The 56,188-nt window shown below is 60.6% G+C and carries 57 protein-coding genes (1 of these 57 cut by a window edge); 44 read left to right on the top strand and 13 right to left on the bottom strand.

Annotated features, from left to right (window positions below):
- Together AC13RM_RS26200 and AC13RM_RS26195 are read left to right on the top strand one after the other, a co-directional pair.
- Positions 1–530 carry the final stretch of a 3-hydroxyacyl-CoA dehydrogenase NAD-binding domain-containing protein gene (locus tag AC13RM_RS26200; protein ID WP_488555847.1) on the top strand. Its footprint begins 1,681 nt before the window's first position, so 530 of the gene's 2,211 nt are visible here — the last part of the coding sequence; the start codon falls outside the window, past its left edge; its stop codon occupies positions 528–530.
- Positions 531–631: 101 nt separating this feature from the next.
- Positions 632–1,075, top strand: coding sequence for a YybH family protein (locus AC13RM_RS26195; RefSeq protein WP_374821863.1), 444 nt, complete (start codon positions 632–634; stop codon positions 1,073–1,075).
- An 8-nt stretch (positions 1,076–1,083) separates the two neighbouring features.
- On the opposite strand, the gene AC13RM_RS26190 is transcribed toward AC13RM_RS26195, so the two are convergent.
- Positions 1,084–2,295, bottom strand: a complete 1,212-nt coding sequence (locus tag AC13RM_RS26190) for an MFS transporter (protein WP_374821860.1) — start codon at positions 2,293–2,295, stop codon at positions 1,084–1,086.
- A 136-nt stretch (positions 2,296–2,431) separates the two neighbouring features.
- Here AC13RM_RS26190 and AC13RM_RS26185 point away from each other — a divergent pair, with 136 nt between their 5' ends.
- The 5 genes from AC13RM_RS26185 to galE all read left to right on the top strand — a co-directional run bounded on the left by AC13RM_RS26185 (position 2,432) and on the right by galE (position 6,288).
- Positions 2,432–2,998, top strand: coding sequence for a TetR-like C-terminal domain-containing protein (locus AC13RM_RS26185; protein WP_113229351.1), 567 nt, complete (start codon positions 2,432–2,434; stop codon positions 2,996–2,998).
- A gap of 13 nt (positions 2,999–3,011) precedes the next feature.
- Complete coding sequence (locus AC13RM_RS26180; RefSeq protein WP_374821857.1) at positions 3,012–3,218, top strand: hypothetical protein; 207 nt, start codon at positions 3,012–3,014, stop codon at positions 3,216–3,218.
- A gap of 30 nt (positions 3,219–3,248) precedes the next feature.
- Positions 3,249–3,674, top strand: coding sequence for a large conductance mechanosensitive channel protein MscL (gene mscL / locus AC13RM_RS26175; RefSeq protein ID WP_047628143.1), 426 nt, complete (start codon positions 3,249–3,251; stop codon positions 3,672–3,674).
- Between the two features lie 145 nt (positions 3,675–3,819).
- Complete coding sequence (locus AC13RM_RS26170) at positions 3,820–4,986, top strand: pyridoxal phosphate-dependent aminotransferase (protein WP_374821853.1); 1,167 nt, start codon at positions 3,820–3,822, stop codon at positions 4,984–4,986.
- Positions 4,987–5,250: 264 nt separating this feature from the next.
- A complete protein-coding gene (gene galE / locus AC13RM_RS26165) occupies positions 5,251–6,288 on the top strand; it encodes a UDP-glucose 4-epimerase GalE (protein WP_488555846.1) in 1,038 nt (345 codons plus the stop codon).
- A gap of 14 nt (positions 6,289–6,302) precedes the next feature.
- Here galE and AC13RM_RS26160 read toward each other — a convergent pair whose 3' ends face one another.
- Positions 6,303–7,229: a LysR family transcriptional regulator gene (locus AC13RM_RS26160; RefSeq protein WP_285175357.1), complete on the bottom strand. Its 927-nt coding sequence runs from the start codon at positions 7,227–7,229 to the stop codon at positions 6,303–6,305.
- 172 nt (positions 7,230–7,401) lie between these two features.
- Here AC13RM_RS26160 and AC13RM_RS26155 point away from each other — a divergent pair, with 172 nt between their 5' ends.
- The 8 genes from AC13RM_RS26155 to mmsB all read left to right on the top strand — a co-directional run bounded on the left by AC13RM_RS26155 (position 7,402) and on the right by mmsB (position 15,749).
- A complete protein-coding gene (locus AC13RM_RS26155; protein WP_488555845.1) occupies positions 7,402–8,610 on the top strand; it encodes an ABC transporter substrate-binding protein in 1,209 nt (402 codons plus the stop codon).
- Positions 8,611–8,625: 15 nt separating this feature from the next.
- A complete protein-coding gene (locus AC13RM_RS26150; protein WP_488555844.1) occupies positions 8,626–9,408 on the top strand; it encodes an ABC transporter ATP-binding protein in 783 nt (260 codons plus the stop codon).
- Positions 9,409–9,410: 2 nt separating this feature from the next.
- Positions 9,411–10,112 carry an ABC transporter ATP-binding protein gene (locus AC13RM_RS26145; RefSeq protein ID WP_488555843.1) on the top strand — a complete coding sequence of 234 codons (702 nt, stop codon included), beginning with the start codon at positions 9,411–9,413 and terminating at the stop codon, positions 10,110–10,112.
- A 3-nt stretch (positions 10,113–10,115) separates the two neighbouring features.
- Entirely contained in the window at positions 10,116–11,003 is an 888-nt protein-coding gene (locus AC13RM_RS26140) for a branched-chain amino acid ABC transporter permease (protein ID WP_488555842.1), read from the top strand.
- Between the two features lies 1 nt (position 11,004).
- Positions 11,005–11,988: a branched-chain amino acid ABC transporter permease gene (locus tag AC13RM_RS26135; protein WP_488555841.1), complete on the top strand. Its 984-nt coding sequence runs from the start codon at positions 11,005–11,007 to the stop codon at positions 11,986–11,988.
- A gap of 163 nt (positions 11,989–12,151) precedes the next feature.
- On the top strand, positions 12,152–13,747 hold the full coding sequence (locus AC13RM_RS26130; RefSeq protein ID WP_374821831.1) for a GMC family oxidoreductase: 1,596 nt from the start codon (positions 12,152–12,154) through the stop codon (positions 13,745–13,747).
- Between the two features lie 39 nt (positions 13,748–13,786).
- A complete protein-coding gene (locus AC13RM_RS26125; RefSeq protein ID WP_374821828.1) occupies positions 13,787–14,845 on the top strand; it encodes an enoyl-CoA hydratase/isomerase family protein in 1,059 nt (352 codons plus the stop codon).
- 22 nt (positions 14,846–14,867) lie between these two features.
- Positions 14,868–15,749, top strand: coding sequence for a 3-hydroxyisobutyrate dehydrogenase (gene mmsB, locus AC13RM_RS26120; RefSeq protein ID WP_113229339.1), 882 nt, complete (start codon positions 14,868–14,870; stop codon positions 15,747–15,749).
- A 162-nt stretch (positions 15,750–15,911) separates the two neighbouring features.
- Here the strand turns inward: mmsB and AC13RM_RS26115 are convergent, their stop codons facing one another.
- Complete coding sequence (locus tag AC13RM_RS26115; RefSeq protein WP_374821825.1) at positions 15,912–17,978, bottom strand: ATP-dependent helicase; 2,067 nt, start codon at positions 17,976–17,978, stop codon at positions 15,912–15,914.
- 272 nt (positions 17,979–18,250) lie between these two features.
- On the opposite strand from AC13RM_RS26115, the gene AC13RM_RS26110 reads away from it, so the two are divergent.
- Positions 18,251–19,126: an SMP-30/gluconolactonase/LRE family protein gene (locus AC13RM_RS26110; RefSeq protein ID WP_285175340.1), complete on the top strand. Its 876-nt coding sequence runs from the start codon at positions 18,251–18,253 to the stop codon at positions 19,124–19,126.
- Between the two features lie 46 nt (positions 19,127–19,172).
- Here the strand turns inward: AC13RM_RS26110 and secD are convergent, their stop codons facing one another.
- From secD to AC13RM_RS26095, 3 genes are all read right to left on the bottom strand, one after another.
- On the bottom strand, positions 19,173–21,731 hold the full coding sequence (gene secD / locus AC13RM_RS26105; RefSeq protein ID WP_113229336.1) for a protein translocase subunit SecD: 2,559 nt from the start codon (positions 21,729–21,731) through the stop codon (positions 19,173–19,175).
- A gap of 93 nt (positions 21,732–21,824) precedes the next feature.
- Complete coding sequence (locus tag AC13RM_RS26100; RefSeq protein WP_440479575.1) at positions 21,825–22,244, bottom strand: hypothetical protein; 420 nt, start codon at positions 22,242–22,244, stop codon at positions 21,825–21,827.
- A gap of 138 nt (positions 22,245–22,382) precedes the next feature.
- The gene (locus AC13RM_RS26095) at positions 22,383–23,903 is read right to left on the bottom strand and encodes an ArnT family glycosyltransferase (RefSeq protein WP_488555840.1); all 1,521 of its coding nucleotides are present in this window, start codon (positions 23,901–23,903) and stop codon (positions 22,383–22,385) included.
- A gap of 720 nt (positions 23,904–24,623) precedes the next feature.
- Between AC13RM_RS26095 and AC13RM_RS26090 the strand changes: the two genes are divergently transcribed.
- The 13 genes from AC13RM_RS26090 (at position 24,624) to visR (ending at position 36,915) form a co-directional block, all read left to right on the top strand.
- On the top strand, positions 24,624–26,261 hold the full coding sequence (locus AC13RM_RS26090) for a globin-coupled sensor protein (protein WP_488555853.1): 1,638 nt from the start codon (positions 24,624–24,626) through the stop codon (positions 26,259–26,261).
- Between the two features lie 62 nt (positions 26,262–26,323).
- Complete coding sequence (locus AC13RM_RS26085) at positions 26,324–26,620, top strand: STAS domain-containing protein (protein WP_069611290.1); 297 nt, start codon at positions 26,324–26,326, stop codon at positions 26,618–26,620.
- Positions 26,617–26,982: a chemotaxis response regulator CheY1 gene (gene cheY1, locus AC13RM_RS26080; RefSeq protein ID WP_004128526.1), complete on the top strand. Its 366-nt coding sequence runs from the start codon at positions 26,617–26,619 to the stop codon at positions 26,980–26,982. The genes AC13RM_RS26085 and cheY1 overlap by 4 nt, the downstream gene beginning before the upstream one ends.
- A 16-nt stretch (positions 26,983–26,998) precedes the next feature.
- Positions 26,999–29,284 (top strand): chemotaxis protein CheA, encoded by a 2,286-nt coding sequence (locus tag AC13RM_RS26075; RefSeq protein WP_440479573.1) that lies wholly within the window; start codon positions 26,999–27,001, stop codon positions 29,282–29,284.
- A gap of 4 nt (positions 29,285–29,288) precedes the next feature.
- A complete protein-coding gene (locus tag AC13RM_RS26070) occupies positions 29,289–29,756 on the top strand; it encodes a chemotaxis protein CheW (RefSeq protein WP_113229332.1) in 468 nt (155 codons plus the stop codon).
- Positions 29,753–30,661, top strand: coding sequence for a protein-glutamate O-methyltransferase CheR (cheR, locus tag AC13RM_RS26065; RefSeq protein ID WP_113229331.1), 909 nt, complete (start codon positions 29,753–29,755; stop codon positions 30,659–30,661). Before AC13RM_RS26070 ends, cheR begins: the two co-directional genes overlap by 4 nt.
- The gene (gene cheB / locus AC13RM_RS26060) at positions 30,658–31,701 is read left to right on the top strand and encodes a protein-glutamate O-methylesterase CheB (RefSeq protein WP_113229330.1); all 1,044 of its coding nucleotides are present in this window, start codon (positions 30,658–30,660) and stop codon (positions 31,699–31,701) included. Before cheR ends, cheB begins: the two co-directional genes overlap by 4 nt.
- Positions 31,701–32,090 carry a response regulator gene (locus AC13RM_RS26055; protein ID WP_007695708.1) on the top strand — a complete coding sequence of 130 codons (390 nt, stop codon included), beginning with the start codon at positions 31,701–31,703 and terminating at the stop codon, positions 32,088–32,090. The genes cheB and AC13RM_RS26055 overlap by 1 nt, the downstream gene beginning before the upstream one ends.
- Positions 32,087–32,641, top strand: coding sequence for a chemoreceptor glutamine deamidase CheD (cheD, locus tag AC13RM_RS26050; protein ID WP_015338784.1), 555 nt, complete (start codon positions 32,087–32,089; stop codon positions 32,639–32,641). Before AC13RM_RS26055 ends, cheD begins: the two co-directional genes overlap by 4 nt.
- A gap of 16 nt (positions 32,642–32,657) precedes the next feature.
- The gene (gene cheT / locus AC13RM_RS26045) at positions 32,658–33,059 is read left to right on the top strand and encodes a chemotaxis protein CheT (RefSeq protein WP_285175305.1); all 402 of its coding nucleotides are present in this window, start codon (positions 32,658–32,660) and stop codon (positions 33,057–33,059) included.
- Positions 33,060–33,227: 168 nt separating this feature from the next.
- Positions 33,228–34,904: a flagellar basal-body MS-ring/collar protein FliF gene (gene fliF, locus AC13RM_RS26040; RefSeq protein WP_488555839.1), complete on the top strand. Its 1,677-nt coding sequence runs from the start codon at positions 33,228–33,230 to the stop codon at positions 34,902–34,904.
- Between the two features lie 515 nt (positions 34,905–35,419).
- Complete coding sequence (visN, locus tag AC13RM_RS26035; protein ID WP_113229327.1) at positions 35,420–36,157, top strand: transcriptional regulator VisN; 738 nt, start codon at positions 35,420–35,422, stop codon at positions 36,155–36,157.
- Positions 36,158–36,168: 11 nt separating this feature from the next.
- The gene (gene visR / locus AC13RM_RS26030; RefSeq protein ID WP_167078273.1) at positions 36,169–36,915 is read left to right on the top strand and encodes a transcriptional regulator VisR; all 747 of its coding nucleotides are present in this window, start codon (positions 36,169–36,171) and stop codon (positions 36,913–36,915) included.
- Positions 36,916–37,058: 143 nt separating this feature from the next.
- Here visR and AC13RM_RS26025 read toward each other — a convergent pair whose 3' ends face one another.
- The 6 genes from AC13RM_RS26025 to motA form a co-directional block, all read right to left on the bottom strand.
- Positions 37,059–37,499, bottom strand: coding sequence for a hypothetical protein (locus AC13RM_RS26025; RefSeq protein WP_113229326.1), 441 nt, complete (start codon positions 37,497–37,499; stop codon positions 37,059–37,061).
- A gap of 5 nt (positions 37,500–37,504) precedes the next feature.
- Positions 37,505–38,584, bottom strand: a complete 1,080-nt coding sequence (flhB, locus tag AC13RM_RS26020; protein ID WP_285175299.1) for a flagellar biosynthesis protein FlhB — start codon at positions 38,582–38,584, stop codon at positions 37,505–37,507.
- A 193-nt stretch (positions 38,585–38,777) separates the two neighbouring features.
- Positions 38,778–39,821, bottom strand: a complete 1,044-nt coding sequence (gene fliG / locus AC13RM_RS26015; protein WP_113229324.1) for a flagellar motor switch protein FliG — start codon at positions 39,819–39,821, stop codon at positions 38,778–38,780.
- 50 nt (positions 39,822–39,871) lie between these two features.
- Complete coding sequence (fliN, locus tag AC13RM_RS26010) at positions 39,872–40,408, bottom strand: flagellar motor switch protein FliN (protein ID WP_113229323.1); 537 nt, start codon at positions 40,406–40,408, stop codon at positions 39,872–39,874.
- A 63-nt stretch (positions 40,409–40,471) separates the two neighbouring features.
- Positions 40,472–41,419 carry a FliM/FliN family flagellar motor switch protein gene (locus tag AC13RM_RS26005; protein WP_374821935.1) on the bottom strand — a complete coding sequence of 316 codons (948 nt, stop codon included), beginning with the start codon at positions 41,417–41,419 and terminating at the stop codon, positions 40,472–40,474.
- Between the two features lie 2 nt (positions 41,420–41,421).
- The gene (motA, locus tag AC13RM_RS26000) at positions 41,422–42,294 is read right to left on the bottom strand and encodes a flagellar motor stator protein MotA (RefSeq protein ID WP_095433943.1); all 873 of its coding nucleotides are present in this window, start codon (positions 42,292–42,294) and stop codon (positions 41,422–41,424) included.
- Positions 42,295–42,517: 223 nt separating this feature from the next.
- Between motA and flgF the strand changes: the two genes are divergently transcribed.
- From flgF to fliP, 13 genes are all read left to right on the top strand, one after another.
- Positions 42,518–43,252 (top strand): flagellar basal-body rod protein FlgF, encoded by a 735-nt coding sequence (gene flgF / locus AC13RM_RS25995; RefSeq protein ID WP_113229321.1) that lies wholly within the window; start codon positions 42,518–42,520, stop codon positions 43,250–43,252.
- A gap of 12 nt (positions 43,253–43,264) precedes the next feature.
- Positions 43,265–44,650: a flagellar protein export ATPase FliI gene (gene fliI, locus AC13RM_RS25990; RefSeq protein ID WP_440479570.1), complete on the top strand. Its 1,386-nt coding sequence runs from the start codon at positions 43,265–43,267 to the stop codon at positions 44,648–44,650.
- 84 nt (positions 44,651–44,734) lie between these two features.
- Positions 44,735–45,280 carry a flagellar protein gene (locus AC13RM_RS25985; RefSeq protein WP_374821793.1) on the top strand — a complete coding sequence of 182 codons (546 nt, stop codon included), beginning with the start codon at positions 44,735–44,737 and terminating at the stop codon, positions 45,278–45,280.
- Positions 45,281–45,399: 119 nt separating this feature from the next.
- Positions 45,400–45,792 carry a flagellar basal body rod protein FlgB gene (flgB, locus tag AC13RM_RS25980; protein ID WP_113229319.1) on the top strand — a complete coding sequence of 131 codons (393 nt, stop codon included), beginning with the start codon at positions 45,400–45,402 and terminating at the stop codon, positions 45,790–45,792.
- Between the two features lie 16 nt (positions 45,793–45,808).
- Positions 45,809–46,225, top strand: coding sequence for a flagellar basal body rod protein FlgC (flgC, locus tag AC13RM_RS25975; RefSeq protein ID WP_092709099.1), 417 nt, complete (start codon positions 45,809–45,811; stop codon positions 46,223–46,225).
- Positions 46,222–46,572, top strand: a complete 351-nt coding sequence (gene fliE, locus AC13RM_RS25970; protein ID WP_285175286.1) for a flagellar hook-basal body complex protein FliE — start codon at positions 46,222–46,224, stop codon at positions 46,570–46,572. The genes flgC and fliE overlap by 4 nt, the downstream gene beginning before the upstream one ends.
- 96 nt (positions 46,573–46,668) lie before the next feature.
- Positions 46,669–47,457, top strand: a complete 789-nt coding sequence (gene flgG, locus AC13RM_RS25965) for a flagellar basal-body rod protein FlgG (RefSeq protein ID WP_113229405.1) — start codon at positions 46,669–46,671, stop codon at positions 47,455–47,457.
- 34 nt (positions 47,458–47,491) lie between these two features.
- Positions 47,492–47,977: a flagellar basal body P-ring formation chaperone FlgA gene (flgA, locus tag AC13RM_RS25960; RefSeq protein WP_374821788.1), complete on the top strand. Its 486-nt coding sequence runs from the start codon at positions 47,492–47,494 to the stop codon at positions 47,975–47,977.
- Entirely contained in the window at positions 47,974–49,092 is a 1,119-nt protein-coding gene (locus AC13RM_RS25955) for a flagellar basal body P-ring protein FlgI (RefSeq protein ID WP_113229316.1), read from the top strand. Before flgA ends, AC13RM_RS25955 begins: the two co-directional genes overlap by 4 nt.
- Entirely contained in the window at positions 49,089–49,628 is a 540-nt protein-coding gene (locus AC13RM_RS25950) for a MotE family protein (protein ID WP_285175281.1), read from the top strand. Before AC13RM_RS25955 ends, AC13RM_RS25950 begins: the two co-directional genes overlap by 4 nt.
- The gene (gene flgH, locus AC13RM_RS25945; protein WP_113229314.1) at positions 49,625–50,338 is read left to right on the top strand and encodes a flagellar basal body L-ring protein FlgH; all 714 of its coding nucleotides are present in this window, start codon (positions 49,625–49,627) and stop codon (positions 50,336–50,338) included. The genes AC13RM_RS25950 and flgH overlap by 4 nt, the downstream gene beginning before the upstream one ends.
- A 23-nt stretch (positions 50,339–50,361) precedes the next feature.
- Positions 50,362–50,856, top strand: coding sequence for a flagellar basal body-associated FliL family protein (locus AC13RM_RS25940; RefSeq protein WP_285175279.1), 495 nt, complete (start codon positions 50,362–50,364; stop codon positions 50,854–50,856).
- Complete coding sequence (fliP, locus tag AC13RM_RS25935) at positions 50,853–51,611, top strand: flagellar type III secretion system pore protein FliP (protein WP_285175276.1); 759 nt, start codon at positions 50,853–50,855, stop codon at positions 51,609–51,611. The genes AC13RM_RS25940 and fliP overlap by 4 nt, the downstream gene beginning before the upstream one ends.
- 52 nt (positions 51,612–51,663) lie before the next feature.
- On the opposite strand, the gene AC13RM_RS25930 is transcribed toward fliP, so the two are convergent.
- Complete coding sequence (locus tag AC13RM_RS25930; protein WP_285175274.1) at positions 51,664–53,607, bottom strand: O-linked N-acetylglucosamine transferase, SPINDLY family protein; 1,944 nt, start codon at positions 53,605–53,607, stop codon at positions 51,664–51,666.
- A 332-nt stretch (positions 53,608–53,939) separates the two neighbouring features.
- On the opposite strand from AC13RM_RS25930, the gene AC13RM_RS25925 reads away from it, so the two are divergent.
- Together AC13RM_RS25925 and AC13RM_RS25920 are read left to right on the top strand one after the other, a co-directional pair.
- Positions 53,940–54,854 carry a flagellin N-terminal helical domain-containing protein gene (locus tag AC13RM_RS25925; protein ID WP_113234034.1) on the top strand — a complete coding sequence of 305 codons (915 nt, stop codon included), beginning with the start codon at positions 53,940–53,942 and terminating at the stop codon, positions 54,852–54,854.
- A 255-nt stretch (positions 54,855–55,109) separates the two neighbouring features.
- Positions 55,110–56,024 carry a flagellin N-terminal helical domain-containing protein gene (locus AC13RM_RS25920; RefSeq protein WP_113229311.1) on the top strand — a complete coding sequence of 305 codons (915 nt, stop codon included), beginning with the start codon at positions 55,110–55,112 and terminating at the stop codon, positions 56,022–56,024.
- The last annotated feature ends 164 nt before the right edge of the window (positions 56,025–56,188 follow it).

The raw sequence follows: 56,188 nt of genomic DNA, 5'->3' as shown, positions 1-56,188 counted from the left end.
CCTATAAGATCCTGAAGGCGACAGTCGCCGATCTCGGCGAGAAGGCTGTCGACCCACGTCACATGCAGCTCGTCAACGGGCTCGTAGAAGGCGAGGGCCGCCTGGGCCGGAAGAACTCCAAGGGCTTCTACGATTATCCGCCGAAACCGGCGAAGAAGTCGCTATGGCCGGGTCTCAAGGATCTCTATCCGCAAAAGAAGGCCGATGATGTCGATGTCAACGTGCTGAAGCAGCGCTTCCTCGTGACCATCGCGCTGGAGGCCGCCCGGACCATCGAGGAGGGCATCGTCACCGATCCGCGCGAGGCCGATGTCGGCTCCATCCTCGGCTTCGGTTTCGCCCCCTATACCGGCGGCGCGCTGTCCTACATCGACGGCATGGGCGTGAAAGCTTTTGTGGAACTCTGCGACAAGCTCGCCGCCACCTACGGCCCGCATTTCCAGCCGACGGCGCTGCTGAAGGACATGGCCGCAAAGGGCGAGACCTTCTATGGACGCTTCGATCCCTACCGTGTCGCGAAGGCGGCTTGAGCCAACAAATCCTTGCTGACGACAAATAATGGGCCGCTCCTGTCGGGAGCGGCCCTTTTCGTTCGTCCTCCGCTTGAGTTTATCAAACCGAGGAGAATGACATGATCGAGATCATCGGCAATCGCGATGAGGCGGAAGCCATCAACGCAATGCTTGCGGGCTGGTCGTCAGCCCTTGGCAACAAGGATGCGGCGGGCGTGGTCCGGCATTTAAGCGATGATGTCATCGGCTTCACCCTGGCGGCACCATTGGTGCACAAGGGTAAGGGTGAAAAGGCATTGGCGGCTTGGTTTTCGACCTGGAACGGGCCGATTGGCGGCGATGTCATCGAGGTCAGATTGACGGTTGGTGAAGATGTCGCCTTCTGGACGGGCCTCGTGCAGATGACCGGCAAGAAGACGGATGGTGTCGACGTTGATCTCTGGTTTCGCCAGACGCTCGGCCTCAGAAAAGAGGCTGGCATCTGGAAGATCGTCCACGAACATACGTCGGTGCCGTTTGCCATGGACGGCAGCGGTCTTGCCGAGCTTGGTCTCAAACCGTAAGATTTTTCTTACGCAATGCTCAGGGGTTTTTCCCGACTGGATCGCAAGGCAACAACGCCCCAGCCGATAAGCAGAAGGATCGCCGCCGCATAGATATCGGCGGCCTCGGCAAAGCCGAGCGCCTTCGACAGAAAGCCGGCGAGGATGGCGGGGACGCTGAAGGCGAGGTAGCTCTGGATGTAGAAGGCGGAGAGTAGCCCGGCGCGTTCGTCGGGCTTTGCCAGCGGCATGATGCTCCTGACCGTGCCGAGGAAAGCTGCCCCAAAGCCTGAGCCGGCAATCACAGTTCCGAGCGCGAGGATCGACACTTCAGCGGCATGCATGCCGGCGATGATCGTCAGTATGCCGAGGCTCATGGTTGGTATGCCGAATGTCATGATCATGGTGGCGGATCTCCGGCGCAGCAGGAAGACGGCGGCAGCGCCGCTGATCGTCAAGGCTGCGACCACGGAGCCGCCGACCAGTGGCGCCGTGCTGCCGGTCGTCGCGCTGACCAGCGAGGGCACCAGCGACAGATAGAAGCCGGCTAGCGCCCAGACGGCAATATTGATCGGCGTCAGCGCCAGCAACGTCCGGCGTGCCTGCTTGGGAACGGCGACTTCCGGCTTCAGCGATGCGAGCACGCCAGCCCGTCGGCTCGTTGTCTCCGGCATCAGCCATAGCAGCGCGGCTTGCAGCGCCAGCAAGGCAAGCGTGACGATATAGACGAGCACGGTCGGAGCCGGCGCGAATTGGATCAGCAGGCTCGTGCCGAGCGCGCCGATCGCCATCCCGGCAAGCGGGGCAAGACTGTTGGTGATCGATCCCCGGATCGGATCGAGATCGACAAGGGCGGCGCCGATCGAACTGATGGCAGTTCCCGTCGCAAAGCCCTGCACGATGCGGGCGGCAATCAGCCAATTCGGACCCTTGGCCATTAAAAACAACGCTATCGCCACCATATTGAGGAGGATCGATGTGAAGATCACCGGCCGGCGCCCGAGATGGTCCGAAATCGAGCCAACGATGAGCAGTGCGGCGAGAAGGGAGAACGCGTAGACGGCGAAGATCACCGTAAGCAACACCGGCGAGAAGGCGAAGGCCTGCTGATAAAGGCGGTAGAGAGGCGTCGGTGCAGATGAGGCGGCCAAAAACAAGGCGCTGGTTGCGGCATAATAGAACGGCGCTAGGCGTCTGGCACGTGAAATCGGAGCGTTGGCGGTGGAATCAAGTTCGGTCATCGACTATATCCTACCTAAAGCTAAAAGATTGCGTTAGGTGGATATAGGACGCCTGGTGTATAAAAGCAAATAATTTGCGTTAGTGGATGGCCTTTCGTCATTCACGATCCGCAAAAGGGAAAATTGGCAAGGGCTTATGGGCTATCGAGAAAATCCCCGCCCCGGCGGGCGCAGCGCCAGAGTGCAAGCGGCCGTGCATCAATCTGTCCGCGACATGCTGGCAACCATGGATCGCGCCGAAGTGACGATCCCCATGATCGCACAGCGCGCCAATGTCACGCCGTCGACGATCTACCGCCGTTGGGGCGATCTTCAGGCGCTTCTCGCCGATGTTGCCGCCGCGCACCTGCGGCCGGAAGGCGAGCCCGCCAGGATCGGCAGCGCCCGCGAGGATCTGGAGGCCTGGGTCGAGCAATATGCTGATGAAATGGCCTCTGGCGTCGGCCGGCAAATGCTGCGCGATATTCTTGCGGCAGCCGACAGTGCAAACGCGGAGAAATGCGGTACCTATACGCGCTATCAATTGAGCGTCTTCATCGCGCGGGCAGAGGCATGCGGCGAGCCCTTTCCGACCTTGGCGGAGCTGATGGATCACGTCATCTCGCCGATCATCTATCGCATTCTCTTCGACCAGACCCCCGATCCCCACTACGTTCGCAAGCTCGTCGCGAAGGTGATGCGGGAGAGTGTGGTCAGCGCTTGAAGCGCGGTCGACAATGCCGAACGACTCACCAGAAATTCCTGAGGTACATCCAGCGACTTCGGCTTGGTTGCTCGCAACTGACGAACAAGGTGCCGAATATATGCACTCTGAAGTTGCTGATGTGGCGAAATTTTCATGGGATATGCGTGCTTGGATAAGGCTCGCGGTCGATTTCATATTGAAAAATAAGGAAAAAGATGGTGCTAATTACCAACAGTGAATTCAACGGCAACGCGAAGGGGACTGCTCAATGCTTAATGAATTCAAGGCATTTATCGCCCGCGGCAATGTCATGGATCTCGCGGTCGGCGTGATCATCGGCGGCGCTTTCGGCGGCATCGTGAAATCGCTGGTTGACGATATCATCATGCCGATCGTCGGCGCGATTTTCGGCGGCTTCGATTTCTCGAACTACTTCATCGGCCTCGCCTCGGGGGTCAACGCACCGACGCTTGCTGCGGCCCGCGCCCAGGGCGCGGTTCTTGCCTACGGTAGCTTCATCACCGTCCTCATCAATTTCCTCATCCTCGCCTGGATCATCTTCCTGATGGTCAAGGGCGTGAACGCGCTCCGCTCGCAAGTCGAGCGCAAGGAAGAGAAGGTTGCCGAGGCAGCGCCGCCGCCGGCCGATGTCCAGCTGCTGACGGAAATCCGCGATCTTCTCGCCAAGCGCTGATAGGCTTCGCTGGATTCACTTTGCAAGCCCCGGTCCATGCGAGGACTGGGGCTTTATTCATCACCAAAATCGATCATTCGCTAAGGCAAAGTCATGGGATTTGTCCGCCGCTCTGCTTTATGAAGGCAGAAACCGGAGACTTTGCATGTCGATACTAGATAGCCTCAGCCCGCGCGCGCTTGCAGCACCCGAAAGCGGGATCGTCGAAGTGGTCAATTATGCCCGTGGCCGTGAGGGCCTGCTGCCGCTTTGGGTCGGCGAGGGCGATCTGCCGACGCCGGATTTCATCAACCGCGCCGCCATGGCCTCGCTCAACGCCGGCGAGACCTTCTACACCTGGCAGCGCGGCATTCCGGAACTGCGCCAGGCGCTCGCCGATTATTATGGCCGGCATTTCGGGACCTCGCTGCCGATGGAGAACTTCTATGTCGTCGGCTCCGGCATGCAGGCGATCCAGCTGTCCGTCCAGGCGATCACCGCTCCCGGCGACGAGATGGTTTATCTCTCCCCGGCTTGGCCGAACATCGCTGCGGCGCTCGAGATCGCAGGCGCCCGCTCCGTCGCCGTACCCTTACAATTCGAGCACGGCAAATGGTCGCTCGATCTCGACCGGCTGGAAGCGGCGATCACGCCGAAGACCAAGGGCCTCTTCATCAATACCCCGTCCAACCCGACAGGCTGGACGGCCACTCATCAGGATCTTCGCGACATTCTGGCTCTGGCGCGCAAACATGATCTCTGGATCATGGCCGACGAAATCTATGCGCTCTACTACTACGCCGGCGGCCGCGCGCCGAGCTTCCTCGACGTCAAGGAAGCCGATGACAAGATCCTCTTCGTCAATTCCTTCTCGAAGAACTGGTCGATGACCGGCTGGCGCGTCGGCTGGATCGTCGCACCCGCAGAGCTCGGGCAGGTGATCGAAAACCTCGTGCAATATTCGACGTCCGGCGTCGCGCAGTTCATGCAGAGAGGCGCGGTTGCGGCATTGAATGAGGGCGACGATTTCGTCCGCTCCAACATCGCGAAGGCAACCCGTTCGCGTGACATCCTCTGCGATGCGTTGATCGCCACCAATCGCGTGCAGACGCTGAAGCCGGATGGTGCGCTCTATTCCTTCCTCAGGATCGATGGCGTCATCGACAGCCGCAAGGCCGCCATCGACATCGTCGACAAGACCGGCGTCGGCCTGGCGCCCGGAACGGCCTTCGGTCTAGGCGGTGAGCTGTTCATGCGCGCCTGCTTCCTGCGCGATCCGGTGCAGGTCGCGGATGCCGCGGAAAGGCTGAGCCGGTATATTTTGAGTTTGTGAGGGCCGGCATGTGCGCTGTGGTTGGTAGCGTTTGACCTGGCTGGGCCTGCCTCCCTCTGTCGCGACAGCGACAGAGGGAGGTGAACACTCTCCACGCCCACCAAGATTGCCGTCGCGCGCCCCAATCCATAAAATCCAATCGATCGACGAAATCCTCCCCTAACCATCCCCGTAATCTTTCCCGCCAGGCCTCCCGCTTTTAATCAATTTCGCAGGGGAAGCGGTCTCATATGGTGCTGATAAGACTTGGCGGGGACGCGAAGAATGACTGTCTTGGTGACGGGCGGAGCCGGCTATATCGGCAGCCACATGATCTGGAGATTGCTTGACGCGGGCGAGGACGTCGTGGTCATCGATCGCCTCTCCGCGGGTTTTCGCTGGGCCGTTCCGCCGGCTGCCCGCTTCTATCTCGGCGATATCGCCGACGAAGCGTTGCTGGATCAGATTTTTGCCGAGAACAATATAGAGGCCATCATCCATTTCGCAGGCTCCGCGGTCGTCCCGGTATCGATCAAGGACCCTCTTGCCTATTACGAGAACAATACGGGCAAGACCCGTATCCTGGTGAGCGCCGCCGTCAGGGCCGGCATCCGCCATTTCGTCTTCTCGTCCACCGCTGCAGTCTATGGCCAGCAGCCGGCGGACAGGCCGGTGGGCGAAAACGCGCCGCTGCGGCCTGAATCCCCCTATGGTCAATCCAAGCTGATGTCCGAGCTGATGCTGCGCGATGCCGCTGCGGCCTATGATTTCCGGTATGTGGCGCTGCGTTATTTCAACGTGGCCGGCGCCGATCCCGAGGGGCGGGCGGGGCAATCGACCGATGGCGCGACCCATCTCATCAAGGTCGCCTGCGAGGCCGCCCTCGGCCGCCGCCGTCAGGTCGATATCTACGGCACCGATTATGCGACACACGACGGCACCGGCGTTCGCGATTACATCCACGTCAGCGATCTGGTCGAGGCCCATCTGATGGCATTGCGGCGTCTGCGCGATGGCGGCCGCTCACTGGTCGCCAATTGCGGTTACGGCCAGGGCTATTCGGTTCTGGATGTGCTCAACATGGTCATGCGCGTCCATGGCCGCGCCTTCCGCATCCATATTGCTCCACGGCGTGCCGGCGATATGGCCAGTGTCGTCGCCGATGCGACGCTTGCTCGTCGTGAATTGGGATGGACGCCGAAATACAATAATCTGGAAATGATCGTGCGCTCCTCGCTTGATTGGGAGCTTCGCCTTGCAGAACGTGCGGGCTTCGATGCCGCCGGCGTCAACAGGGTCTACGCCGCTCCAAGCATGCTATAACGCGAATGGCGATCTCAGCTTTCCGGGCGTCTCCAAGGCCCCAGAAAGGCCGGCGCATTCTTGCGCACGGCTTCCGCGAGAAAGTCGATGACAGTGCGCACGCGTGGCGATTGGCGCAGGTCCCGATGGCAGGTGATCCAATAGTGGCGCCTGAGATCCACCTCATGCGGCAGGACGACCTGCAGATCGGGGTGCTTGCCGGCGATGAAAAATGGCAGCACGCAGAGCCCCTGACCGTTCTTCGTCGCCGTCAGCTGGGCAAAGATGCTTGAGCTCTGGAATTGCGGCCTTATGCGTGGATGGACGTCATCGAGATAATCCAGGCCCGGCGCGAAGATCATATCCTCGATATAGCCGATGAAGGCGAAGTCCGGCAGGTCGTCACGGCTTTCGATGGGCGGATGGCGGGCGAGGTAATCGCGCGATCCGTAAACCTGCAGGTGGTAGTCCGTCAGCTTCTCGGTGAAGTAGGGACCAGCCTTTGGCGGGTCGAGCACCACGACGATATCGGCTTCCTTGCGCGAGAGCGACATGATCTGCTGGATGGTGATCAGCTCCAACGAAATATTCGGGTGTTTCGCGGTGAATTCCGGCAGCACGCCGGTGAAGAAGAAGTTTGAAAAACCCTCCGGCGCGCTGATGCGCACGACACCCCGTTGTGCTGCCGATCCCGCGGAAAGATCAGCGCGTAGACGTTCCGTCTCCTGCTCCATATGTTCGGCGGTATCGACGAAGCGCTGTCCCATGCTGGTCAGCATGTAGCCGCGCGGATTGCGCTCGAAGAGCTTGACCTTCAAGGCGAATTCCAGCCGGTCGATACGGCGCGAAACCGTGGCATGGCTGCTGCGCAATTGTCGCGCCGCGGTGGAAAGCTGCCCCGTTCGCGCAACGGCGAGGAAGAACTGCAGATCGTCCCAGGTAAAATGCGGCGTGCGCTTCATGCATCCTCCTCTGTTCAAAAATGAACAGACCTTGTTTGGAATTAATTGCAATCGCGACTTGCGTCAACGCGCGAATTCCGTGATCTTGGCGGTCGGGAAAAGCCGTTTTGAGGAAAGCGGCTGGCCAATTTTGAACAGATTCGTTTTTGCCAAATCTCTGGGAGGAGAGGATATGCGAAAGAGTCTTATTGCGTCCCTTGCGTTTCTGCTTGCAGCCAGCACCGCGGCTTTCGCCGCTGGCCCGTCCGATGGTGTCGTCAAGATCGGCATTCTCAACGACCAGTCCGGCGTCTATGCGGATTTCGGCGGCAAGTCGTCGGTAGCGGCCGCCAAGATGGCTGCCGAGGATTTCGGCGGCAAAGTGCTGGGCGTGCCGATCGAGATCGTCGACGCCGATCACCAGAACAAGCCCGATATCGCCTCCAACATCGCCCGTCAGTGGTATGATCAGGACAAGGTCGACGCCATCATGGAGCTGACGACCTCTTCGGTCGCGCTCGCCGTGCAGGCGGTCGCCAAGGAAAAGAAGAAAATCGATATCGTCACGGGCGCCGCGACCACCGATCTCACCGGCAAGCAATGCTCGCCCTATGGCTTCCATTGGGCCTATGATACGCATGCCCTGGCCGTCGGTACCGGCGGCGCGCTCGTCAAGCAGGGTGGCGACACCTGGTTCTTCCTAACCGCGGACTATGCTTTCGGCTACTCGCTCGAGCAGCAGACCAGCGATTTCGTCAAGGCAAGCGGCGGTAAGGTGCTCGGCTCCGTCCGCCATCCGCTGTCGACTAATGACTTCTCGTCCTTCCTGCTGCAGGCACAGTCGTCTGGCGCCAAGGTTATCGGCCTTGCCAATGCCGGCCTCGACACCTCGAATGCCATCAAGCAAGCCTCGGAATTCGGCATCACCCAGGGTGGCCAGCATCTGGCGGCACTGCTCTTTACGCTCGCCGAAGTCCACGGCCTTGGCCTGCAGGCGGCGCAGGGCCTGACGCTGACGGAAGGCTATTACTGGAACCTCGACGACAAGAGCCGCGAATTCGGCAAGCGCTTCTTTGCCCGCACCGGCAAAATGCCGAACATGATCCATGCCGGCACCTATTCCGCCGTGATGCAGTATCTGAAAGCCGTGCAGAAGGCCGGCACGGACGATACCGAGGCCGTCGCCAAGCAGCTGCATGAAATGCCTGTTGATGATTTCTTCGGCCGCGGCGGCACGGTCGGCGCCAATGGACGCATGATCCACGATATGTATCTGCTTCAGGTCAAGAAGCCTGAGGAGAGCAAAGAGCCGTGGGATTACTTCAACGTGCTGGCGACGATCCCGGGCAAGGAAGCCTATATCGATCCGGCCAAGAGCGGCTGCGACCTCGTCAAGCAATAGGATACGGACCGGCCCATGGCGATGTCCGCGACACATTCGCATGAAGAGCCTCGGGTGGTGTTATCCGCCCAGGGACTACGCCGCGATTTCGGCGGCTTCACCGCAGTCAAGAATGTCGATCTCGACGTCCATCACGCACAGGTCCACGCGCTGATCGGCCCGAACGGTGCCGGCAAGACGACGGTGTTCAACCTGCTCACCAAGTTCCTGCAGCCGACGCATGGGACCATCACACTGCTCGGCACCGATATTACCAAGACGAGACCTGACAAGGTCGCGCGCATGGGCCTCGTGCGCTCCTTCCAGATTTCCGCCGTCTTCCCGCATCTGACGGTGCTGGACAATGTTCGCGTCGCCCTGCAGCGGCAAAGCAATCTCGCCCACCAGTTCTGGCGGCCGCTATCGGCGCTCGACAGCCTCAATGCGCGCGCCGAGCAGCTTATTGCCTCCGTAGGTCTCTCGAAGGAGCGCGATGCCATCGCCGCCGATCTTTCCTATGGCCGCAAGCGCGTGCTGGAGATCGCAACGACGCTCGCGCTCGACCCGAAGGTGCTGCTGCTCGATGAGCCAATGGCGGGCATGGGGCTGGAGGATGTTAATACCGTCTCGGCCATCATCCGCGATGTGGCCCGCGACCGGGCTGTGCTCATGGTCGAGCACAATCTCTCGGTCGTTGCCGATATCTGCCATCATGTCACGGTGCTGCAGCGCGGCGAGATCCTGGCCCAGGGCGATTATGCGACGGTCAGCCGGGACCCGCGTGTCCGCGAAGCCTATATGGGCACGGAGGAGGCTTGACGATGGCGCCGCTTCTTGACGTTCAGGGCCTCAATGCGTGGTATGGTGAAAGTCATATCCTGCACGGCGTCGACATGCGTGTAGGCGAGGGGGAAACCGTCACCATCCTCGGCCGCAACGGCGTCGGCAAGACGACGACGCTGCGCACGATCGTCGGCATCGTCCGTGCCCGCAAGGGCAGGATCGCTTTCGCCGGCAAGGACATGATGCAAGTGCCGCTGCACAAGACGGCACATCAGGGCATTGGTTTCGTGCCGGAAGAGCGCGGCATCTTCTCGACACTCAGCGTCTATGAAAACCTGATGTTGCCGCCGGTCGTGGCAGCAGGAGGCATGACACTCGACGAGATCTTCGAGCTGTTTCCTAACCTGCATGAGCGGCGCAATAGCGTCGGCACAAGGCTTTCCGGCGGCGAGCAGCAGATGCTTGCCATGGCCCGCATCCTGCGCACCGGCGTCCGCATGCTACTGCTCGATGAGCCGACGGAAGGTCTTGCGCCCGTCATCGTCCAGCGCATCGGTGAAGTCCTGCAGAAGTTGAAAAGCCGCGGCATGACCATCTTGCTTGTCGAGCAGAATTTCCGCTTCGCCAGCCGCATTGCCGATCGCTTCTATGTGATGGATCACGGCCAGATGGTCTCGGAATTTCCGGTCGGCGAACTCACAGAGCGCATGGATATGCTGCACAAGGTTCTGGGGGTCTGAGCCATGACGACGATATTCGGCATCCCCGCCCAGGCGCTTCTCGGTCAATTGCTGATCGGCCTCATCAACGGTTCCTTCTATGCGCTGCTGAGCCTCGGCTTGGCGATCATCTTCGGCATGCTGCGGATCATCAATTTCGCCCATGGCGCGCTCTATATGCTCGGCGCCTTCACCGCCTATCTGCTGCTCGCCTATACAGGCATCGGCTATTGGCCGGCCCTCGTTCTGGCACCGCTGATCGTCGGGCTGTTCGGTGCGCTGGTCGAGCGGTCCTGCCTGCGCCGGCTCTACAGGGTCGATTCGCTCTATGGCTTGCTCTTCACCTTCGGCATGGCGCTGACCATCGAGGGGACCTTCCGCTATCTCTACGGTTCCTCCGGCCAGCCCTATGCCGTCCCGACGGAGTTGGCGGGCGCGAAGAATATCGGCTTCATGTTTCTGCCGGTCTATCGCGGCTGGGTGGTCATCGCCTCGCTGGTCGTCTGCATCGGCACCTGGCTGCTGATCGAAAAGACCAAGCTCGGCGCTTATCTGCGCGCCGCGACCGAGAATTCCACGCTCGTTCAGGTTTTCGGCGTCAACGTGCCGGTGCTTCTGACGCTCACCTACGGCTTCGGCGTTGCGCTTGCAGCCTTTGCCGGCGTGCTGGCCGCGCCGATCTACCAGGTCTCGCCGCTGATGGGGTCGAACATGATCATCATCGTCTTCGCCGTTGTCGTCGTCGGTGGCATGGGCTCGATCATGGGGGCGATCGTGACAGGCTATATGCTTGGGATTGCCGAGGGCCTGACCAAGGTTTTCTATCCGGAAGCCTCCAACATCGTCATCTTTGTCATCATGGCAATCGTGCTGCTTCTGAGGCCCGCGGGCCTCTTCGGTCGGGAGGCGTGATATGGCTGGATTAATCAGCTTGAGCTCCAAGGAGCGTCCGAAGCTTTCCGTGCAGAAGCTGTTGCTGATCCTCGGCCTTGTCGGTCTGATCTGGGCGCCGTTCTTCATCTATCCGATCTTCGTCATGAAGGTGCTGTGCTTCGCGCTATTTGCCTGCGCCTTCAATCTGTTGCTCGGCTATGCCGGTCTGCTCTCCTTCGGCCATGCCACCTTCTTCGGCGGTGCGGCCTATTTCACGGCTCATGCCGTGAAGGAGTGGGGGCTTCCGCCCGAGCTCGGCATCCTGATCGGCGTTGCCGGCGCGTCCCTGCTCGGTCTCGTCATGGGCTTCGTCGCCATCCGTCGGCAAGGCATCTATTTCGCCATGATCACGCTGGCGCTCTCCTACATGTTCTATTTCTTCTGTCTGCAGGCGGCATTTACCCATGGCGAGGATGGCATTCAGTCGGTGCCGCGCGGTTATCTCTTCGGCGTCCTCGACCTCAGCAACTCCTTGAACATGTATTATTTCGTCCTCGCGGTGTTTCTGATCGGCGTGCTGATCATCTGGCGTTTCATCAATTCGCCCTTCGGCATGATTCTGAAATCGATCCGCGAAAACGAGCAGCGGGCGATCTCGCTCGGCTATTCCGTTGCGCGTTACAAGCTTGGCGCCTTCGTCATGTCGGCCGCACTTGCGGGGCTTGCCGGTGCGGTCAAGGCACTGGTCTTCCAGTTTGCGACGCTGACGGATGTTGCCTGGCAGATGTCCGGCGAAGTCATTCTCATGACGCTCCTTGGCGGTATCGGCACGCTGATCGGCCCGATTTTTGGCGCGGGATTCGTGGCGACGCTGGAAAACTATCTCGCCACGTCGGAATTTCCGGTCACCATCATCACCGGCATCGTCTTCATGGTCTGCGTTTTGCTCTTCCGCCGCGGTGTCGTCGGCGAATTCTATGCCTCGCGGCTGGGACGGAAGCTGGGGTTTGAATATCGGCGGTAAAGATCAAACCTATGCGTTCTTGTTGTACACCCCCTCACCCCAGCCCTCTCCCCGAGGGGAGAGGGGGAACTGTCTTTGACGATCACCGGATTCGGGGCCGAGGCAAATGCCGAAATAGTCCCCTCTCCCCTCGGGGAGAGGGTTAGGGTGAGGGGGCATGCCAATGGATCGCTTCGACTACATCATCATCGGGGCCGGCAGTGCCGGATGCGTGCTGGCAAACCGGCTTTCGGCCGACCGCAACAATAGGGTGCTGCTGCTGGAAGCCGGCGGCAACGACAACTACCATTGGATTCATATCCCGGTCGGTTATCTCTATTGCATCAACAACCCCCGCACGGACTGGTGCTTCACCACCTCGCCGGAAGCGGGGCTGAATGGCCGGTCGCTGAATTATCCGCGCGGCAAGGTGCTCGGCGGCTGCTCCTCCATCAACGGCATGATCTATATGCGCGGCCAGGCCCGCGATTACGATCTCTGGCGCCAGCTCGGCTGCGCCGGTTGGGGCTGGGACGACGTGCTGCCCTATTTCATCAGGTCCGAGGATCACTATCGCGGCAAGGACGAGATGCACGGCGCCGGCGGCGAATGGCGGGTGGAGAAGGCCCGCGTGCGCTGGGCTGTGCTCGATGCCTTCCAGGCAGCCGCCAAGGAGGCCGGTATCCCCGAGACGGCGGATTTCAACCGTGGCAACAATGAAGGTTCCGGCTATTTCGACGTCAACCAGCGCTCCGGCATCCGCTGGAACACGACCAAAGCCTTCCTGCGCCCGGCGATGAAGCGCGGCAATCTCACCGTCTATACCAAGGCGCAGGTCCGCCGCCTGATCGTCGAGGAGGATGCCGTGGCCGGCGTCGAATTCCAACATGACGGCGTGGCGAAGCGCGCCTATGCGAACAAGGAGACGGTGTTGTCGGCCGGCTCCATCGGCTCACCGCACATTCTCGAGCTCTCGGGCATCGGCCATGGCGATGTACTGAGCAAGGCCGGCATCGACGTCGTGCGCGAGGTTCGGTCCGTCGGCGAAAATCTGCAGGATCATCTGCAGCTTCGCCTTGCCTACAAGGTGACCGGCGTGCCCACGTTGAACGAGAAGGCGACGAAGCTGATCGGCAAGGCCGCGATCGGCCTCGAATATCTGGTTCGCCGTTCAGGCCCGATGGCGATGGCCCCGAGCCAGCTCGGCATTTTCACCCGCTCCGGACCGGACAAGGAAACGCCGGATCTGCAGTATCATGTGCAGCCGGTCTCGCTCGACAAGTTCGGCGATCCCGTCCACCCCTTTCCGGCGATTACCGCGAGTGTCTGCAATCTTCGGCCTGAAAGCCGCGGCTCGGTGCATGTGCGCAGCCCCGATTTCGCCCTGCAGCCAGCCATCAGCCCCAACTATCTTTCCGCAGCCCGTGACCGGGAGATCGCCGCGCGCTCCATTCGCCTGACGCGGCGGATCGTCGCGCAGCCCTCATTCGCCCGGTTCCGCCCGGAGGAGTTCAAGCCGGGGCCGGCCTACGAGACGGATGCGGACCTGGAGCGCGCCGCCGGCGATATCGGCACGACGATTTTCCATCCGGTTGGCACATGCCGCATGGGCGGCGACGGGCAAAGCGTTGTCGACCCCCGCTTGCGGCTCAGAGCATTGGCAAGGCTGCGTATCGCCGACGCCTCCGTCATGCCGTCGATCACATCGGGCAACACCAATTCACCAACCATCATGATCGCCGAGAAGGCGGCCGAAATGATCCTTGCCGACAATAGATGAATCTTTGAGGATCGGTCACGGTAAGGACGGGAGATTTGCATGGATAGCACGGATGAAGTCATCATCGAGCGGCGCGGATCGGCCGGCATTATCAAGCTTAACCGCCCGAAGGCGCTGAACAGCCTGACATTGCCGATGGTGCGGGTCATTGCGCCGGCCCTGGAGGATTTCGCCGCAGATCCCGCAATCGCCAGCGTCATCGTCCTGGGCGAAGGGGAACGTGGCTTCTGCGCAGGCGGTGATATCCGCCTGCTGCACCAGAGCGGCAAGGAGGGCACCGATGAAGCGGAAACCTTCTGGCGCGAGGAGTTTCTGCTCAACCATGCCATCTCGCGCTATCCCAAACCCTATGTCGTGTTGATGGACGGCATCACCATGGGCGGCGGCGTCGGCCTTTCGGCCCATGGCAGCCATCGCGTCGTCACCGAGCGCACGCGCCTTGCCATGCCCGAAACCGGCATCGGCTATTTCCCGGATGTCGGCGCCACCTGGCTGCTGCCGCGGGCGCCGGGCGAAGCCGGCACTTGGATGGGTCTGACCGGACAGACCGTCGGGGCAGCCGATGTTATCCACGCCGGTTTTGCCGATCATCGTGTCGCGTCCTCCGCGTTGCCGGCTCTCGTGGATGCGATCGTAGCGCTGCCCGCTGCCGCCTCTGCCGCAGACGTGCACGCCCTCATCCGGACGATGGCTGTAGATGCCGGCGAAAGCCGGCTTGCGGCAAACCGACAGGTGATCGATCGGGCGTTTTCGGCAGACACGATGGAGGAAATTCTCAAGGCTTTGGCCGATGAACCGGGAGAATTTGCCACTGAAGCCGCTGGCGTGATCGCCAGCCGCTCGCCGACCAGCCTGAAGCTGACCTTGCGGCTGCTCAGGGCAGGGCGAACGAGCGCCGATTTGGCCGAATGCCTCAATCGTGAACTCGGCGCCTGTAAGGGCATATTGTATAATCATGATTTCTACGAGGGCGTGCGCGCTGCCGTCATCGACAAGGATCGCAATCCGAAATGGTCTCCGGCGAGCCTTTCCGAAGTAACGGCGGATGCCATCGACCGTTTCTTCATACCGGTGCAGCCACCACTTTTCACAAGATAACCGATCATGGGAGGAAAATATCATGACACGGATCGCATTCATCGGCCTCGGCAATATGGGAGGGCCGATGGCCGCCAATCTCGTCAAGGCCGGCCACGCCGTCACTGGATTCGATCTTTCGCATGACGTGCTGAAGGCAGCCGAAGCTTCTGGCGTGAAGCCCGCCAACGTGTTGACAGAGGCCCTGGCTGATGCCGAAGTGGTCGTGACCATGCTGCCGAAGGGGCAGCATGTCCTGACCGTCTGGACCGACGTGCTGCGCTCCGTGCCGAAGGGAACTCTGCTGATCGACAGTTCCACCATCGATGTCGATAGCGCCCGCAAGGCGCATGCGATGGCAAGCGATGCCGGTTGCCTTTCGCTCGATGCTCCAGTGTCCGGCGGCACCGGCGGTGCTGCGGCCGGGACACTGACCTTCATGGCCGGCGGCTCGACGGAAAGCTTTGCGGCCGCCAAACAGCTGCTTGAAGTCATGGGCAAGAAGATCGTCCATTGCGGTGATGCCGGCGCCGGCCAGGCGGCAAAGATCTGCAACAACATGATCCTCGGCATTTCCATGATCGGCGTCTGCGAAGCCTTCGTGCTCGGCGAAAAGCTTGGCCTCTCTCACCAGGCTCTGTTCGATGTCGCCTCCACGTCGTCAGGCCAATGCTGGTCGATCAATACCTATTGCCCGGTGCCTGGTCCTGTGCCGACGTCTCCGGCCAACAACGACTACAAGCCCGGCTTTGCCGCCGCCTTGATGCTCAAGGACCTGCGCCTGTCACAGGAAGCGGCACTCTCCAGCGGCGCATCGACGCCTCTGGGTGCGGAGGCGGCGCAGCTCTATGCGCTCTTCGAAAAGCTCGGCAATGGCGGCCGCGATTTTTCCGCGATCATCGAGATGTTTCGCGAGGCGAAGTGAGGATGGCTGGAGGATCAGACGGGGCAGGCTGCCCCTCACCCCGGCCGGAATCGCATATGAAATGAGGTCGTTGCCGCGCACCCCTTCTCCCCTCGGGGAGAAGGAACTTGCGGAGGCAGCATCAAAGAACATGCCTGACCTGCCGACCTCAATCGCTGAGTCTCACCGCCACATGCCCCGCATGCGCGCACCCACATCGACGCGCACCTCTCGCGCCCGAATGGCGGCAGCGCTTTCAGCCCGCGCCTGTGGCCAGCCGCAGACCTCGAAGAACTGCAGCAACGTCGCGGGAATGAAGCGGGTGCGCGAGGCAAAGACATGCTTGTCGCCCTGCGCATGCTGGCCGTGCACAAAGAAGCGCTGCGGAATGACGAGATCGAGATTGTCCTTCGCCCGCGTCATCGCGACGTAGAGCAGCCGTCGCTCCTCCTCGATTTCGGCGGATGATCCGACGGCGAGGTCGGCGGGGATGCAGCCGTCGACGGCGTTGAGGATGAAGACCTTCATCCATTCCTGCCCCTTGGCGGAATGGATGGTGGAGAGGATCAGATAGTCCTCGTCGAGCAGCGGCACGCCAGCCTGATCACTGGTGGCGTCGGGCGGATCGAGCGTCAGCTCGGTGAGGAAGCGCTCACGCGAGCCGTAGCCTGCGGCAATCTGTTCAAGCTGGACGAGATCCGCCTGGCGGGTCGACGCATCCTCATGTACGCGTTCCAGATGTGGCTCGTACCATTGGCGAACGAGGCCGATTTCCGCTGGCCAGCCGGCCTTCCCGCTTTTGACCTCCCGCATCGTCTCGACGAAGGCAGCCCAATCGTCTCCCGTGCGCGGTGGCGGCGGGAGTTCGGTGAGCGCCGTGATCGGGCTTGCCTCTTCGCCGATCTGGTCGAGCACGCGCTGGGCCGTGGAAGGGCCGACGCCGGGCAGGAGCTGCATCAGGCGGAAGCCTGCCACGCGATCGCGCGGATTCTGGGCGAAGCGCAGCGCCGCCAACATGTCCTTGACATGGGCGCTGTCGAGGAATTTCAGTCCGCCGAACTTGACGAAGGGAATGTTGCGTCGGGTGAGCTCCACTTCGAGCGGGCCGCTGTGGCTCGAGGTGCGGAAGAGCACGGCCTGCTGCTTGAGCCTTGCACCGCCCTCGCGATTTTCCAATATCTGGTCGGCGATGTAGCGCGCCTGATCGGCCTCGTCACGAACCGTCACCAGCCGCGGCCGCTCCGTGCTTTGCCGCTCGGTGCGCAGGTTCTTGGTGAAGCGCTCCGAGGCGAGATCGATCACGGCATTGGCGGCAGCAAGGATCGGCTGCGTCGAGCGGTAATTGCGGTCGAGCGTGACAATATTGGCCGAGGGCGTGAAGGCCTTGGGGAAATCGAGGATGTTGCGTACGGTGGCGGCACGGAAGGAATAGATCGATTGCGCGTCGTCGCCGACGACGGTCAAACCGCGGCCATCGGGCTTGAGCGCCAGCAGAATGGAGGACTGCAGCCGGTTGGTGTCCTGATACTCATCGACAAGCACATGGTCGAAGCGGCTGCCGATATCCTCGGCGATCAGTGGCTCCTGCAGCATATGCGCCCAATAGAGCAGCAGGTCGTCGTAATCGAGTACGTTCTGCACCTGCTTTGCCTCGACATAACAGGCGAAAAGATCGCGCAGCTGCTGCTCCCACATGGCGCACCATGGGAAGAAGTCGCGCAGCACGCCGTCGAGCGGCGCTTCCGCGTTGACGGAGCGCGAATAGATGGCAAGGCATGTCGCCTTGGTCGGGAAGCGGTTCTCCGTCTTCGAAAAGCCGAGGTCGTGGCGCGCAAGGTTCATCAGGTCCGCGCTGTCTTCCCGGTCGTGGATTGTGAAGGCCGGGTCGATGCCGATCTGCTCTGCATAGTCCCGCAGCAGGCGTGCGCCGATGCCGTGGAACGTGCCGCTCCAGGCAAGCGCGTCGGCGTTAATGCCGGCATTCGCATCCAGCACCTCGCGGCAGATCCGCTCAACGCGGCGGCCCATCTCGGCGGCAGCGCGGCGCGAGAAGGTCATCAGCAGGATGCGGCGCGGGTCCGCACCTCTAACGATCAGATGCGCAACGCGATGAGCGAGGGTATTTGTCTTGCCGGAGCCGGCTCCGGCGATGACGAGCAGCGGGCCGGCAATATGGCCGTCACCGCTCGTGCCATGCTCCACCGCCAGCCGTTGCTCCGGGTTCAGCTTTTCCAGATAGGCAGCGGTCATCAACTCTCCTGAATACCTCCGGCGGCAGGCGGAGCGCGTTATGCGGCGAATCGCAAGCGCGAAAATATAGGGACGTTCTATGGATGTTCCGAATCGCCAAAGCCTGTCAAGATAGCAGGGCCTGCACGCGGATGTGACCTCGGGCGCAAGAATCTTGCAGGGATTTGCACTCGTTTGGCTCGAAAAGAAACTGCTTCATGCTTATGTATCATCACGGCGCAGTATTTTGAGTTTTTGGGGCTTCGTAATGCGTAGAATGAAGGTTTCAAAACATGAACGAAACGATTGCCACCGGGCTGCGTCTGCCTAGCGGCCTCGTGGCTTTGCCGGGCGGCCGCCTTGCGGTCGTGGAAATGGATGCCAGTCGCCGCAGTCTGAAACTTTTCGACGCAAGCGGCGTACCGCAGGAACTTTGCCGGGTCGGCGGCCGGCCAATGGGGGTTGCGGTCGATGGTGACGGATGTTTCTGGGTAGCCAACGGCCCGGAAAATTCCCTTGTGAGATTATCGGCGCAAGGCCGCGTCCTGCAAGTCATCGAGGGTAGCGCGGATGGTCCATTCCTCCATCCGAATGCACTCGCGTTCGGACCTGACGGCCTGCTTTACATGACCGATTCTGGCATCCGCCTTGCCAATCTTCTCGAAGGCGGCCACATCCATCCCGATTTCTTCAAGGCGGCTTATAATGGCTGCGTATATCAGATCGATCCGGCCGAGGGCCGGGTTATCCGGGTCTTGGCAGCCGGCCTGCTCTTTGCGAGTGGCATTGCCTTCGGTGCCGACGGATTGCTCTATTATAGTGAAACGCTGACCGGAAAAATTTATCGGCAGGTCGTTGGCGGCAGGCAGGAAATGTTTGTCCAGTCGATGACATCACCCGCCGTCAATGCGCTGCGCGGGCCAGCGGGCCTCGCCTTTGATCGCAGCGGCATGCTCTATTGCGCCATGTACGGTCTGGGTGAAATTTCCATGGTGGACGCGGAGGGAAAAATGGCCGGCCATATCCGCACGGACGGCACACGGCCAGCCAATATAGCCTTTACCGTCGACCGCAAACATCTGCTCGTCAGTGAGCAGGAAAACGGTGTCGTGGAAAAGATTACGGCGCCGCGTCCGGGCTTGCCTTTGCATATCCCGTCGATCTCGTAACGCGGCCGGCGGACATGCCCGGAAGCCGGGCATGTCCCTTTTTTGCTTATTCCGCAGCAGGAATCTGCTTGTTGTCCTTGCCGGACTTTCCGTCTGCCGGTGCCGTGTCATTGGCGACCGGCTTGGCATGACGGCGACGCCAGTCGCCGAGGAACAGCAGGATCGGTGCGGCAATGAAGACCGACGAGGCGCCTGCAACGAGGATACCGAACACCATCGGGATCGCGAAGCTGGAGACGGCGCTGCCGCCCCAGATCGCCATCGGCACCAGCGCCAGGAAGGCGGTGGCGTTGGTGTAGAGGCTTCGCGCCAGGGTCTCGTTGATCGACTTGTCGATGATATCTCGCAGCGGCATCGACTTGTAGAGCCGCATGTTTTCACGCATGCGGTCATAGACCACGACCTTGTCGTTCACCGAATATCCCACAAGCGTCAGGATCGCGGCGATGGCCGTCAGGTTGAAATCGAGGCCGGTGATCGCGAAGAAACCGATTGCCTTGGTGACGTCGAGCACCAGCGTGACGATGGCGCCGACCGCGAACGGCCATTCGAACCGCACCCAGATGTAGACGAGCATCGCCAGGCTGGCGATCACGACCGACAGGATGCCGGCCCAGGCAAGCTCGCCCGAGACCTTCGGACCGATGACATCGGTGCCTTCGATGGTCGCGCTTGGATCGATCTTGATGATTTCCGCCTTGAGCTTGGTCACCGCGGCTGTCTGCGCCTCTTCGCCGCCGTCCTGGCGCTGGGCGCGGACAAGGAGGCTGTTGTTGTCGCCGAAGGATTGCAGTGCGATTTCGCCGAGGCCGAGCGTGTTCAAGCCCTCGCGGAACGTAGACAGATCGGCCGCGTCCTTGGTCTTGACCGACATCTGGATGCCGCCGCGGAAATCGACGCCGTAGTTGAGGCCCGGATGGACGAACAGGACCACCGAGGCGATCGACAGGATCGCCGAGACGGTGATGCCGAAGAAGCGAGCCTTCATGAACTGGATATGCTTGTCATAGGGGCTGAAGGGGATCAGCGGCCTGATGTTGATCACCTTCAGCTTGCGGCGGCGAGTGATGGCGATCATCACGACGCGCACGAAGGCGACGGAGGTGAACATCGAGATGATGAGGCCGAGACCCATGGTCACGGCAAAGCCGCGAACCGGGCCGGAGCCGAAGTAGAACAGGATGGCGGCGGCGATCAGGGCCGTCATGTTGCCGTCGATGATCGTCGAATAAGCCTTCCGGAAGCCGTTATCGATGGCGGCGAAGGCGCCGCGGCCCTTGCGGGTCTCTTCGCGGATGCGCTCGTTGATGAGAACGTTGGCATCAACCGCAAGGCCGATGCCGAGGACGACGCCGGCGATGCCGGGCAGCGTCAGCGTGGCGCCGACAAGCGTCAGGGCCGAGAAGGTCAGGACCGTGTGGATGAGCAGGGCAACGTTCGCGAGAATTCCCCAGGCGCCGTAGAGCACGAAGATGAAGGCGGCAACCAGGACGAAGCCGACCAGGCCGCTATAGATGCCCTTCTGGATGGCGTCGCTGCCGAGGTCGGCGCCGACGGTACGCTCTTCGATGACGGTGAGCTTGGCGGGCAAAGCGCCGGCGCGCAGCAAGGCTGCAAGCGTAGTGGCGCTGTCTGCGGTGAAGTTGCCGGAGATCTGGCCCGAACCGCCGGTGATAGGCTCGCGGATATTCGGCGCGCTCAGAACCTTGTTATCGAGAACGATAGCAAAGGGCTTGCCGACATTTTCGCGGGTGATTTCGGCAAAGCGGTTGGCGCCGGCGCTGTCGAAGCGGAAGGTGACGAGCGGCTCGTGCGTATTCGGATCGAAGCTGACGCGGGCATCCGTTAGGCGGTCGCCAGACAGTTCGATGCGGTCGAGAACCGGATAGCTGTTGCCCTGCTCGTCCTTCATGATGGTGACGCCGGGGCCGGGATTGTTTGGATCGACGTTATCGGCGAGCAGGTGGAAGGACATCTTCGCGGTCGAGCCGAGAAGTTCACGCAGGTGCGACGGATCCTGTGCGCCCGGTAACTGGACGAGAACGCGGTTCGGACCAACGCGCTGGATGGTCGGCTCGGCGACGCCCACCTGGTCGACGCGCTTGCGGATGACTTCAAGGCTCTGCTGGACGGCGGAATCGACGTTGGCCGAAATGCCTGCCTGCGAGAAGGACATTGCGATGGTCGCGCCGTTCGGCTTGATGCTGAGATCCGACTGGCCGGCCGAGAGGCCCGACGTGATCGTATTGGCCAGCGTCTGCAGCTGCGTCACCGCATCACCGCTCTGCGAGGCATCGTTGAGCGTCACGACGATCTGGTCGCCGTTGCGAACGACCGAGCGGACCTGGATGTTCTTGTCGCGCAGCACGCGGCGTGCGTCCTGCTGCAGCGATTGCAGCCGGCCGTTTGTCAAATCCTTCTCGTCGACTTCGAGAACGAGATAGGAACCGCCGCGAAGGTCAAGGCCGAGGGATACCTGGCTATGAGGCAGCCAGGATGGGATCTTGCTGAGAACCGACGGCGGCAGCGCGTTCGGCAGGGCGATCAGAAAGCCGATGACGATGATCACCGTATAGAGTGCCACGAGCCATGGTGAGGTACGCATGGGTATTATCCTTGAAAATAGGCTTATGCCGACGGTCTGGCCGCAGGCGGACTTGAGATCGTGTTGGAAATGCAGCGCGTCTGCGCCAAACGCTTAGGCAAGCGCGCCAGGAGGTGCACGCGCGAGATAGGCGCGAAACGCCAGGGATTCGAGCCGTGCGGCATCGTTCGGGCGGTTCGATAGCCACGAGGCCGCCGGATATCCGAGGGTAGGGAGGGAGCCAAGCGTTGCAGGCCCTATGTCGTGCCATGTGGCCTTCGGCGTCACTAGCCGATCGGCAACGACGATGCCGCGCACCGGATCACGCAGAGATAGATAGAGAGGCTGGGTGTCCTTGCCCGAGGAGAGCGCGTCTGCATCGGCGCGTGCGGCAAGATTGATGCCGCCGCCAAGCGCCAATCCGATATAGGCGAAGAAGGCGACGAACAGCGAGGCGATCACGCGCGCTCCGGCGCGGTGCGTCCTGTCGTCTCTATCTTCGCTGTCGGCGGCGCCGAATTCGAGCGGGTTCAACGGTCCAAAATGCCTTCATTCCTTTGCCGGAGCGAACTCCGGCGGTTCGGCCATGATAACAGGACGCCTAGCGTCTTCCTAGTAGCGGCCTGTCATGATGCAGTTGCACGAGCCGGTCAACAGTCCCGGCTCTATTTCTTAATTTTCCGTTTCAGTCGTGGCTGACGGTTTGGGCGCCAGGCAGGATGCCGGCACGCGATAGGCATAGAGCGTCTTGCCCTTCATTTCGCCATAGGGCGGCGACCAGCTCTTCAGGAGTTCGGCCTGGCCTTCTGGGCACTCGATCGGATCGTTGTCGACGAACAGGACCGGGCCGGTCACGCTGGGCGGTAGGGAAAAATCCTGCTCATAATAGTTGTGGGGGAAGCCACCGAAAGGACGGGCATAGATGCGGAACGGCTTGCCCTTCAGCGTATAATAGAGATCGGCAAGGATATCGCGATCCTGCGCGACGATTTCTTTCATCTTCGCCTGCGCGGCGGTATTGGCGATTTCCTCACTGATGACGCTGCGGCCGACATAGCGCTTCATGACGAGATCGCCGTTCGGCAGCTTCATGTCATAGGCGAAGACCGTCAGTACCGGGATCACGACGGCGACGACGGCGCCGATGATCAGCGAGGTGCTCAGCCCCTTTTTCGTCAGCCGATAGAGCAACCAGACGGCAAGAATGGTGCCGGCGGCATAGGCCGAGACGGCCCAGTTGGCATAGGCCTTGGCCAGAAGGGCCTGCAGCGTGATCAGCGCCACGACAGGCACAGACAGCCAGAACAGCAGCTTTTCCCGGTCGTCGCTCTGTCCACGGACCAGTCGCCACGTCGCCCACAAAAGCGCGTAGAAGACGACCGGCCCGACCACGCCGAACTGGGCGCCGAAAAAGCTGAGCCCGTTGAGTATGTGCTTCAGCAAACCGTTGCCGCCGCCGCTCTTGCTCCATTGGGCAATGTTTTCGGTGTGCTTTATGGTCGCCGCATCATGGGTGAGATTCCACCAGAGATTGGGGGAAACGACGATGGCGCCGACGATGGCGGCAATGGCCACATCCCGCCAGGCGATCCGCGCCGAACGCATGGTCAGCATGGCAATGCCGACGCCGGGCAGAAGGAAGAGCACCGAATATTTCGTCAGGAAGGCGCAACCGAGGCTGGCGCCGAGGATGACGGCTTCCAGCACCGAGGAGCGCCTGGTCAGGCCGATAAAGGCCCAGATGGCGATGGTCACGAACAGGATCTGGATCGTGTCGGTCGATACCAGCACGGCGGAAAGCGAGGCGGCCGGCAGTGTGATGAAGATGACGCCGACCCAGGGCGCAATCTCGCGTCCGGTCTCGTCGTCGATCAGCCGCCGCGTCGTGCACATCAGCATCAGGGCGGTGGCGAGATGGAAGAGCGGCGCCGATATGCGGATCCAGAAGGTCGAATCCGAGCCGGAGATCGCATTGAAGAAGCGGATGACCCAGGCAATCATCGGTGGCTTGGAATAATAGCCGAAATCGAGATTCTGACCCCAGAACCAGTATTGCGCCTCGTCGACGAAGAGATCCGTCCTGTTGAGAAGCAACATGAGCACGCGCCAGAGCGTCACTCCGAAGATGATCGCGAGGGCGAGCGCCAGCGAAAGTTTCTGGGCGTTTGTTCGGGAACGGGTCGTGTCGAGCATTAAAAGATGGGTCTCGGTGCCTGATCGTGAGGCTTAATACGGAACTATTGAGGCCAAAGCTAGCTCCCTGCCATCCGTAAGAACAGCAGCGTTCGCATCGTGGCCACGACGTGCCATATGTCCGATTTTTGGATCTCAGACGTTCGTTAAAGCTTGCCTAGAGGATGCGAGGGGTAGCTTTGCCGCGCGCCTCTTCGATGCGGGACAGAAGCATGAAGGCCACAAGCGTCAGGCTGGCCATCAGCGAGGCAGTCAAACCAAGAACAATCATTGCTCTCTCCGTAGCGACATCGAAACTGTCTATCCCTTGGGTAGTAAGGGATGAAGCTTGCTCGTGACTTGCGATCTGTGTTTTGCCGGCCAGATAAACTATATCGGAAAGTAATCGCTAATTTAGTATAGGTCAGTAGCTGACGCGCCTTCTTCCGTCATTAACCTTCGGGCAAGGAATTAACCATAAATATTGAGCTTGAACGTCGGAATGGGAAAATTGTGACTCGTTCTCAGCAGGCATGAAGCCGCCCCGTCGTACCGGGTCCGATCCGGTATCCATTTCATCAAACAGGTCCGCAACAGACTTTGATGAACGAGCGAGCTTCGGTGCCTCGATCAGCTGATCGACGGCAGCGCCTGCCTTTTCTCGCCTCCTCATTGCGCTTGGCGCGGATCATCAGCGGTTTCGCCGGCGCTTGAATGCGCGGCAGTTCGGCAGGGACGATTTTGGCGCAGGATTCGCCGTCAGATCAGGCAGGCAGGGCGCAGGCTGGCAGCCTTCGCGACCGCTTGCGTTTTGCTGGTCTCGATGCCGGGCAATGTGAAACCTTGCGCCGTCACCGGCCAATGCTAGAGGCGCATCTCAAAGCCGGTCTGCGCGATCTTTTCCACCGCTTCCAGACCTTCCCGGATGCCACTCGCAATTTCACCAGCGAAAGCCAGCTCGAACGGCTCCAGGATTTGCAGTCCTCGCACTGGGATGTGCTGACGGATGCGCGCTTCGACAGCCTCTATGCCGAGCGCGTTAAGGTTCTCTCCGAAAGCGAAAGCAAGATGGGGCTCGATCCGCGCTGGCACGTTGCGGGCCATGGCGTGGTGCTGGAGCATCTCCTTGCTGGCCTTCTCGAGGATATGGGAAGCCGCGCCATTCTTCCGGGAGCCAAGCGTCGCGCCCGTGAACTGAGCGAACTTGTCACATCGGTCGTGCGGCTCGTCATGGTCGATGTCGAGATTGCCGTTTCGCTACGCTTCAACGAATTGCGGGTCGGTCACCAGCGGGCGCTGGCCGAACAGCGGGCTGGCGATCGCGCCGAGGCAGCGGCCTATATTGCCGATCTCGCCAACGGTCTTGCCGTTCGCGATCTGACGACCCGGCTGCCGACGGATTGTCCCGAAGCCTATACCGAAGTCGCGGAAGCCTTGAACGCGGCGCTCACTGACATCCAGCAGCAGTTTTCGGCGCTGTCCGGTGGTGTACAGGCGGCCGAAGCGACGAGCGACGCCATTTCCCGCGCCTCGAAATCCCTGGCTGAAAAATCGTCCGAGCAGTCGCGAGGACTTGCGGCCTCCGCAAAGCAGCTTGCAGAACTGGCTGAACAGGTGCGCGGCAATGCGGCCAATACGCGCTCGGCCGAGCGCGTGACGGCATCGACCCGCGTCGCAGCGGAAGACAGCGGAAGGATCGTCGGGCAGGCGATCTCCGCTATGGCTGATATCGAAACGTCAGCCGAAAAGATCGGCCAGATCATCGGCGTCATCGATGAGATCGCTTTCCAGACCAATCTTCTAGCCTTGAATGCCGGCATCGAGGCAGCCCGCGCCGGTGATAGCGGCCGCGGCTTTGCCGTCGTCGCGCAGGAGGTTCGCGCGCTTGCCCAGCGGTCCGCCGATGCTGCACGCGAGATCAAGGTTCTGGTGACGGGCACCAAGGCGCAGGTGGACGCGGGCGTCCAGATGGTTGGCCGCACCCAGGAAGCGATCGGCAGCATCGTCAGCCAGGTGACCGATATCAACGACGCCATTTCTGGAATTGCTGCGGCGAGCGACGAACAGCTCACCGGCCTCAAGGCGCTGGCATCAGATATTGGCGGCTACAGCGAGCGTGCGGCAGCCGCCGGCAACGAGGCAAGCCGCTCCGAGGAAGGCGCCGATCATCTCCATGCCGTCGTCGTTGAACTTGGCCGGACCATTCGCGAGTTCCGCATCGAACGCGAGCGGCGCCATGCGGCTTCGGTCAAGTCCGCGCCGCAACGACAGCTTTCGGCTCGTGATGAGTTCAATACCACGCGGGATGAAGACGAGATGACCGATTTCGGTTTCCCGCTTCGCAGGACCGCATCGGGAGCTGAGCGCAATGCCTTTTGATTTTTCAGTTTCATGCACATGTGGGCCGATCGGCTCGATGTCAGACAACAAGGAATGAAGCGATGCCGAGCAGGAAAGGCGAAAAGACAATCAGTCTGGCCGCGGTGCTGGACCTCAACGAGGCCTCTGCCCTTCGCGGCACGCTGATGGGGTTGCGCGGCAGCAATGTCGCGATCGATGCGTCCGGCGTCGAAAGGATCGGGACCTTGTGCGTGCAGGTCATCATGGCCGCCGCCAAGACCTGGGATGAGGACAAGCTCTCCTTCACCTTCTCCAAGGTGTCGGATGCATTTCAAAAAACAATGCAGGTGATCGGGGTGGATATCTCCCATCTGCTTGCCAAGGAGATCCGGCAATGAAGAAAAAAGTGCTGACCGTGGATGATTCCCGGACCATTCGAAACATGCTTCTCGTCACCCTCAACAATGCGGGTTTCGAGACCATTCAGGCCGAAGACGGTGTCGAGGGACTGGAAATCCTGGAGGAAGCCAATCCCGACGTCATCGTCACGGATATCAACATGCCGCGCCTTGACGGCTTCGGCTTCATCGAGGGCGTTCGCCGCAACGACAGATACCGCGCCGTTCCGATCCTCGTTCTGACGACCGAAAGCGATGCGGAAAAGAAGAACCGTGCCCGCCAGGCCGGTGCGACCGGCTGGATCGTCAAGCCGTTCGATCCCGCCAAGCTGATCGATGCCATCGAGCGCGTAACCGCCTAAACAGGATCCGCCCCTTATGGATATGAACGAAATCAAAGAGATTTTCTTCCAGGAGTGCGAAGAGCAGCTCGCCGAACTGGAATCCGGTCTCCTGAAAATGAATGACGGTGACCGCGACCCGGAAACCGTCAATGCCGTATTCCGCGCCGTTCATTCCATCAAGGGTGGGGCAGGTGCCTTCGGTCTGGACGACCTGGTCGCATTCGCTCACGTCTTCGAGACCACACTCGATTGCGTTCGATCCAACAAGCTGGAGCCGACTCAGGAAGTTCTGAAGGTCATGCTCAAGGCCGCCGACGTTCTGGCGGATCTCACCAATGCCGCCCGCGACGGCGGCAGTGTCGACCAAGCCCGCAGCCGCGGCCTGGTCAAGGAATTGGAAGCCTTGGCAAATGGCGATATTCCTACGCCGTCAGCCGCGGTGCTTGTCGATGTTGCTCCGAAGCCCGTCGTCGCCGCGCCTGCGCCAACGGATGAAAGTGGATTCCAGCCCATCCCCTTCAGCTTCGACGATGATTTCGGCAGCGACGAGCTGGCCGTTGATGCCAGGCCGGAATATGAAGTCAGCTTCAGGCCGCGGTCCGATCTCTACGCCAAGGGCAACGATGCGACGCTGTTGCTGCGCGACCTCTCGCGGCTCGGCGAGATGAACATCTTCTGCGATATGGATGCATTGCCGGGTCTTCCCGACATCGATCCGGAAGGCGCCTATTTCAAATGGGCAATCTCGATCAAGACGGACAAGGGCGAAGACGCCATTCGCACCGTCTTCGAATTCGCTGAATGGGACTGCGATCTCGATGTCCAGCTGGCCGGAAGCGGCGGGTCTTCGAGCGGCGAAGAATTGCCGATGGTACCAGTGCCCTTTGATCTTTCGATCCTCGACGACGGCGCCGCACCGGCTGCCGAAACCGTAGAGGAGACACCGGCGCCGAAAAGCGATGTCGCTGCCGCCGTGGCCGCCGCGGAAACCGCAAGCAACGTTACACAGCTGGCCTCGGCTGCCGCACGCGTCGAGAAGAAGGAGGCCGCCCTTGCCGCCGCTGCCGCTTCCAATGCGGCCGCCGCACAGAACAGTGCTGCCGCTGCTGCCGCCGGCCAGACCATCCGTGTCGATCTCGATCGTGTCGATCGCCTGATCAACCTCGTCGGCGAGCTTGTCATCAACCAGGCGATGCTCTCCCAGAGCGTCATTGAGAACGACAACAACGGCGCGTCTTCGATCAACATGGGTCTCGAAGAGCTGCAGCAGCTCACCCGCGAGATCCAGGACAGCGTCATGGCGATCCGTGCGCAGCCGGTGAAGCCCGTCTTCCAGCGCATGTCGCGCATCGTCCGCGAAATCGCCGATATGACGGGCAAATCGATCCGCCTGATCACTGAAGGTGAGAACACCGAAGTCGACAAGACGGTCATCGACAAGCTTGCCGAACCGCTGACGCATATGATCCGCAATGCCGTCGACCACGGCATCGAAACGCCGGAAAAGCGCGCGACGCTCGGCAAGAACCCGGAAGGTACGGTTCGCCTGACGGCAAAGCATCGCTCCGGCCGCATCCTGATCGAGCTTGCCGACGATGGCGCCGGCATCAACCGCGAGAAGGTGCGCCAGAAGGCGATCGACAACGATCTGATCCCGGCCGACGCCAATCTGTCGGACGAGGAAGTCGATAACCTGATCTTCCTGCCGGGCTTCTCGACCGCCGACAAGATCTCGGACATTTCCGGCCGCGGTGTCGGCATGGACGTGGTCAAGCGCTCGATTCAGGCGCTTGGCGGCCGCATCAACATCAGCTCCAGACCGGGTCAGGGCTCCGTCTTCACCATGAGCCTGCCGCTGACGCTTGCCGTACTCGATGGCATGGTGGTGACGGTTGCCGGCCAGACCTTGGTCGTGCCGCTGACAGCGATCGTGGAGACGCTGCAGCCCGAGGCTGCCGCCATCCACTCTTTCGGTGCGAACCACCGCCTGATCTCGATCCGCAACAGCTTCTGCCCGCTGGTCGATGTCGGCCGCATCCTGAATTTCCGTGCTACGCAGGCCAATCCGGTCGAAGGCGTCGCGCTGCTGGTGGAATCGGAAGGCGGCGGTCAGCGCGCCCTCATGGTCGATGCCATTCAGGGCCAGCGCCAGGTCGTCATCAAGAGCCTCGAGGCCAACTACACGCATGTCCCGGGCATTGCCGCCGCCACCATCCTCGGCGATGGCCGCGTGGCGCTGATCCTCGACGTCGATGCGGTGGTCGGCGCTTCGCGCGGCCAGTCGTTGAAGCCCGAAATGTCTTATGCGGCGGTGGGGTGAGTTGATGTCCTATGCCGTCAAGAACCTGAGCCAGGGCAATCGCGAGCTGATCGCCTTCCGCATCGGCGATCAGGAATTCTGCGTTAACATCATGTCGGTTCGCGAAATCCGCGGCTGGACCCCGGCAACGGCCATGCCGCACGCGCCGGGCTACGTGCTCGGGATCGTCAACTTGCGCGGCGCGGTGCTGCCGATCATCGATCTTTCCGCCCGGCTCGGCATGAAGCGGGCGGAACCGACGGCACGGCATGTGATCATCGTGGCGCAGGTCAAGCGCAAGATGGTCGGCCTCCTGGTCGATGCGGTTTCGGACATTCTGACCATCACCGACGACAGCATCCAGCCGACACCGGAGGTCTCCTCCGATCACGAGCGGCAGTTTGCCCGCGGCATCGTGGCGATCGACCGCCGCATGATCTGCCTGATCGAACTGGAAGCCCTGTTCCCTGAAAGCGAAAGCGAGGCTGCATGAGCGTGATGGGAGCAATGGATTTCAAGGCGTCTCCGGATGAGGTGCTGGCGAGCGGCGAATATCCGCTGACGCGGCGCGACCTCTCGGAAATCGCCGCCATGATCTATGCGGATGCGGGCATTTCTCTCAACGAGAGCAAGGCGTCGCTCGTCTATTCAAGGTTGTCGAAGCATATCCGCGCGCTGGGCCTCGCCGGCTTCCGCGACTACTGTCTGCTGGTGTCTTCGCCGGCTGGAAGTGCGGCGCGTCGCGAGATGCTGTCGCATCTGACGACCAATTTCACCCGCTTCTTCCGTGAAAACCATCATTTCGATCATCTGCGCGACGAGGTTCTGCCGGGCCTGTTGGCACGCGCCAAGGCTGGGGGCCGGGTGCGCATCTGGTCGGCCGCCTGCTCCGACGGGCAGGAACCTTACTCGATCGCGCTGACGGTGCTTGCCTTGATGCCGAATGTGGCTGACTTCGATTTCAAGATCCTGGCGACGGATATCGACCCCAAGATCCTCGGGCTTGCCCGCGCCGGCGCCTATGATGAATCTTCGCTCGAAACGGTTTCTCCGGCCATGCGCAAGCAGTGGTTCCAGGAAGTTAATGTCCAGGGTCGCCGCAAATTCCAGATCGACGATCGCGTCAAGCGGCTCATCACCTTCAACGAACTGAACCTGCTCGGGCAGTGGCCCTTCAAGGGCCTGTTCGACGTCATATTCTGCCGCAACGTCGTTATCTATTTCGACGAGCCGACGCAGACGAAAATCTGGACGCGCTTCGCCGGCCAACTCCAGGATGCCGGCCATCTCTATATCGGCCACTCCGAGCGCGTGGCCGGGGAGGCCAAGCAGGTCTTCGACAATATCGGCATCACCACCTATCGCTATCTCGGCAGGAACGCGGGGAGGAAACCATGAACGCAGCTGCCCGTGTTCTCGTCGTCGATGACTCCCCGACCATGCGCGGCCTGATCACGGCCGTATTGCGCGCCGATCCGGAAGTCGACGTCGTCGGCCAGGCCGGCGATGCGCTCGAGGCGCGCGCCGCCATCAAGGCGCTCAATCCGGATGTCGTCACCCTCGATATCGAGATGCCGAACATGAACGGCCTCGAATTCCTGGAAAAGATCATGACGCTCAGGCCCATGCCGGTCATCATGGTCTCCACCATGACCCATCGTGGTGCCGACGCGACGCTTGCCGCCTTGGAAATCGGCGCATTCGACTGCGTCGGAAAGCCCTCGCCGGGCGAGCCGCATCCTTTCGGCGATCTGGCGGATAAGGTAAAGGCGGCTGCTCGCTCCCAGCGTCAGTATGTGAAGCCCACCGCTCAGCGCGGGCCGCCGCCGGCCGTCGCGGACTTCCGCGTGGGACGCAAGATCGTCGCCATCGGTTCCTCCACCGGCGGCGTCGAGGCGCTGATCAACGTCTTGCAGAAGTTCCCGGCCAATTGCCCGCCGACCGTTATCACGCAGCATATGCCGCCGACCTTTACGCGCAGCTTCGCCGAGCGGCTGAACCGCCTCTGCGCGCCGGTCGTCCAGGAGGCGACAGATGGCGCGCGGCTGGAAATCGGCAAGATCTATCTGGCGCCCGGCGGCGAAAGGCACCTTAGGGTCGCCAATGCCGCAGCACCCCATTGCCGTCTGGTAGACGGCGGGCCGGTGAACGGCCATCGCCCTTCCGTCGACGTGCTTTTTGATTCGGTTGCCGAACTGGCAGGCCGCAATGCCGTCGGTGTGATCCTGACCGGTATGGGGCGCGACGGCGCCGCCGGTCTCCTCAAGATGCGCCACGCCGGCGCGCGCACCATCGGGCAGAACGAGAAGACCTGCGTGGTCTACGGCATGCCGAGGGTCGCCCACGAGCTTGGTGCAGTCGAACAGCAGTTTCCGCTGAACGCCATTGGCGAGGAAATTTTGAAAGCCACAGCCGCCCGAAAGGAAGGGAGCGAATAATGTCTCTAGCGGAGAAAATCAAAGTTCTGATCGTTGACGATCAGGTCACCAGCCGCCTGTTGTTGAGCGATGCGCTGACGCAGCTCGGTTTCAAGCAGATCACGGCCGCCGGCGACGGCGAGCAGGGGATGAAGATCATGCAGCAGCAGCCGCATCATCTTGTCATCTCCGATTTCAACATGCCGAAGATGGACGGGCTCGGCCTCCTGCAGGCCGTGCGCACCAATCCGGCGACCAAGAAGGCGGCCTTCATCATCCTGACGGCGCAGGGCGACCGCGCATTGGTTCAGAAGGCGGCGCAGCTCGGGGCCAACAACGTGCTCGCCAAGCCCTTCACCATCGAAAAGATGAAAGCTGCCATTGAGGCCGTCTTCGGAGCTCTAAAATGATCGTCGAGGGTGCTGCCCGCCGCGTGCATATTATTCAGGGCGAGTACAAGGTCATCAGCGATCCCGAAGTGGTGCTGACGACCATTCTCGGCTCTTGCGTGGCGGCTTGCCTGCGCGATCCCATCGCCGGCGTTGGCGGGATGAACCATTTCCTCCTTCCGGGGATGGCGAACTCGCCGATGAGCGGTGGCGATGCGACGCGTTACGGCGTGCACCTGATGGAACTTCTGATCAACGGCCTTCTGAAGAAGGGCGCGAGGCGTGACCGGCTGGAGGCGAAAGTTTTCGGCGGCGCCAAGACGATCGCGACTTTCTCCAATGTCGGCGAGCAGAACGCGATCTTTGCGATGCAATTTCTGAAAGACGAAGGCATCCCGGTCGTCAGCTCCAGCACGGGCGGCGAACACGGACGCAAGATCGAATATTGGCCGATCTCCGGAAGGGCCAGGCAATATCCGCTGACCGGCGCCGAGACGCAGAAGACCGTGGCGCTGGAGCAGCGTCCGGTCGTCGCTCCCAAGCCGGTCGACAACACGATCGAATTTTTCTGATCAACGAGGCAAGCGCATGACCCCCTTCCAGCGCGTTGAGACGGCCGCCATTGAGGAGACGCTCCCGGCTATCCTCCTGCGCATCGTTTCCGAATTACACGACGTCGCCTATCTGATCGAACGCATCGAGCCCCAGCTCCTTGATATCAGCGACGCCAACATACTGGCCTCGCCGGAGGCCATGAAGGTGGTGCAGGGTATCGATCTTGCCGTGCAGAAGACGCGCGGCATCGCCGAATTCATCGACACCATTGCCGGTACCATGCCCGAGGGTTGGACGGTGGATCTCGCGACGGCGCTGAGTCTGGTCAAGCTGACGGAGATGCAAAAGGCGCTCGGCGGCGGCGGTTTTCAAACGCATTCGCAGCCCATGGCCCAATCCATGGCAAAGGCTGCCGGCGACTTCGATTTCTTCTGACCGCGTCGTCGGCAATAGATACTGTTTTTCTTATATAATCTCCGGCGTATCTTCCCGGTTTTTTCCTGGGCTTTTCTGGCCGGACGAAACGCTCGCACAAGTTTCGATTTCTATTTTCGCCGCATAGCACAAAGCCATCAGGTCTTTGACGAATCGTGCGAGAACAGAATGAATCTGTTAAATCAATTAGTTCCCCTGCTTCAGAATCTTCAGAATCTCGGGAGAACGCGGCTGATGATCCTGGGGGGCGTGGGCGCGGTGTCCATGCTGCTGATCCTTTTTGCAGCCCTCTATGTCAATAAGCCCGCACAGGAAACGCTATATGTCGGCCTGGATGCGACCGATCTCAACCAGATCAGCATCGCGCTCGCAGAAGCCAAGATCAATTTCCAGGTCGGTACGGACGGTTCTAGCCTGACCGTTCCGGCAGGCATGACCGGTAAGGCCCGCGCGCTTCTCGCCGAGCGCGGCCTGCCGACGAGCGGCAAAGCCGGCTATGAGCTCTTCGACAATGTCGGTTCGCTGGGTTTGACCTCCTTCATGCAGGAAGTTACCCGCGTGCGTGCTCTCGAGGGCGAAATCAGCCGCACCATCACCTCGATTGCCGGCATAAGCGCTGCCCGTGTCCATATCGTCATGCAGGATGTCGGCAACTTCCGGAAGGCGGATCAGAAGCCGACGGCATCCGTCATGATCCGCGCGAGTGCGGAAGCTGCCCGCAAATCGGCTTCGGCTATTCGCCACCTCGTCGCTTCCGCCGTTCCCGGCTTGGACGTCGACGACGTGACCATCCTCGATTCCACAGGCCAGTTGCTCGCATCGGGCGACGATCCCGGCAACGGAGCGCTCAGCCGCAATCTCGGCATCGTGCAGAACGTGCAGAGCGAAGTCGAATCCAACATCGACAAGGCCTTGGCGCCCTTCCTCGGCATGGATAATTTCCGCTCCAGCGTAACGGCGCAGCTGAATACCGACAGCCAGCAGGTGCAGGAAACCACATACGATCCGGACTCGAAGGTCGAACGATCCGTCCGTACCGTGAAGGAAGCTCAGAAGTCGCAGCAGAGCCAGCCCGACAGCGCCGCGACCGTGGAGCAGAACATTCCGCAGGCGGCCCCGCAGTCCGGCGGCAACACGCCGACGTCGAACGATCAGTCCGACAAGCGCGAGGAGCAGACCAACTACGAAATCAACAGCAAGACGACGGCCACGACCCGCTCCAGCTACAAGATCGAAAAGCTGTCCGTCGCCGTGGTGGTCAACAAGGGCCGCATCGCGCAAATGGTCGGCCAGGGCGCCGATCAGGCCAAGATCGACGCCTATATTGCGGAGATGCAGAAGATCGTCGCAACGGCAGCAGGCGTGGATCCGGCCCGTGGCGATATCGTTACCGTCAATGCCATGGATTTCCTCGACAACCAGCTGCTTGAAGACACATCCTCCAGCTTCAGCATCACCGACATGCTGAGCCGCAACATGGCCGGCATCATCAACTCGCTGGCCTTCGTCGCGGTCGCCTTCCTGATCGTCTGGATGGGTTTCCGTCCGCTGATCCGCTCGCTCGGGGGCTCGTCCAACAGCACTGCGCTTCCGGAAGCGGCGGGCCTGGAACTACCGGATTTCGCGCCGGCGGTGGGCGGCCCCGGCGCCGCGCTGATGGACGGCTTTGGCTCCGACTTCGGCTTCGACAGCACCGACGACCTGCTGACGATGGGCGACGATGGCGGAACCTTCAACCGCCGCGTCAAGGAAGGGCCGGAGCGCCGCCTGTCCCGCATGGTGGAGATCAGCGAAGAACGCGCTGCAAAGATCCTCAGGAAATGGGCCGTCGACCAGGCCGCCTGACAAAAAGGACCGGGAAATTTTCTCGGTCCTTTTTTCTATCCAGTGGATGACATTTGAACTTGCATCATTGTCGATGCCACCTGTGATCAATTAGTCGCGGCCAGACGAATTGACGTATTCGTAAGATGGAATTTCAATGGATATACGGTTGCTGGGTATGAAGAATCGACTTACAAATACTATATCTATTGCGTAATAATCGTGTATTCCGAGCGAATCGGCCGTCGTTTTCCGTGTTTCACATGTTTTAAGTTTGTAGATTCCGGAGCGGAAAAATTAGCTTGTGGATCGTGCTTGCGGCAATGCATGCCGGTGTGATCGCGGATGTCGAAATCAGGGATGAGATGCCCATCCGCCCGAAGCCGCCGGAAAGTGTTGTGTCGCGGTAGGGAAAGATCCGGCTTCGATGCCTCATCGAGATTCGTTGTCGGTTCTTTGAGGTAAAGGGATTGGGTTCTGACGGAACAATGCTCTCGTTGACGACCGATCGTCCAACAGCGGCAGGAAATGCAAGTATGGACATGCAGATATCGCAGATGAGCAAAGGCGATAGGGATGCGCGATCGATCGCGTCCGCCGGAGCCATGTCGCGCGAGCAGCTCATTCTGCAGCTGAATGCCGTTTCAGGTCCTGCCTATCTTCAAGCCGGCCTTCACGCCTTGGCGAGCTATGCCGGCGCCTCCCATTATCTTCTGGTCCGATCCGATCTCATCCAGGAAAGCGGCCTCGACTTCGTGATTTCCTCCGATTGGCCCTTCGATCTCGTCCGGCGTCTGGCGGCGGAGCTGACGAGTGGTTACGGCCGCATCGGCGAGCTGGAAAAGTGCATGGCGCTGTTTCAGCCGAGCCTGGCACTGCTTCCCGATGACGTCTCGCTGCCTGACGGTGTGGGCCGGCAATATCATGCCTTGACGTTCAATGTCGGTCGCACTCGCTTCTCCCTGCTGTTACTGGCGAGCGAAGCGGCAGTGCTTTTGCCTGAGCGGTTGAGGGATGTCGGTCTCCTGGCCGGCTATCTCGCCAGTTCCACGCGTTGCTTCGAGGGCAAGCTGGAGCGTGATTTCGATCTGACCGAGCGCGAGCTGGAATGCCTGTTCTGGATCGCCGAAGGCAAGACGAGCGATGAGATCGCGATGATCCTCGGGATCTCGCGCAACACCATCAACAACTATATCACCAGCGTCATGCGCAAGACCGCCACCAAGACCCGCTCGGAGGCCATCGCCTTTGCAGTGCGCAACAATCTCGTTTAAGGGCCGACCGGATGCGCTATCAGCCAGACAGGACGACGGATATGCCGGGCGAATCACGGCTTACCCGTTCCGGGCGGATTTCCGGCCGCTCCGATCTGTTCCCGAAGCTGGTGTCGATGCAAAAGCTGATAGACGCGCAGCATTTCGCCGTTTATCGCCTGCACGGCTCCGGCCTGCCGCACAAGCAGCGCCTGGTGTGCGAACTCGATAATTGGGGCTCGGCCAACTCCGTCGTCGGCAAATCCTTTGTTGAGGCCTATGGTGAAGCGCTGATCGAGCATATCGACAAATCGCTGCTGCCGCTGATGTGGAACGGGCGCGATAGCGACAGCACGGCTGAGACGCCGGATTTTGCTGTCTTCACGCAGCGCTTGAAGCCGCATCTCCTGCCTTTTGCCGGTGCCGCCTTTCCCGTGCGGCTGGGCGCCGTCGGTAACGGCTACACCGTCTTCACGGCCAAGTTCATGGATCTGTCGAGCGATATGATCGTCGAGCTGCACGGCCGTAGCTGCCAGATCATGATGGAGCTCCTGTCACTGGATGAGCGCCGCTCACAGGCCGCTGAAGCGCTGAGCGAGCGCGAAATCGCCTGCCTGCAGCTTGCCGGCGACGGGCGTATCAGCGAGGAGATTGCCGAGAAGCTTGGATTGTCGGTGCACACGGTCAACGCCTATCTCGGATCGGCGACGATCAAGCTCGACAGCGTCAACCGCATCCAGGCCATCGCAAAGGCGATCCGCTTCGGCTACATAAGCTGAGATAGCGGCGTCTTGGAGCATCGCCGCAAGACGAAATCACCTGCGACAGGTTACCGAACAAACGAATAGAGCGGCGGTCCGGTTTCTGCCGGATGCACGCCGCTCTCGCGAATCACTTTGCCGATTTTTGAAAAAGGACTTCGTCAGAATGCGTGTGCGGCCTCGCCGCGGACGACGTAACGCGCGTCCCTTAGGCTGCGGGCGAGCAGTGCCGTGTTCTCGTCGGGATCGACGGAGGCCTTGTCGAAAGCAATGTGGTTGATCTCGATGCCCGCATGATGATCCGCGAGCGAAAGCTTGGCATAGATGGTGACGCCCCGCGGCTTGATCTCCAGATCGAGCGTGACTTCCGCCGGCCCGCCCCAATCGAGCTTGTAGTCGCCGCCGAGCCCGAAATTGACCACGCCCGGAAGAAAATAGAGCTCGGCGGCCGAGGCGACGAGGTCATCGAGATTGCCGTATCGTTCGAAGCGCAGCAGCGAGATCAGATCGGCGGCATCGAGGAGGCGCAACTCGCTTGCGACCGGGCTGATGGCTTCGGCTAGTATTTGTTCACGTTGGGCAGAGTAGGGGCATTTTTTCATTTGGTTTATCGTACCCGTTTTCTATTCGACTGCGCGGCATAGATCCGATGGATGAGTTCTGCGACAGCCTTGTAAAATACTGACGGTATGACGCTATCAACCGAGACTTGCGCAAACATGGAGCGCGCGAGCGGCGGGTCTTCGAAAACGGGAATATTGTTGGCCTCGGCTATCTCCCTGATTTTCAGAGCAATCAGGTCCTGGCCTTTGGCGACGACGACAGGGGCGTCGTTTTCCTCGCGCACATAGCGCAGCGCAACGGCGAAGTGAGTCGGGTTGGCGATGACGAGAGTGGCGCGCGGCACCTGCTTCATCATGCGGCGGCGGGCGCGGTCGCGTGCGATCGAGCGCTGTCGAGACTTGACGATCGGGTCACCCTGCGACTGCTTGTGCTCGTCCTTGATCTCCTGCTTCGTCATCTTCAATTGGTCAAACCAGTGGTGTCGGCTCCATAACAGGTCGGCAACGCCGACGACCACGGTCGCCATCAGCACGATGATCAGGATACGCTGAACGATCGTCGACAGGCGCACGAAGATGGTCTGCGGGTCCGACACCATCGAATCGATCGCATGGAAATACTGGCTCCGCAGGACGAAAAACATCACAATGCCGACCAGCACGATTTTCGCGAGGGATTTGCCGAACTCCACCATGCCGGTCGCGCTGAAAATGCGCGTGAAACCTTTCGCCGGCGATATGCGCGAAAACTGCGGCCGGATGCGTTCGAGAACGGGGGTCGGCAGGTTCTGAAAGATTGAGGCGCCGATACCGAAGGTGAAGAAGAGCACCACGGCCGGCAGCACCATGTTGCCGATTTCCCAGCCTATACGCGTAAACAGCGAGATGGCATCGGGGCCTGTCTCCAGCTGCCATTGATCCGGCTTTTCGAAGAGGTCGCGCAGAACCTCGCCCATGCGGCCCATGCGCTCGGGCAGAAAGAAGGTGACGTAGATGACCGTCGCGAGCATGGAAGCAAAGAGCGTTGCTTCCCTGGAGTGAGGGACATTGCCCTTCTCGATCGTATCGCGGAGTTTTTTCTCCGTCGGTTTTTCTGTTTTACTGTCCTTGTCTTCGTCAGCCAAAGCAGCTGCCCTTTACGAAACGGAAAGAGCCCGCGCATCATGCGCAGCCCTCGGCATAATTCCTCAAATCGGAATCGATTTGAGGAATTATGCAGCAGACTTAAAGTGCTACGGCGACCCTTGCGCGTCACATGTGACGCGCGGCGCCGTAGAGCTTGTCAGTCTATGACGTTTTAGCTGAGTCGCGTCGCGCTTATGCGGCTTCTTCCACAGGCGTATTTTCCTTGGCCTTGAGCTCGATCTGGCCGGAGTTGGCCAGACGAATGGCTTCCTGGGCGATGGCACGCCGGGCAATCGCGATTTCGCGCGGATTGATGCCGGCATTGCCCATCTGCAGGTCGGATTCGATCATGCGGCGCTGACGCGGGCTGATCGAGGACAGCACGATCTCGCGGATTTCGTTGCCCGATCCCCGCAGCGCCATCGTCAGGATGTCGGCGGCGATGTCGTTGAGCAGCAGGACGCGGCTCGGCTGCGGCATGCGGGTGAGATCGTCGAACAGGAAGATCTTCGGGCGAACCTTCTCGACCGATTCCTTGTTGATCGATTCCAGCGAGCTCAGCAGGGTATCGACCACCGGCTTGTCGAGTTCGTTCATCAGGTCGGCAACCTTCGTGGAACCGGACGCATTGCGTTCGGCGTCGATCTCGGCCATCAGTCCGAGAACGCGGTTCTCGATGATCTGAGCAGCCTTGGGGCTGACATCCTTGATATTGACGGTGCGGTTCATGATGTCGGCGCGCTGGGCTTCAGGGAGCTGCAGCAGGATCTTCGCACCGAAGGCCGAAGGCATCATGGAGAGCACATAGGCGATCGTCTGAGGATGCTCGCGCAGGAAGAACTTGGCAACGAAGACCGGATCGGCTTCACCCAGGCGATCCCAGATGGACGTCTCGTAGGCCTGGAAGGCGGTACGGCGGCCAAGCAGGCTGTCGACCTCATCCGGCGTCAGGCCTTCCTCGAGAATGCTCTCGATGGCCTTGGCATTGTCCATGAGGCCGGCGCCTTCGGTGAAGAGGTCTTCGAATTCCGCCACGAGCTGCGCCAGTTCGTCCGGCGGAATGAGCCGCAGCGATTGCGCCGAGGCGATGATCATCTGCAACTCGTTCTGCGTGAAGTATTTCAGCAGCCGTCCCGCCACTTGCTTGCCCATGGCGAGAAGGACGGCGGCTGCCTTTTCAGTCTGAGATAACGGTTTCTCGGCGATTGCGCCGCTGAAATCGTCAAAGTCCATCATGGTCTTCGTCTCCGTCCCGCAAGGGGGAGTGGGCTCATCCTGAGCCGGGTTCAGCTTTTCTTCGCGTTATAAATTTCAGTGAGCTTGATGCCGAATCTGGTGTCGTCATGTTCCAGAACGGTAATCTCGCCCCGGCCGATCTTGCGGCCGTTCACGGTAATTTCGACCGGTTCGCCGATCTTCTTGTCGAGCGCGATGATGGCGCCCTCAGTCAGGTTCATCAGGCCGGACACCGGCATGCGGCTGCTGCCGAGCACGATCTGGACGTCGATCGGGATGTCCATGATCAGGTCCATATTGGCGGTCAGCGCGCTGCCGGGGGCAGCCGGTGCGGCTGCTGCGGAAACGCCGCCGAACTCGCCGTCATCGAAGGCCGGAGCGGAATTGTCGTCGCCGAAATCGCCGAAGGTGGAAAGATCCGTGCCTGTTTGCGCGCCGAATGCGTCGGCGTCGAAATCAGGCAGACTGCCTTCGTTATCTTTCTTCAGGACGCCGCGCAGACCATCGATGGCCTCGTCCAGGGCGGCGTCGCTGTTTGAAATCTCCAGCGATTCCTCGCTGCTTTGCTGTGTCGTCTTCGTAGCCATGAAATCACTATTCCAGTTGAAACTTGCCTCAAGCTGCCGTGTGCGGGATCACGCGCCAGCCGATCAATTCATCAAGTGTCTGAGAAGCTCGTCGTCGGAATTGACGTTGTCCTTGACGCGCACCGTATAATTTTCGCCAGAGCGGCCGAATTCGCAGATGTAAAGGTCTTTGCTGTTGGCGCTGACTTCGACGCGGACATCGCCGGTGTCCATGAAGGGAATGATATCGCCGACCGCGAGCTTGGAAATGGTGTCGAGCGTCAGCGATTCCAACCGGATTCGCGCATCGAGCGTCACCTGCGAGCGACGGACCTGCTCGCTGAGCTGCTCCGACCATGCCTGGGAAGCGGCTGTCGGGTTCTTGGCGCGAGGCGTGCTGACGACGGTGCGCAGCAGATCTCGTTGGGGTGCGATGATAACGATCTGCGAAATCGACTTGCCAAGCGAGATCGTCATCGTAATCGCGGCGGCAAAATCGTTACCGTTGTCACCGATGGCGGCCGGGCGGTCCTCGATATTGTAGGGTGGATCGAGGTAGGGCTCGAAACCGCCGGCTGCATTCACTGCCGAGCGGAGCACTTTAGCGATCTTTTCGAAGACCATGACGGAAAGATCGAGCTCGATCACCGAAAGCGATCGGGCGACAGGCGCTTCCATATCTTCGGCGCGCGCGCCCAGCATATGCTCCATCAGCGTCATGATGAAGCCGGCGCCGCAGCCGAGAATGAAATTCGGCGCCCAGTTGCGCAGCGAACCGTTGACCAAGGCGTGGCCGCCGCCAAGCCCGGCGATCAGCTCGTTCATCGAGCCGGACTGACAGCCGGCATAGGCGATGTTGATATCGAGGCCCGTCTCGCTCTTGATGACGTCGGGCAGGAATTCGGCATAGACCTGGGCGAAGGCTGTGCCGAGTTTTGCAAGCGTCGCCTGATCGCCGAGATTGCCCGTGAGCTTGGCAAAAAGGGTGCGGTCCATCGTCTGTGCCCTGTGCGCGGATTGCTGGCTCATGATCGTCAGGCTGCCTTGCTTTCACCGCCGGGGTTCATCATTTCCTGCTCGACCGCATCGATCGAGGGGCGCTCGTAGGAGGAGATGGTCTTGCGGCCGTATTCGAGTGCCACCTGCGGCACGGATCCGTTCATGTAGGCAAGCAGCGTCTGCTTCACGATGACGTAGAGGCGGTGCTGCTTGTTGCGCACGACCTTGATCTGGGAGACCAGCGGCGCGCAGACGGAATAGGACAGGATGATGCCGAGGAAGGTGCCGACCAGCGCCGAACCGATGAGGTGGCCGAGCACCTCGGGTGATTCGTTGATGTGGCTCATCGCCTTGATGACGCCGAGAACGGCGGCGACGATACCGATCGCCGGGAAAGAATCGCCCATGATCGTGATCGCGTGATAAGGCTTCATCTTGTCGTGCTGCATCGTCTCGAGCTCTTCGTCCATCAGCGCCTCGATCTCGTGCGAGCGGGCATTGCCAATGATGATGAGGCGGACATAGTCGCAGATGAAGGCCGTCAGATCCTTGTTCTTCAGAACCGTCGGAGCGGCCTTGAAGATCGTCGATTCATCCGGGTTGTCGATATGGGCTTCGATCTCGTTGCGCGACTTGGTGCGCAGGTCGCGCATCAGGGCGTAGAGCACACCGAGCGTGTCGAGATAGTCGCGCTCCTTCGGCACCTTGTGGCTGAAGGCCTCTCCGAGCGCCTTGCCCGAATCCTTCACCACCTTCATCGGATTGGCCATGATGAAGCCGCCGAGACCGGCGCCTGCGATAATGACAAATTCGAAGGGCTGGAACAGCGCGCCTACGTCTCCGCCCATAGCCATGAAGCTGCCTATGATGCAGCCGCAGGTCACTACAAATCCGATAATAATATTCATCGTCGGTCCACACCTGAACGTTGCTTCATACGATGAACTAGGGGACCTGCCTTGCGTGAGGCTGTTCGATGGGCCTCTGAACATCCTTTTTGCCTTGTCAGCTTCGCACAAGCCAAGCCCTGCAGGATGGCGGGTAAGGGCATCCATGCCCCGCTAACGAAATGTAGGAGCGCCGGCGGCGTTTCCTTTCCCGTTATTCTCCAATGTCCGGAGGGCGTTGAAAATGCAGTCTGGTATTTATGTCGCGCTGTCGTCCCAGATGGCGCTCGAGCGGCGTCTGACGACGATCGCCGACAATTTGGCCAACGTGAATACGACGGGTTTCCGTGGTACCGAGGTCAAGTTCGATCAGGTCCTCAGCAATACGCAAAACAAGCTCAACGCCAAGGTCGCCTTCGTCTCGCAGGGCAACGATTATCTCTCCACCGACAATGGCGAACTTCAGAACACCGGCAATCTCTTCGATTTCGCCGTCAAGGGCGACGCCTATTTCGGCATGAACACGCCGGCCGGCCTGGTGTTGAGCCGCGACGGCCGCTTCACCATGACCGAAAGCGGCGCGCTGGTTTCCACGCGTGGCTTCCCGGTCCTCGATCCTGGCGGTGCGCCGATCCAGCTCGACCCCGCTGGCGGTCCGCCGAGCGTCGCGTCGAACGGCACGATCACGCAGAATGGCCGCAGCATGGGTCAGATCGGCCTTTATAGCGCCGACGTCAGCAAGGGCTTCCTGCGCTACGAAAACAGCGGCATCCTGCCGACCGATACGCCACAGCCTGTCATCGACCGCTCGAATATCGGCATTGCACAGGGTTATCTCGAAAACTCCAACGTCAACGGCATGCGGGAAATGACCAATCTGATCGAGGTCAGCCGCGCCTTCGACAATATCAGCACGCTCACCAGCAGCAGTGAAGGCACGCTTACCGACGCCATCAAGACCCTCGGCGGTAGCCAGTAAAGAGGACTTGTCATGGTCGAGGATCGGTTGCCGGAGGGCGCGGTGTCGCTGAAGCTTTCGCATATGGCCGTACTGGCGGGCCAGTATGCGATGGCGGAGAATGCCGTGGCCCATGGCGGTCATGTGCGCACCATCGCTGCCGGACACTATACGGTTGCCGGCCTTTCCAGGCAGGTGCGCCTCGGCGATTTCGTCGCGCATCGATCGCCGACGGGCGTCCACCTCGGCGAAGTCGTTCGCGTCGAACCTGATCTCACCTATGTCTGTCCGATCGAGCCGGGCGAACCGATCGGTATCCAGGACACCATCATCCGTAAAGGTGCCTTCCGCATCGCGCCCGATGACAGCTGGTGCGGCCGCACGATCAACTCGCTCGGCGAGCCGATCGATGGGCTGGGGCCGCTGACTGTGGGTCTCGAAGCACGTTCGATCTCCAACACGGCCCCGCCGTCGATGACGCGCAAGCGCGTCGAAACCGGTTTCAAGACCGGCGTCCGTGCCATCGATATCTTCTCACCGCTCTGCCTTGGTCAGCGCCTCGGCATCTTCGCCGGCTCCGGCGTCGGCAAGTCGACGCTGCTGTCGATGCTGGCCAGAGCCGAAGCCTTCGACAAGGTGGTGATCGCGCTCGTCGGCGAACGCGGCCGTGAAGTGCGCGAATTCATCGAGGATACGCTGGGTTCCCACATGCAGAAATCGGTCGCTGTCGTTGCGACCAGCGACGAGAGCCCGATGCTGCGCAAGATGGCGCCGCTTTCGGCCATCACCATCGCGGAACATTTCCGTGACAAGGGCGATAACGTTCTTCTGATCGTCGATAGCGTCACCCGTTTTGCCCATGCCATCCGCGAAGTGGCGACCGCCTCCGGCGAGCCGCCGATCGCACGCGGCTATCCGGCTTCGGTCTTCACCGAATTGCCGCGCCTTCTCGAGCGGGCAGGCCCCGGACCGGAAGGCACCGGCACCATCACCGCCATCATTTCCATCCTGGTCGATGGCGACAACCATAACGATCCGATCGCCGATTCCACCCGTGGCATTCTCGACGGTCACATCGTGCTGCAGCGCAGCCTTGCCGAAGAGGGGCGCTATCCGCCGATCGATCCGCTGGCATCCGTGTCGCGTCTTGCCCGCAAGGCCTGGACCTCGGATCAGGAAAAGCTGGTTTCTCGCCTGAAGGCGCTGGTGCACCGCTACGAGGAAACGCGCGATCTGCGCCTGATCGGCGGCTATCGCCAGGGCAGCGACGCCGATCTCGACATCGCCGTGCGTCAGGTGCCGATCATATACGATATACTGAAGCAGACGCCGGGCGAAGAGCCGTCGGCGGATGCGTTCACCGATCTTGCGACGGCCCTCAGAAACGCTTCGAGCGGTGTTCCCGCCAGAGCCAAGTGATGGTCATGCACAGCACTACCTCGATTTTCCTTGTCCGCAGCCTGCCGGATATCGCCGAATGTCATGCCGAAAAAGGGGCCAGAAGTGAAAGAATCCGACGCTGACGAACCGGTCGCCCCGCCGAAATCGGCGAGAAGGCGAACCGTTGCGGACAAGGCTCTGGCCTTTACGGGACTGGCGCTTGCCGGCGCCTCTGCCTTCTTCCCCTGGTACGTCTTTCTGAACCCGGACAAGTTCGGCATTCAGGTGGCCGAAGGCGATCGCACCCGCGATTTGCCGAACTGGCCTGGCCGCGCGATCGTCAGCGTGTCGCCGCTCGCCATGGTCAACAAGAATCCTGACCAGCCGAAAGAGTTGATTCCCGATCCGTTGACGACGGCGACGGTCAGCAATGCCGGCCGTGAGGACGACAAGGGGCAGCCGGCCGATCAGCAGCCGTTTCCCGGCAAGTCTGCCTTCCAGCTGCTGCATGTCGCCAATGGCCGCGCGCTGATCGAGGACGACACCGGCATGTATGTCGTGCGAGTCGGATCTGTTTTGCCTGACAACAGTCGGTTGGCCTCAATCGAACAGCGAGAGGGAAAATGGGTCATCGTCACCTCGACGGGCGATGTCTATGGCAACAATTGAGGAAAACCCGGAATCGCCCCGATTTCAGGCACTTCGAAGACTTTACAGGAACGCATTTCTCGCAAGTCCCACGCAAGATTATCCCGCTAGATTCACAGTGTAAGAACGGAGAGAAGCCCATGCAACCCATTCAGCTCTTTGACCTGGCCTCGCGGCAAGCCGAGTGGCTCCAGGTACGTCAGCAGGTTGTTGCCGGCAATATCGCCAATGCCAATACGCCGAAGTTTCACGCCAAGGATGTCACGCCATTCCAGGCCGTTCTGGACAACCAGAACGTCGGTATGGTCCGGACCAATCCCGCGCATCTTTCGGGCAGCGAATTCAGCACGAGCGGCAACGTCAACGTAGAGGAAGCGCCGCTCAATCAGGAAATTGGTGTCCAGGAGTCGGGTAACACCGTCGGCCTGGAAGACGAGCTCGCCAAGGCCGGTGACATCAAGCGCCAGTACAGCTTGAACACCGCTCTCGTCGGCTCCTTTCATCGCATGATGTTGATGACCGTAAAACAATAGATGAAGTGAAGATGTCATGGACCCTTTATCAGCCGCATTGAAGATTGCGGGCTCCGGCCTGGAGGCTCAATCGACTCGTCTGCGTATTGTCTCCGAAAATATCGCCAACGCCCGCTCGACGGGCGATACGCCCGGTGCCGATCCCTATCGACGCAAGACCGTAACGTTCGGTGCCGAAATGGATCGCGCCAATGGCCTGACCACGGTCGGCGTCAAGAAACTGGGCCAGGACACGGGCAAATTCGTCGAAGAATACGATCCCAGTAATCCGGCGGCCGACCAGAAGGGCTACGTCAAGATGCCCAACGTCAACATCCTCGTCGAGATGGCCGACATGCGGGAGGCCAATCGTTCATACGAGGCCAATCTGCAGACGGTCAGACAGGCCCGTGATCTCATCTCCTCCACTATTGATCTGCTGAAGAACCAATGATCGACTCGGTTAAGAATATAGCCTCTCTTTCGGCGACCCGCGGCCTTGGCAGCATCGCCACGGATCTGACCTCCGCCGCTTCCAGCGCTCTGAATGCCTCGCCGGCCGTTGCCGCGGGCGTCGATGCAGGAATGAGCTTCGCCTCGGTCATGTCGAATGTCGCGAAGGATTCCATCAACTCGCTGAAGGACGCTGAAAACGCCTCCTTCGCCGGCATCAAGGGCACGATGAGTACCCGCGAAGTCGTCGATAAGGTCATGCAGGCCGATCAGACCCTGCAGACCGCGATCGCACTGCGCGACAAGGTGGTCTCGGCGTTCCTCGATATTACGAAGATGCAGATCTAGCGCGGGGTTTCCCGCTCTAATTAATTGATTTGGCGTGAGTTGTTCGCAAGCCGCTTCGCGGTTTCGAAGGTCCGCCCTGGCTCGAAGGACGAAAGCATGAGAGCGCTCGCAATTGCCGCGACGGGCATGGACGCCCAGCAGACCAATCTCGAAGTGATCGCGAACAACATCGCGAACATCAATACGACGGGTTACAAGCGCTCGCGCGCCGAGTTCTCCGACCTTCTCTACCAGACCGAGCGCGCCAAGGGCATCGCCAACAGGCCGAACCAGGCAGTCGTGCCGGAAGGCGCCAACATCGGCCTTGGCGTTCAGACCGTAGCCGTGCGCAATATCCAGGTCCAGGGCGAGCTGTCGCAGACCCAGAACGAGCTCGACGTGGCGCTCGTCGGTCGCGGCTGGTTCCAGATCAAGATGCCCGATGGCACGACCGCATACACCCGCGCCGGTTCCTTCAACAAGAGTGACACCGGCCAGATCGTCACGCCTGATGGCAACGTGTTGGAGCCGGGCATCACGATCCCGAACAATGCCAGCAGCCTCGCCATCAGCCAGTCCGGCCAGGTGTCGGCGATCATCGGTACGGCGACCACGCCGACGGTGCTCGGCCAGCTACAGATCGCCAATTTCGTCAATGAAGCCGGCCTGCAGCCGATGGGCAGCAACCTCTTCACGCAGACGCCTGCCTCGGGCGATCCCGTCGTTTCCGATCCGAACCAGAACGGCTTCGCCTATCTGAAGCAGAATTATCTGGAATCGTCGAATGTCGATCCGGTCAAGGAAATCACAGATCTGATCACCGCGCAGCGCGCCTACGAGATGAATTCGAAGGTCATCACGACGGCCGACGAAATGGCGCAGATCGTCAGCAAGAACCTGAAGTAGCAAGAGGGACGGGCCGAACATGAGGTTTCGCCGGATGAAAAGCTTGGCAATGGCATGGTTCGCCGCAGCGAGCCTCTCCGTCGTATTCGCGTCGGCTGCGCCGGCCGGCGCAATGAGCGCCGACGGCTCCAGCTTCGGAACCGCCGTGGTGCCGACCGAGACGATCTATCCGGGCGATATCATCAGCAGCGGCCAGCTCGAAGAGGTCGAGGTCACCAATCCAAATCTGAGTGGCGACTATGCCAAGCGGCTCCGCGAGGTCACCGGTCTGGTGTCAAAGCGTACGCTTCTTCCCGGCCGCACCATCTCCATCTCCGCGCTGCGCCAGCCCTATGCGGTAACGCGCGGCTCCAACGTCCGTCTGGTGATGAGCATGGGCAGCATGACGATCACGGCAGCCGGCACGCCGCTGGATGATGGCGCCGTCGGCGACAATGTCCGCGCCCGCAATATGGACTCCGGCATCATCGTCAACGGCACGGTCCTCCAAAACGGCACGATCCGCGTGGTCGCGAAATGAAACGGCTTCGTCAACTACTCGCAATCCTGTTCGCATTGCCGAGCCTGATCGTCGCCGATCCGGCTCTCGCGATGCAATCGCGCATCAAGGACATCGCGTCGCTGCAATCCGGCCGCGACAACCAGCTGATCGGCTACGGCCTGATCGTCGGTCTCCAGGGGACCGGCGACGGTCTGCGTTCCTCGCCCTTTACCGAGCAGTCCATGCGCGCGATGCTGCAGAACCTCGGCATCTCGACGCAGGGCGGCCAATCCGCCGCCAAGAACACCGCCGCCGTCATGGTGACGGCGAACCTGCCGCCCTTTGCAAGCCCGGGCAGCCGCATCGACGTGACGGTCAGCTCGCTCGGCGATGCGACGTCGCTTCGCGGCGGTACGCTGATCATGACTTCGCTCAGCGGCGCCGACGGGCAGATCTATGCCGTGGCGCAGGGCTCGGTCATCGTATCCGGCTTCCAGGCGCAGGGCGCCGCTGCCACGGTGACCGAAGGTGTCACGACAGCCGGCCGCGTGCCCGGCGGCGCCATCATCGAGCGCGAACTGCCGTCGCGCTTCAAGGATTCCGTCAATCTGGTCCTGCAGCTGCGCAATCCGGACTTTTCCACTTCAATTCGCATCGCCGACACGGTCAATACCTGGGCGACCTCGCGTTTCGGTGCGCCGATCGCGGAAGCCAAGGATTCGCAGGAGGTGACGATCGCCAAGCCGAAGATGGCGGACCTGACGCGGCTGATGGCCGACATCGAAAATCTCAACGTCCAGACCGATACGCCGGCCAAGGTCGTCATCAACGAGCGCACCGGAACGATCGTCATCGGCGCCGATGTCCGCGTCTCGCCGGTCGCCGTCAGCTACGGAACGCTGACCGTGCAGGTGAGCGAGAACCCGCAGGTAATCCAGCCGGAACCCTTCTCCGATGGCCAGACGGCGATCCAGGATCAGACCGATATCACCGCCACCAAGAGCGGCGGCCGCGTGGCGGTGCTGGAAGGGCCTGACCTGAAGACGCTGGTCTCCGGTCTCAACAATATCGGCGTCAAGCCGGACGGCATCATCGCCATCCTGCAAGGCATCAAGTCGGCCGGCGCGCTGCAAGCGGAGCTCGTATTGCAATGATATTGACCACTATCGCAAGAAATGCGCTGATTGCCTGCAGTCTTGCGGCGGGCATCTTGCTCTTGTCGCTTGGTACGGCTTTGGCGCAGGAAGCCCCGAAGCCGGTTACCGATCCGGCCTCCAGCCAGGACGAGATTCGTCAGTTCTGCACCAACATTGCCGATCCCGCCCGTGATCAGCGCTACCTGCTGCAGAAGCAGGAGCTGGAAAAGCTGCAGGCCGATGTCGATCAGCGCATCGCCACCATGGACAAGCGCAAGGCCGAATACGAGGACTGGCTGAAAAAGCGCGACGACTTTCTCAAGACAGCGGATCTCGGCCTGGTCGATATCTACAAGAACATGAAGCCGGATGCGGCGGCTGCCAGCCTCAACGATGTGAGGACAGTTGTCGCAGCGGCCATCATTATGAAGCTTTCCGCGCGTCAGTCGAGCCTGATCCTCGCGGAAATGGATGCGAAGAAGGCAGCCGTCATCACCAATATCATCGCCAGCGCATCCGACCCGAATACATCGAAGTCGAAGGACCCCTCATGAACACGCGTCTTACGGCCGCCTGCGCAATCGTCGTCTTCCTCGCCGGTTGCCAGTCGCAGGCCCTCAAGGAAATCGGCAGGGCGCCTGCCATGAGTCCGATCGGCAGCGGCCTGCAATATGCGCAGACGCCGCAGATGTCGCAGTATCCGAAGCGGCCTCATCAGGTCGCGCAGGGCTATTCGCTCTGGAACGATTCGCAGGCCGCCCTCTTCAAGGATGCGCGCGCGCTCAATGTCGGCGACATCCTGACCGTTACGATTCAGATCAACGACAAGGCGAATTGGGACAACGAGACCAATCGCAATCGCACGAACAAAAGCGATATGAACTGGAACATTACCGCCAAGATCTTCGGCTGGCAGCCAAGCACCAATGCCGACGCGACTTCGGGCTCCGACACCAGCACGGATAGCAAGGGCAAGATGCAGCGCTCCGAGCAGATCAACCTTCTGGTCGCAGCTGTCGTGACGGGCATTCTCGAAAACGGCAACCTGATGATCAGCGGTTCGCAGGAAGTGCGCATGAACCAGGAAATCCGCATTCTCAACGTCGCCGGCATCGTCCGGCCGCAGGACGTCACCTCCGACAACACCATTTCCTACGACAAGATCGCCGAGGCCCGCATCTCCTATGGCGGCCGTGGCCGCTTGACGGAAATACAGCAGCCGCCGAGGGGGCAGCAGGCCGTCGACCTGCTCTCGCCGCTCTGATTTGACAGTGAACGGATAGGGATATGGCAGCAGCCTCGGACGAACCGGCAAAGGGCAAGGGATCGCCGATGATCATGATGATCGTCGGGCTACTGGTGCTGACCGCGCTCGGCGGCGGCGGCGGCTGGGTACTGGGAACCATGGTGGCGCCGCGGATCAAGGAGGCCACCGCTGCCGTGCAGGCGATTGCAATGGCCGGCGGCGACAGCAAGCAGGCTGCGGCAGCCGCCCAGGCAAACGGCATCATTGCGCTCGATCCGATCACCACCAATCTCGCTTATCCCTCGCAGAGTTGGATCAGGCTGGAGCTGGCGCTGGTTTTCAAGGGGCCGCCGGACGCGCAGCTCGCCCAGGCAGTCCATCAGGATATCCTTGCTTACATCCGCACGGTTTCCCTGCAGCAGATCGAAGGTGCCCGCGGCCTGCAATATCTTCGGGATGACATTCAGGAGCGTGTTGACCTGCGCTCCGAAGGACGGGTATCGAAAGTTATCTTCAGAACTTTCGTGATCGAATGAGTCGATTAGCACTTGCCCTGTTCATATTCGTCATTGCAGCATTGTCGCCTGAGCTGGCGGCGGCGCAGCAATTGTCGCAACAGCTTCCCACCGATCTGCTGAACGCGCCGGTCAACGGCTCGGTTGCCGCCTGGATCATCCGTACCTTCGGGCTCCTGACGATCCTGTCGATCGCGCCGGGTATCCTGATCATGGTGACGAGCTTTCCGCGCTTCATCATCGCGTTTTCGATCCTGCGCACCGGCATGGGTCTTGCGACGACGCCGTCGAACATGATCCTGCTGAGCCTTGCCCTTTTCATGACCTTCTACGTCATGTCGCCGACCTTCGATCAGGCCTGGAAGGATGGCGTGCAGCCGCTGCTCGCCAATCAGATTTCGGAAGCGGACGCAGTGCAGCGTATCGCCGAGCCCTTCCGCACCTTCATGTCCAACAACACGCGCGACAAGGACCTGAAGCTTTTCGTCGATCTCGCGCAGGAACGCGGACAGACGACCGTGATCGACAACAAGATCGATTATCGCGTCCTCATCCCGGCCTTCATGATCTCGGAAATTCGCCGCGGCTTCGAAATCGGCTTCCTTGTGGTCCTGCCGTTTCTGGTCATCGACCTGATCGTTTCGACCATCGTCATGGCGATGGGCATGATGATGCTGCCGCCGACCTCGATCTCTCTGCCGTTCAAGATTCTCTTTTTCGTGCTGATCGACGGCTGGAACCTTCTGGTCGGCAGCCTCGTCCGCTCTTTCCACTGATATTACGACGGAAGGCGATCACCGGAGCTCTCGCGCCGATGATCGCTGAAACTTACTCGGCGGCGATTGCCGCCGAGTTCTGGTCGTCTTCCATGAACGGTTCCGAGCGCGCCGGCAGTGCTGGCACATCCATGTGATCGGGTGCAAGCCCCTGCTTGGCCCGTGCCGCCATCATCTCGAAGGCCTTCTCCAGATGATGCGTGAAGCGTTCGGCATCGAAGAGCGGCTTGATATAGCGATTGGCCGCCAGCGTTTCCTTGAACTGGGCAATCCGCTCCGGCTGGCCGGCGAGCTGCACCGCCATGTCTTCATAGGCCTTGACGTCGTCAGCCACCAGTTCCGGCAGGCCGATGGCATTCAGTAGGCTTTCGCTCACGCGCGAAGCGAAATTGGTACCCTTGATGGTGAGAACCGGCAGGCCGCCCCAGAGCTGTTCCGAGGTCGTCGTATGGCCGTTGACGGGGAAGGTATCGAGGCCGAGGTCAGCAAGCTGCTGGCGGTCGATATGGTCCTCGTAGCGAATGCGGCTGGTAAAGACGACCCGCTTGCGGTTGACGCCGCGGGCTTCGAGGCGCGACCAGATATTGGCTTCCGCCCGAGGGCCGTTGCACAGCAGCCAGAGCACGCTGTTCTTGCTGCGCTTGAGAATATTGCACCATACGTCGACCATCTGCGGCGTGATCTTGCGGTTGCCGTTGAAGGAAGCGTAGACGAAAGCGTCCTCGGGCAGCCCGTGCTCCGCACGCGTTGTCGGCCGCGGCTTCGGGCGGTTGAGCGGATCGTTCGGCTGGTAGCATTCGGGCAGGCGGCAATACTTTTCGTAGAAATGCGCCTTCGACTGATCCGGCAGGACGTAATGGTCGCCGATGATGTAATCGAGGTCGATGTTGACCGTCGTGCCGGGAAAGCCCAGCCAGGCGACCTGGATCGGAGCGGGCATGTAGTTGAGGATGAAAGCGCGGCTTCCCTTGGTATGCCCCTTGAGGTCGACGAGAATGTCGATTCCGCGGGCGCGGATCGCTTCTGCTGCGGCCTGGTTGGAAAGGCCACGAATGTCGACCGTCGTCCCCAGCGCCGAATAGTCGAAAGCTTCCTCTTTCTGGTGAGCCGCCTCCGAGTGGTCGAAAAGGGTGATTTCGAACCGATCCTTGTCGTGCAACTCGAGGACGCGCTGCATCAGCTTCATCGTCGCATGCCCCGGCCAGAAGTCGGAGGAGAGATAGCCGATGCGGATCTTGCCGCCCCATGTATGCGGCAGCTTACGGCGGGCTTCTGCATGGCCCGCCGGCAATGGATCGGTGTCGTGGACCACGAGCTTGTTAAGCGCCTCGTCGCCGCACCAGTGGAGATGGAAGAAGGGATTGTCGGGAATGACATGATCGAGCTTGCCCTGTGCAAGCGATGCCATGACCGGTGCCATATGTTTTTCGACGACGGCCAGATCGGACACCTCGCGCGCGAAGATCAGGTAGAGCGCGCGGAAAATGACATGGTCGGGATGTTTCTTGAACAGGGTCGTGACGATATGCCGGTTGCTTTCGTCATAGAGATCGTCGGTCAGCAACCTTGCGGCCATCTGGCGATGCTTGAGTTCCGGCCCTTCGACGAGCACCGTCTTGAAGCCGGTCAGCAGGTCTTTTTGCTGGCGGCCGAGGAAGATGCGGCTAAGGACGAAGGCAAGGTCCGGATCCTTGAATGCCAGGGGCAGGATCAGACTTCCGATCGCGAGAGCCTGATCGTCGTTGCCGCAATCGCCATGCAGCAGCAGAGCTTCCCGAAGATAGTCGTCGCGCTGCGGCTTTTGCCGGCCGGCCAGCTCGTAGGCGCTCGCGGCATCCGATCGGAAACCGAGTTTCAGCAGCGTCTTTGCCAGCAGCGCATAGGTCTTGGGCGACCTGTCGACGTTCAGCAGCTCGTTCAGCGTTTCGAGGGCGCGTGTATATTGGCCCTTTTGATAGAAGCCGGACGCTGTCACAAAGGCATTTTTCGTATTCACGAGCGAGAACTCCGAGCGATATGTTGACTGGCTTCCGCCGAAAGGCGAGGGCCGGCATCATGGATTCGCTTCATGATCCCTCACGGAGCTTGCCTGAAACCGAAGCACCGGTCGAAATTGCCTTTACGGATTCTTAGCCACGTTCCAGAGAGGCGGTGTCCACCGGCTTCTGATTTAAGAAATTGGCAAGCAATGGGTGCGACCTTCCTCGCGACATGACGGGTTTGGTCCTCTAGGAAAATGGATCGAGGGGCATGAAGCTGCTCCGTCATCGCCGGTATTTCCAGTCCGGTATGTCCTCCTTTTGTATCCAGTTTCCAGGGGACAACTCTATGACCAGCATTATCACCAACAATTCCGCAATGGCCGCCCTCCAGACGCTGCAGAACATCAGCGGCAACCTGCAGAACACGCAGCAGGCTGTTTCTTCCGGCCTGCGCATCTCCAAGGCGTCCGACAACGCTGCTTACTGGTCGATCGCCACGAGCATGAAGTCCGACAACAGCGCCATCGGCGCCGTTTCCGACGCCCTCGGCCTCGGCGCTGCCAAGGTTGACACCGCATCGACGGCCGTCACCAGTGCGATCGACATCGTCGGCCAGATCAAGGACAAGCTTGCAACCGCCATGGAAGGCTCGGTTGACAAGGGTTCCGTTCAGGAAGAAATCGGCCAGCTGCAGCAGCAGCTGCAGAGCGTTGCCCAGTCGGCTTCGTTCAACGGCGAAAACTGGGTCATGGCCGCAAACAACGGCTCGGCTTCTGTTGTTTCCTCGTTCATCCGCGGTACCAACGGCACCGTTTCGGTCAGCACGACCTCTTACGCCTTCAACACCGGCGCAACCGGCAACGTTCTGTTCGGCGCCAATACAGCCGGCACGATCGACACGGCTTCGGGCATCCTCGGCACGAAGGACACCACGGTCGGCGCGTCGGTCTTCAGCCTCGACATCAGCAAGATGACGTCTGGCCAGATTTCCAGCGCGCTCAACATGGTTCAGACCGCTCTGAACTCCATGACCAGCCTGGGTTCGAAGCTCGGCTCCATCTCCAGCCGCATCGACCTGCAGACGAGCTTCGCTTCCTCGCTCTCCGACTCGATCCAGTCGGGCGTTGGCAAGCTGGTTGACGCCGACATGGAACAGGAATCGAGCAAGCTCTCCGCTCTGCAGACGCAGCAGCAGCTGGCCATCCAGTCTCTGTCGATCGCCAACTCCTCGACCCAGTCGATCCTGTCGCTCTTCCGTTAATAGGAAGCGCCAACGCTGCGCGTTGGTCGAAAATCCTAAACAACAAGTTAACCGCGCCTGCCTAAGGCGCGGTTTTTTTTATATTTTTAGGCCAAACGCAGTTCAGCTTTTCTTAACTATATTGCTGTTTCTTAAGACCATCGAAGCGGCGAGTTAACCTTAACGAATTTGGTTAGCAGGCATGATGCTGAATGCCGTTACCGGTTTTAGGTCCGGAATGTCCCTTATCCAACCACTGCCAAAGGGGCAAATATCATGACGAGCATTCTTACCAACAACGCCGCAATGGCTGCTCTCCAGACGCTGCGCACTATCGGCACGAACCTGCAGGATACGCAGAGCGCGGTTTCTTCCGGTCTGCGCATCTCCAAGGCTTCCGACAACGCTGCTTACTGGTCGATCGCCACCAGCATGAAGTCCGACAACAGCGCCATCGGCGCCGTTTCCGACGCTCTCGGCCTCGGCGCCGCAAAGGTTGACACGGCGACCACCGCCGTCACCAGCGCCATCGACATCGTCGGCCAGATCAAGGACAAGCTTGCAACCGCGATGGAACCGTCGGTCGACAAGAAGTCGGTCCAGGAAGAAATCTCGCAGCTGCAGCAGCAGCTGCAGAGCGTTGCCCAGTCGGCTTCGTTCAACGGCGAAAACTGGGTCATGGCCAAGAGCGGCGATTCCGCTTCGGTCGTATCGTCCTTCATCCGCGGCACCAACGGTACCGTTTCGATCAGCTCGACCTCTTACGCTTTCGACACCGGCGCAACCGGCAACGTTCTGTTCGGCGCCAATACAGCCGGCACGATCGACACGGCTTCGGGCATTCTCGGCACGAAGGACACTACCGTCGGCGCTTCGGTCTTCAGTCTCGACATCACCAACATGACGGGTGGTCAGATCTCCAGCGCGCTCAACATGGTTCAGACCGCTCTGAACTCCATGACCAGCCTGGGTTCGAAGCTCGGTTCGGTTTCCAGCCGCATCGACCTGCAGACGACCTTCGCTTCCTCGCTCTCCGACTCGATCCAGTCGGGCGTTGGCAAGCTGGTTGACGCCAACATGGAAGAAGAATCGAGCAAGCTCTCCGCTCTGCAGACGCAGCAGCAGCTGGCCGTTCAGTCCCTGTCGATCGCCAACTCCTCGACCCAGCAGATCCTGTCGCTCTTCCGTTAATAGGAAGCGCCAGCACGCCTTGGCTGGCCATACAGGAAAACGACTTTGCCGCGCCTTCTCCGGAAGGCGCGGTTTTCGTTTTGGCGCGGAAATCCAGCCGCTCTACCTCTTTGGTTTCACGCAATCCCGGGCGGAAAACCGCTTGTCTTATGACTTTGTCTCGT

The sequence above is a fragment of the Martinezella sp. CNPSo 3732 genome (genome assembly GCF_057784515.1).
The sequence above is the reverse complement of the archived record's forward strand: the minus strand, read 5'-3'. Positions and strand labels throughout refer to the sequence as shown.

Excerpts from the sequence above, each read along its gene's own strand:
- AC13RM_RS26195 (WP_374821863.1), top strand. The coding sequence starts at position 632 with ATGATCGAGATCATCGGCAATCGCGATGAGGCGGAAGCCATCAACGCA.
- AC13RM_RS26190 (WP_374821860.1), bottom strand. The coding sequence starts at position 2,295 with ATGACCGAACTTGATTCCACCGCCAACGCTCCGATTTCACGTGCCAGA.
- AC13RM_RS26185 (WP_113229351.1), top strand. The coding sequence starts at position 2,432 with ATGGGCTATCGAGAAAATCCCCGCCCCGGCGGGCGCAGCGCCAGAGTG.
- AC13RM_RS26180 (WP_374821857.1), top strand. The coding sequence starts at position 3,012 with ATGCCGAACGACTCACCAGAAATTCCTGAGGTACATCCAGCGACTTCG.
- mscL (WP_047628143.1), top strand. The coding sequence starts at position 3,249 with ATGCTTAATGAATTCAAGGCATTTATCGCCCGCGGCAATGTCATGGAT.
- AC13RM_RS26170 (WP_374821853.1), top strand. The coding sequence starts at position 3,820 with ATGTCGATACTAGATAGCCTCAGCCCGCGCGCGCTTGCAGCACCCGAA.
- galE (WP_488555846.1), top strand. The coding sequence starts at position 5,251 with ATGACTGTCTTGGTGACGGGCGGAGCCGGCTATATCGGCAGCCACATG.
- AC13RM_RS26160 (WP_285175357.1), bottom strand. The coding sequence starts at position 7,229 with ATGAAGCGCACGCCGCATTTTACCTGGGACGATCTGCAGTTCTTCCTC.
- AC13RM_RS26155 (WP_488555845.1), top strand. The coding sequence starts at position 7,402 with ATGCGAAAGAGTCTTATTGCGTCCCTTGCGTTTCTGCTTGCAGCCAGC.
- AC13RM_RS26150 (WP_488555844.1), top strand. The coding sequence starts at position 8,626 with ATGGCGATGTCCGCGACACATTCGCATGAAGAGCCTCGGGTGGTGTTA.
- AC13RM_RS26145 (WP_488555843.1), top strand. The coding sequence starts at position 9,411 with ATGGCGCCGCTTCTTGACGTTCAGGGCCTCAATGCGTGGTATGGTGAA.
- AC13RM_RS26140 (WP_488555842.1), top strand. The coding sequence starts at position 10,116 with ATGACGACGATATTCGGCATCCCCGCCCAGGCGCTTCTCGGTCAATTG.
- AC13RM_RS26135 (WP_488555841.1), top strand. The coding sequence starts at position 11,005 with ATGGCTGGATTAATCAGCTTGAGCTCCAAGGAGCGTCCGAAGCTTTCC.
- AC13RM_RS26130 (WP_374821831.1), top strand. The coding sequence starts at position 12,152 with ATGGATCGCTTCGACTACATCATCATCGGGGCCGGCAGTGCCGGATGC.
- AC13RM_RS26125 (WP_374821828.1), top strand. The coding sequence starts at position 13,787 with ATGGATAGCACGGATGAAGTCATCATCGAGCGGCGCGGATCGGCCGGC.
- mmsB (WP_113229339.1), top strand. The coding sequence starts at position 14,868 with ATGACACGGATCGCATTCATCGGCCTCGGCAATATGGGAGGGCCGATG.
- AC13RM_RS26115 (WP_374821825.1), bottom strand. The coding sequence starts at position 17,978 with ATGACCGCTGCCTATCTGGAAAAGCTGAACCCGGAGCAACGGCTGGCG.
- AC13RM_RS26110 (WP_285175340.1), top strand. The coding sequence starts at position 18,251 with ATGAACGAAACGATTGCCACCGGGCTGCGTCTGCCTAGCGGCCTCGTG.
- secD (WP_113229336.1), bottom strand. The coding sequence starts at position 21,731 with ATGCGTACCTCACCATGGCTCGTGGCACTCTATACGGTGATCATCGTC.
- AC13RM_RS26095 (WP_488555840.1), bottom strand. The coding sequence starts at position 23,903 with ATGCTCGACACGACCCGTTCCCGAACAAACGCCCAGAAACTTTCGCTG.
- AC13RM_RS26085 (WP_069611290.1), top strand. The coding sequence starts at position 26,324 with ATGCCGAGCAGGAAAGGCGAAAAGACAATCAGTCTGGCCGCGGTGCTG.
- cheY1 (WP_004128526.1), top strand. The coding sequence starts at position 26,617 with ATGAAGAAAAAAGTGCTGACCGTGGATGATTCCCGGACCATTCGAAAC.
- AC13RM_RS26075 (WP_440479573.1), top strand. The coding sequence starts at position 26,999 with ATGGATATGAACGAAATCAAAGAGATTTTCTTCCAGGAGTGCGAAGAG.
- AC13RM_RS26070 (WP_113229332.1), top strand. The coding sequence starts at position 29,289 with ATGTCCTATGCCGTCAAGAACCTGAGCCAGGGCAATCGCGAGCTGATC.
- cheR (WP_113229331.1), top strand. The coding sequence starts at position 29,753 with ATGAGCGTGATGGGAGCAATGGATTTCAAGGCGTCTCCGGATGAGGTG.
- cheB (WP_113229330.1), top strand. The coding sequence starts at position 30,658 with ATGAACGCAGCTGCCCGTGTTCTCGTCGTCGATGACTCCCCGACCATG.
- AC13RM_RS26055 (WP_007695708.1), top strand. The coding sequence starts at position 31,701 with ATGTCTCTAGCGGAGAAAATCAAAGTTCTGATCGTTGACGATCAGGTC.
- cheD (WP_015338784.1), top strand. The coding sequence starts at position 32,087 with ATGATCGTCGAGGGTGCTGCCCGCCGCGTGCATATTATTCAGGGCGAG.
- cheT (WP_285175305.1), top strand. The coding sequence starts at position 32,658 with ATGACCCCCTTCCAGCGCGTTGAGACGGCCGCCATTGAGGAGACGCTC.
- fliF (WP_488555839.1), top strand. The coding sequence starts at position 33,228 with ATGAATCTGTTAAATCAATTAGTTCCCCTGCTTCAGAATCTTCAGAAT.
- visN (WP_113229327.1), top strand. The coding sequence starts at position 35,420 with ATGGACATGCAGATATCGCAGATGAGCAAAGGCGATAGGGATGCGCGA.
- visR (WP_167078273.1), top strand. The coding sequence starts at position 36,169 with ATGCGCTATCAGCCAGACAGGACGACGGATATGCCGGGCGAATCACGG.
- AC13RM_RS26025 (WP_113229326.1), bottom strand. The coding sequence starts at position 37,499 with ATGAAAAAATGCCCCTACTCTGCCCAACGTGAACAAATACTAGCCGAA.
- fliG (WP_113229324.1), bottom strand. The coding sequence starts at position 39,821 with ATGATGGACTTTGACGATTTCAGCGGCGCAATCGCCGAGAAACCGTTA.
- fliN (WP_113229323.1), bottom strand. The coding sequence starts at position 40,408 with ATGGCTACGAAGACGACACAGCAAAGCAGCGAGGAATCGCTGGAGATT.
- motA (WP_095433943.1), bottom strand. The coding sequence starts at position 42,294 with ATGAATATTATTATCGGATTTGTAGTGACCTGCGGCTGCATCATAGGC.
- flgF (WP_113229321.1), top strand. The coding sequence starts at position 42,518 with ATGCAGTCTGGTATTTATGTCGCGCTGTCGTCCCAGATGGCGCTCGAG.
- fliI (WP_440479570.1), top strand. The coding sequence starts at position 43,265 with ATGGTCGAGGATCGGTTGCCGGAGGGCGCGGTGTCGCTGAAGCTTTCG.
- flgB (WP_113229319.1), top strand. The coding sequence starts at position 45,400 with ATGCAACCCATTCAGCTCTTTGACCTGGCCTCGCGGCAAGCCGAGTGG.
- flgC (WP_092709099.1), top strand. The coding sequence starts at position 45,809 with ATGGACCCTTTATCAGCCGCATTGAAGATTGCGGGCTCCGGCCTGGAG.
- fliE (WP_285175286.1), top strand. The coding sequence starts at position 46,222 with ATGATCGACTCGGTTAAGAATATAGCCTCTCTTTCGGCGACCCGCGGC.
- flgG (WP_113229405.1), top strand. The coding sequence starts at position 46,669 with ATGAGAGCGCTCGCAATTGCCGCGACGGGCATGGACGCCCAGCAGACC.
- flgA (WP_374821788.1), top strand. The coding sequence starts at position 47,492 with ATGAAAAGCTTGGCAATGGCATGGTTCGCCGCAGCGAGCCTCTCCGTC.
- AC13RM_RS25955 (WP_113229316.1), top strand. The coding sequence starts at position 47,974 with ATGAAACGGCTTCGTCAACTACTCGCAATCCTGTTCGCATTGCCGAGC.
- AC13RM_RS25950 (WP_285175281.1), top strand. The coding sequence starts at position 49,089 with ATGATATTGACCACTATCGCAAGAAATGCGCTGATTGCCTGCAGTCTT.
- flgH (WP_113229314.1), top strand. The coding sequence starts at position 49,625 with ATGAACACGCGTCTTACGGCCGCCTGCGCAATCGTCGTCTTCCTCGCC.
- AC13RM_RS25940 (WP_285175279.1), top strand. The coding sequence starts at position 50,362 with ATGGCAGCAGCCTCGGACGAACCGGCAAAGGGCAAGGGATCGCCGATG.
- fliP (WP_285175276.1), top strand. The coding sequence starts at position 50,853 with ATGAGTCGATTAGCACTTGCCCTGTTCATATTCGTCATTGCAGCATTG.
- AC13RM_RS25925 (WP_113234034.1), top strand. The coding sequence starts at position 53,940 with ATGACCAGCATTATCACCAACAATTCCGCAATGGCCGCCCTCCAGACG.
- AC13RM_RS25920 (WP_113229311.1), top strand. The coding sequence starts at position 55,110 with ATGACGAGCATTCTTACCAACAACGCCGCAATGGCTGCTCTCCAGACG.